The sequence below is a fragment of the Pseudomonas sp. UTLPPB19802 genome, assembly GCF_059730225.1.
Genome location: NZ_AP048545.1, coordinates 1841193 through 1898415, shown reverse-complemented (window position 1 = coordinate 1898415; position 57223 = coordinate 1841193). Strand labels below are relative to the sequence as shown.

The following is a 57223-nucleotide window of genomic DNA, read 5'->3' as shown; positions in this document are numbered from 1 at the left end:
CTGCTTGCCGCCGGTAACGATTACTGCGTAAGACATGGTATTTCTCCGATAATCCTGCTCACCCAGCGCTTTATAGGTAAAGGTATTGGCTGGCATGGCTGCATGGGGCTGGAACGGCCCAAGTGCAATTGCGTAAGGCAGGTGCTGCCCAGGAAGTTCAGGGTGCGCGATTGTACGCAAGCCGCCAAATCCTTGCAAGTGGATAGCGGGCGGGGAAGCGGAGTTCAGGGGGCCTGAATGAGCATTTCGAACCAGCTTTTGACGCAGGATTATCGAGCGCAGTAGCGTTCACGGTGCCAGGGGTTGCCTTGACAGGGCTTACCCCCCGCCCTAGCATGCCGCGCAACCCTTCTGGAGCGACTCTCGCTGATGCAACCCCAAGCTTTCTACCGCGCGGTGGCGGACGATTTTAGCGCCGTCGACGGCATCATCAAGAAGCAACTGACTTCCCGGGTGCCGCTGGTCTCGAAAATCGGTGACTACATCACCTCGGCCGGGGGCAAGCGCCTGCGTCCTTTATTAGTGCTGCTGAGCGGCAAGGCCCTGGGTCGCGAAGGCGACGACCTGCGCCTGCTGGCAGCAACCATCGAGTTCCTGCACACCGCGACCCTGCTGCATGACGACGTGGTCGACATGTCCGGCATGCGCCGCGGCCGCTCCACCGCCAACGCCATGTGGGGCAACGCCCCCAGCGTCCTGGTCGGTGACTTCCTCTACTCGCGCTCCTTCGAGATGATGGTCGAGCTGGGCTCGATGCCAGTGATGAAGATCCTCTCCCAGGCCACTCGCATCATTGCCGAAGGCGAAGTGCTGCAGCTGTCCAAGGTCCGCGACGCCAGCACCACCGAAGAAACCTACATGGAAGTCATCCGCGGCAAGACCGCGATGCTCTTCGAGGCCTCGACCCACAGCGCCGCCGCACTCTGCGGGGCAACCCCGGAACAGGCCGAGGCCCTGCGTACCTTTGGCGATCACCTGGGCGTAGCCTTCCAACTGGTCGACGACCTGCTGGACTACAAGGGCGACGCCGAGACCCTGGGCAAGAACGTCGGTGACGACCTGGCCGAAGGCAAGCCTACCCTGCCACTGATCTACACCATGCGCGAAGGCACGCCGGAGCAGGCCGCCCTGGTCCGCCAGGCGATCCAGAAAGGCGGGATCGAAGACCTCGAGAGCATTCGTGTGGCCGTGGAAGCTTCGGGTTCGCTGCAGTACACCGCGCAACTGGCCCGTGACTACGTCGCTCGCGCCATTGCCTGCCTGGAAGCGCTGCCGGCCAGCGAGTATCGCGATGCCCTGGTCGAGCTGAGCGAGTTCGCCGTGGCCCGTACCCACTGACAAGCCCCCCCCTTGTAGGAGCGTGGCTTGCCCGCGAATGGGGCCTTGAGGCCGCCAAAAGCTTCGCGTGCAAGCCTCGCCCCTACAGATGTCCACGCCCTTTCGCCGACAAAACCCTATACAATGTGCGCTTTTAGCCTTCCCAGAACCTGAGGAGCCCTAGTGAGCACGTTGCCACCCTGCCCTAAATGCAATTCCGAATTCACCTACGAAGACGGCGTCCAGCTGGTCTGCCCCGAGTGCGCCCATGAGTGGTCCGCCAACGGCGAAGCCGAGTCGACAGCCGACGACAACGTGAAAAAGGACTCCGTGGGCAACATCCTCCAGGACGGCGACACCATCACCGTGATCAAGGACCTCAAGGTCAAGGGCACCTCGCTAGTGGTCAAGGTCGGCACCAAGGTCAAGAATATCCGCCTGTGCGACGGCGATCACGATATCGACTGCAAGATCGACGGCATCGGCCCGATGAAACTGAAGTCGGAATTCGTCAGGAAAGCCTGAGGAACCGACTCGCTGGCGACAGCCCCCCCTGCCGCCAGCAGCCTTCACCCATCACTGCAGGCAGATCCTGCCTGGCGCTGCACGCCACCTACCCTTCCCATTCTTGACCCGAAGCAAATTTCCCCCACAAAAAAACCAGGAATCTGCCAATAGGCACTTGCTATTCTTTGAATAAGAATTATTCTCATTGAAACCCATCAAGGAGATGAGACCATGACTTATTTGATCGATGCCTGGCTGGACCGCCCACACCCTTACCTGCGCATCCTGCATCGGGAAACGGGTGAAGTCTGTGCGGTGCTGGAAGAAGAAGCGCTGCATGAGCTGCAGGACCAGGGGGACCTGGATGTCAGTGGACTGAGTTCCAGCGAACCGCTGGTGCTCAAGGAACTGGTACGCAACCTGTTCCTGTTCTGCTATGCCCGGGCCTTGCGCCCGACGGTGGACATCAACAGCAAGCTGCAGATGTGAGCGCTATACACGCCCACACCACTGCCTCTGTGGGAGCAGGCGGTCCGGTGATCCGGTTTATCCGCGAACAGGCCTGAGGCCGTCAAAGCTTCGCGGGCAAGCCCTGCTCCTACAGCTGATTACAGGACGGCAAGCAGCTCGACGTCGAATACCAGCACGCTGTGCGGCGGGATGCTGCCAACGCCCTGGGCGCCATAAGCCAGTTCGCTTGGCACGTACAGGCGCCACTTGCTGCCGGCGTTCATCAGTTGCAGCGCTTCGGTCCAACCGGCGATCACGCCACCCACCGGGAATTCGGCTGGCTGGCCGCGGTCGTAGGAGCTGTCGAACACGGAACCATCGATCAGGGTGCCGTGGTAGTGAGTACGGACGGTGTCCTCACGGGTCGGCTTGGCGCCATCGCCCTGAGTCAACACTTCGAACTGCAGGCCCGATGCCAGAGTGGTGATACCTTCACGCTTGGCGTTTTCAGCCAGGAATGCCAGGCCGGCACCCGCTGCCGCTTCAGCCTTGGCAGCCGCTTCAGCCTGCATGATTTCACGAATAACCTTGAAGCTGGCGGACAGCTCTTCCTGGCCGACACGGCTTGGCTGGCCGTTGAAGGCATCGGTCAGGCCAGCCAGGATCGCGTCCAGGCTCACGCCCGGTGGCGGGTTGTCGCGCAGCTGGTCACCCAGCTGACGGCCGATACCGTAGCTGACGCGGGTTTCGTCGGTAGACAGATTTACTTCGGACATCGTACTGCTCCGCTATGGGACTGCTCTGGAAAACACCCTGAAACACGGCATTTTCCCTCGCGCCCTGAACCAAAATGGGCAAGCAGCCTAGCACAGAAGCACCTGGCCCAGAAACGACGCCGCCCGTGCGTTTCACAACGGACGGGCGGCGCGTGCGCAACGACAGGGCCTGGGGTCAGTGCTTGGTCACCTTGTCCAGGTAGCCCATGGCAAACGCCGAGACGACGAAAGTCATGTGAATGATCACATACCACTGCAAATGCACCGGATCGACGTTCTTGGCGTCCATGAACACCCGCAGCAGGTGAATCGAGGAGATCGCCACGATGGACGCGGCCACTTTCATCTTCAACGACGTGGAGTCCATCTTGCCCAGCCAGCTGAGTTTCTCCTTGTCGTCGGCGATATCCAGCTGGGAGACGAAGTTCTCGTAGCCGGACATCATCACCATCACCAGCAACCCGCCCACCAGCGCCATGTCGATCATCGACAGCAACACCAGGATCAGCTCGGACTCGGCCATGGAAAACACGTTGGGGATAACGTGAAACACTTCCTGGAAGAACTTCAGTGCCAGTGCCAGCAACCCCAGGGACAACCCGAAGTAGATCGGCGCCAGCAGCCAGCGCGAGGCATACATCGCATTTTCGATAAACCGTTCCATGAATCTCACATATCGCCTGAAAATGGCCGCAAGTATACCAGCGCCTCAACCCGAGGGAAAAAGCCTGCAGCAAACGCCTCATTCAACAGCACGACAGCTGCGCGCGCACGATTTTCTGCTAGTGTCGGCATCAATGACATCGCGCATGCACTGTGGACAGGAAAACTGAACAATGGATTTGCGACGCCCCCTGGGTTGCCTCGGACTCTCGGTCGCTGTACTGCTGAGCGCTTGCTCACCCCAAGACAAGCCGCCGCGGGCGAGCCTGGAGGAAAGAACCGCGCAGTTCGAGAAAACCCTGGATGCCATCCAGGACCCCAAGCTCAAGGATGCCGTGGCAGACCTCGGCGGCTCGCTGTTGCTGCTCGAACGGGCGCGCGTGCGCCTGCGGGACAAGCCGATCGAGACCGAGTACGGCGACGATGCCCTGGCGCTGCTCAAGCACTACGCAAGCCCCCAGGCATTGGCTGAAACCTATATCAATGGGCTGTTCGTACTGCGCAAGAAATCCAACTCCGACTACCTGACCGACCTGCAGCCGATCTTCCCGTTCAGCTTCAACTACCCGACCGAGTTCCCCTTCCCCCACGCGCTGGAATGGCAGTCCGTGACCCTGAGCAACAAACAGGTGATCCCTTTCCAGCCGGAATGGTCGGAAACCGATCCCGGTATCCAGTTGAGCCCCTCCAGCGCCAACATGACCAATCCGGATGACCTGACGATCAGCTACCCCTACATCGAGGGGTTGGAAGTCGAGAACAGCAAGCAACCGCAACCTGTCACCCTGCACGGCAAGGTCGAGGTGATCGCCCCCCGCAAGGTCGTCACCTTCGAACTGACCGGCAAGGACCTCGGCAAGCGCCAGACCCGCGACAACATCAGCCTGACCCTGGTCTCCCTCGACAAGAACAATGCCGAGATCGAGCTGAGCAACAGCGCACCGCAGGCACCACAGCTCGGCGATACCCCGTTGAATCCGCTGATCGTCCAGGCCCGGGACAAGACCGGGCAGTTCCTCTCGCGCTCGGGCTCGATCAATGAGAACGCCGCCCAGCTCTCCTTCTACCAGAAGCAACTGGACGAAATGCTCAAGCAGAAGAGCTGGAGCGATGAGTTCGAGAAGAAGCTCGACGACGAACAGAAAACCTTCGAAGCCAGCCAGCCCAACCGCTATACCCGCGTGTATTTCAATGGCCTGGTCGACAAGCTGGAAATCAGCGTGCTCGATTTCTCCGAGGCGATCGTCAACCGCAAGGATCTCGACCTGCCGGTACATCGGTTCGACAACAATATCGGCAAGGACATCCAGCCCTTGCCCATGCCGGTGGTGGTCTACGATGACCAGGCCGCCAACTATCTCAAGGACGCCAACCTCGACGCCGAGCGGTTGAAGAAGAGCGTCAGCATCAGCCAATCGGTCGACGACGCCAGCGCCGCGCGGATCGAGTTCGACCATCCCAAGACCTTCAACGACGAACTGCTCGGCTCGTCCTTCAGCACGGGCGACAGCCCGGTCACCTTTTTCGCCGAAGACGAGCAGGGCAAGCGCGGCGAGCCGCTGGAGCTGCCGAAGGAAGCCTTCGAGGTCGACCCGATGGAAGGCTCGATCACCTACGACCTCAATCTGTTCCCGGAAACACCGGCCTACGCCATTGGTTCGATCCCGCTGTTCCTCGCCGACATCCAGAAAAACACCCTCGACACGCACCAGCTCCCCAAGGGCCTGGAACTGCGGGGCAACGCCCTGGTGGTCGACCAGAAACAGTTCCCGGCCGAAGCCTGGCGCTTTTATGCCAAGGACGACAGCGGTCACTACCTGAAGGAAATCCTCGCCAGCAGCCACAGCGAGAAAGACGGCTCGGCGCCAGCGTGGGAGGTGCATTACTTCTACGGTCAGCCGACACAACTGGAAAGCTACCAGCGTACCGACCTGCAGACCGTCGAATACGGTTTCGAAATCAAGCTCGACAAGGTCCAGAACAACGAACCGGTGCAATGAGGCTCAATGCAACTGCCGGCCACGCTCGCCATTGATCTGTCGGAGCTGGGCTTGCAGGTGCAGGCGCCAGATCTGCGGTTCCTCGGCCAACTGATAGCCGTGCAGGGTCAGGCTTTCGACGATCGAGTCGAGGATGGATTCAGCGACGAACGGTCCATGGAACGGGCCTTGGGACTTGATCGCAGAAGGCTGCTCACCCGCCATTCCAGCGGCGAACAGCAGGGTCCACATGCCGTTGTCCCCGGCGAGCGGGCGAATGACACATTCGATACGGGTAACCAGCCCCAGGCATTGACGGGTGAGACACAGGCTGCGCGACATGACGGCGACCCTCGGTAGATCCTGTCTTCAGGCCCCGGTGGAGCCTGTATCGTTCCAGTGACTACAGTGGATGTCCTTGCCCAGAGAATAGAATAAATCCAGGCCATACAAGAGCCTGGAGGACAAACGGACATCTTTTCGCAAAACGTCAAACTGCTGACTTGACCTCGCAGGGAGCGGACTGACCAGCTCGGGCGTCCTTGAGCCCGCCAAAAAAGCCTCGCGACGACTCGACACCCGACGAACCCGCTCCCATACTGCCTATCAGGACGGCTTGACCTCCGCCAGCGCCTGCTCGGCGGCCTCTTTTTCGGCCTCCTTGAGATCATCTTCACTGATCATCTCGGCGATCACCCGCAAACGCTCCACCACCCGTGCGTTGACGCTGCCTTCCGGGAACTGGCCATCGGCATCCGGCTCGCCGGCAGGCTCGCCCACCAATAGGCTCAGCGCTTCGTCGGCCTGGCGCACCGCATAGACGTGGAACATCCCGGCACGCACCGCCTGCAGGACCTTCTCGTCGAGCATCAGGGTCGCGACGTTGGCCTGCGGGATGATCGCACCCTGCTCGCCAGTCAGGCCGCGGGCCTCGCAAAGACGGAAGAAGCCCTCGATCTTCTCGTTGACCCCGCCAACCGCCTGGACCTCGCCGAACTGGTTGATCGAGCCGGTAATGGCAAAACACTGCTTGAGCGGCGTTTTCGACAAGGCCGAAATCAGCGTGCAAGCCTCGCCGAGGGACGCGCTGTCGCCATCGACATAACCGTAGGACTGCTCCAGGGCGATACTTGCGGAAATCGCCAGGGGGAATTCCTGTGCATACCGACTACCCAGGTAACCGGTGAGGATCATCACCCCTTTGGAGTGAATCGGCTGGCCAAGGTTCACCTCGCGCTCGATATCGACGATACCACTGCCACCCGGATAGACCGTGGCGGAAATCCGCGCCGGCACGCCAAACGCCGAATCACCGACCTCCAGCACCGTCAGGCCGTTGCACTTGCCAACTGCCGCACCGTCGGTATCGATCAGGATGATGCCCGCGAGCATGTCGTCGAGAATCCGCGCCGACACCCGCCCGGTCCGCGTGGCCTTGGCCTTCAGGGCCCGCTCGATATGCCCGGCATCGGTGCGCTCGTCGCCGGCCAGGTGACGGATGAAATCCGCCTCGCTGACCAGTTGGAACAGATCGCCGATGCGCGCCGACAATCGTCCCTGGTGCTCGGCCAGGCGCGCGCTGTAGGTCGCCAGGCGGGCTACAGCGTCCGCGGTCAGCGGTGCCATGCCCTCCTCGGAAGTGCGGGTCTTGAGCAACTGGGCGAACTGCTCCAGGCTCTCGTCGACCATCGGGATGTCTTCGTCGAAGTCCACCAGTACGCGGAACATCTCCTGGAAATCCGGATCCAGGTCCTGCAGCGCGTAGTACAGCTGCCGCGCGCCGATGATGATGACCTTGACCTGCAGCGGAATCATTTGAGGGGTCAGGGTCACGGTCGCCAGGCGGCCAAGTTCGCCCAGTGGCGACTCCATCTTCAGCTTGCGCGATTGCAAGGCGCGCTTGAGCGCATCCCAGACGAAGGGCTCGCCGAGCATCTTCTCGGCTTCGAGGATAAGGAACCCACCGTTGGCCCGGTGCAACGCACCCGGACGCAGTTGCCGATAGGTGGTGTACAGGGCACCCTGGTCGGTGCTGTATTCGATACGACCGAACAGGTTGTCGTAGGTCGGATGCGGCTCGAACACCACCGGCGCACCACCACCAGCCGGATGCCCGACCACCAGGCTCGGGGCATACTGCTCCTCGAGCAGCTTGCGGGCCACGGCGTCGGTCTTGCTGTCGTCGACCAATTGCTCGACCACGGTACGCAGCAGGTTGACCTGCATCGCCTGCAGATAACCGCACACTGCCGCATTTTCCGCGTATTTTTCCGACAACGGCGCCAGCAGCGGTTGCAGGGCGAGGGTGATGGTTTCCTCGTTCAACTGGCGCAGCTGATTGTTCGACTCGCGCTTCCACTGCGGCAGGCTGGCCAGTTCCTCGTTGAGACGCTCCTCGAGGTCGGCGATATCGCTGTGAAAACGCTCGCGTTCGGCCTCGGGTAACTGGGCAAACTCCGCCTCATCGAGGGCCTTGCCGTCGCTCATCGGGGTGAAGGCGATGTTGCTGCTGTCGCGATACAGGGCGACGTCCTTCTCCAGGGCCAGGCGCTCGATCACGTCCAGGGCGCGGTCATAACGCTGGTTGAAGGAGCGATCAATCCCGCTTTTCTTCTGCTGATAGGACGGATGCTCGAAAACTGCCGGAAAGGTCGCCAGCAAGTTGTCGATCAGGCCACCGATGTCGCTGATGAAGGCACCGGCCTCGCCCGCTGGCAATTCCAGCGCCCGCGGCTCGCGTGGCTCATCGAAGTTGTTGACGTAGACCCAGTCCGAAGGGGTTTGCAGGCGCTTGCCTTCGGCCTTCAGGTAGCGTTTGACGAACGAGAAACGGCCGGTTCCCGGCTCGCCCATGACGAACACGTTGTAACCGGGGCGTGGCATTGCCACGCCGAACTGCAAGGCTTCGACCGCGCGCTCCTGGCCGAGTACTCCGCGAAAAGGCTCCAGATCATTGGTGGTGGAGAAGCTGAACTGTTCAGCGGAGAAAGGACGAGTCAGCGCTTCGGGCGCAAGACGCAGGCTGGCAGCAACAGAATCAGACATCGGGCATCCTTACATCAGGCGGGGCAGATGAAAGCATTCTGGCGCCGGCCATACCCGGCTGGCAAGGCGACCGTCAGGTCGATCTCCAGGGAAGCGTAAAGTGCCAGGAACCGTCCTACATGTTTTACACAGTATTCTTCTGGCAAAAAACCACGGAACCCTTGGATCGTGCCTAGACTCCAACATGCGCGGTCGGACACATAACCGGCCCACCGGGGCTTGCGCAGACCGGTCCCTTGTTTTGACATGCACACAAAGAGAACAAAGCTATGAAACGGATTCTTCTCGGTACTCTCTTCACTGTTGTCTCCCTCCAGGCCATGGCCCAGGCGCCAGGTGGTCCGGATTGCGGTTGGGGCAACATGCTGTTCAAAGGCCAGCGCGGTACCCCGGCACACTTCCTGGCTTCCACCACCAACGGCACATCCGGTAACGCCACCTTCGGCATGACCTCCGGTACCAACGGCTGCTCCACCAGGGACGCGCTGACCTACGGCGGCAAGTCCTGGATCGCCATGAATGGCATGATGAACGAGTTGTCGGAAGACATGGCCAAGGGACAAGGCGAAGCACTGACCACCTATGCGGTGGTTCTCGGTGTGGCTCCGGAAGATCGCGCGCACTTCGCGGCCGTGACCCACGAGCACTTCCAGCAGATCTTCAGCAAGGCCGACGTCACCGCCGACGACGTGCATACCAACACCCTGGCCGTTCTCAAGAACGACCCACGCCTGGCCAAGTACGCCACCCAGGCTTGAGCGTGACCCGCCCGCCTCACGGGGCGGGCATTCCCTGCCCGACCCGGACAACAGTTGCCGACCATGCTCAAACGCCTTGCCTATCTGGCGCTCTGCGCCTGCGCTCCACTCCAGGCCGCTCCACACCTCGATGATCAACGTTTGCAGCAATTGGCCAACGATCCCTTCTGGATCTCCCTGGGCCATTACGAACACGCCAAGCTCGGTGGCTGGCGCAGCTATGTCAGTGACAAGAAGTTCTTCCTCGCCGCCGATGGCGCGCACCACCCCGATGCCGAGCTAAAGGCCACCGTCGCCGCACTCTACGCGCCGGCCAGCGCCGGCAACCAGCACGCGCAGTGCGTGTACCCGGCACGGGCGCGCTGGCTCAAGGCACAACTGCAACTGAACGACCTGCCGACCCCGGACTGCACCGAATTCAACCAATGGTTCAAGGATGTCTCGCCCCACAGCACGGTGATGATCTTTCCCGCGGCCTACCTGAACAGCCCGTCGTCGATGTTCGGCCACACCCTGCTGCGCATAGACCAGGCCGATGTCCAGCGCGACCAGACCTCGCTGCTCAGCTACGCGATCAATTTCGGCGCCTACATCGAAGGTTCCGACAACAGCATTCTCTATGCCTGGAAAGGCCTGATGGGCGGCTACCCAGGCCTGTTCGCCCTGGTGCCCTACCAGGAAAAACTCTCCGAGTACCGCAGCCTGGAAAACCGTGACCTGTGGGAATACCGGCTGAACCTCACCCCGGAAGAAACCGCACGCATGGTCGAGCACGTCTGGGAGCTGAAACAGATCCAGTTCGACTATTTTTTCTTCGACGAAAATTGCTCCTATCGCCTGCTGGAACTGTTGCAGGTCGCTCGCCCGAGCCTGCGCCTGACCGGCCAATTTCCCCTGACCGCCATTCCCACCGATACGGTGAAGGCGGTCAAGGAAGCCGGCCTGGTGGAGAAGATCGACTATCGCCCGTCTCGCGAGCGCGAGTTGCTGGAGCGAGCCAAGCCGCTGGACCCGGAGGAGCAGCAGTGGGTACTCAAGGTCAGCGCCGACCAGAATGCCCTGCAGGACCTGGCCTTCAAGGCCCAGCCCCGCGACCGCCAGGCTCTGATCGTCGACGCCGCCTACCGGCTCGAACGCTACCGGGCCAATGGCCAGGAACGCGACCCGGTCCGCGCGCAACGCAGCTTCGAACTGCTACGGGCGATCAACCGCAACCCGGCGCCGGAACTGCAGATCACTCCGCCGGGGCTGCCGGAAAACGGTCACGAATCGCGCACCTGGCAGGCCGGGCTTGGCACCCGGGGTAGCAAGGCGTTCGGCGAGTATGGCCTGCGCATGGCTTATCACGACCTGAACGACAACGCCGAAAGTTTCCCATTGGGTGCCCAGATCGAAATCCTGCAGATGAAACTGCGGCAGTACGAAGGCAACCACTGGCAACTGCAACAGCTGGACCTGGCAACCATCCGCTCACTGACGCCACGCAACGCGCTGCTGCAACCGTGGTCCTGGCAAGTCACCGGTGGCCTGGAGCGAGTCCCCGGCAAGCATGACGACCAGACCCTGGTCAGCCATGTCAACGGCGGCGCCGGTGGCACCTGGCAATTGAGTGACGACCTGCTCGGGTTTGCCCTGGGCACCGTGCGCCTGGAGCACAACGCCGATTTCGCCGCCTTCGTGTCGCCGGCCAGCGGCTTCAACACCGGCCTGCTATGGAAAAACCCGCTGGGCAACCTGAGCCTCGAGGCCAAGGGCGACTACTTCACCAACGGCGAAGTGCGCCGCAGCCTGAGCCTCAACCAGCAATGGGAGTTGTCGCGCAACCTCGGCTTGCGGCTGAGTGCACAGCGCGAGTTCAGCAAACTGGCTTCGGCAGAAAACGAAGTCATGCTGGAACTGAAGTGGTATCACTACTGAGCCTGGCCCGCGACAGCGCGGGCCAGGGTCCGATCAGTCACATAACAGCTTCGCGCGCCCGGGATCGCGCTCCAACGACTGTTCCAAAAGACGCAGGCAATGCTCCTGATCACGCCGGCGCATATTGTCGATGCTGATATTGCCGACACTTTCCGGCTCGGTCCGCTCCGAAAAACGGATATCCACCAAAGGTTGCTCGGGCTGTAACTGAAATCGGCTGGCGGGCTCCTCGACGAGAACCCTGGATGGCTCGGCCGCGGCAGCGGCAGGTAAATCGTCCGGGGTCATGCCAAAACGGCCCAACAGGGAACTCTCGGGCAGGGGGTCACCCAGGGCAACGCAGGCAGACAAAGTCAGGCCGACACCCATGCCATGGGCTTTGAAGCAACTCATACACCACTCTCTTTTACTATGACGACAAACGCCCCCGCACACTTGCACGGGGCTGAAACCATCGGCGCAGAGCGCTCGATGCGCTAACAACCTACATCGGAAAATGACGACCTGCGCCAGGGAAATTTACCATCCGGTGGCAAAAACCGCTCAATCACAACGCACTGGCGACAACGTCTTCACGCCTCACTCACAAAGAACGGCCTACACTCAATGGCATGCAGGTCGAAAAACCAGGGTGTCAGGATGTGGCGTTGGCTGTTGTTGGGCGTGATGATCGCACTCGCCGGTTGCGAGTCGACCCACGACCATCTGCTCATGCAGGGTTACCCACCGGCCTTCGCCGACGGTTTCGATGACGGCTGCTCCAGCGGCCGGCAAGCGGCCGGAGCCATCACCGGCCAGTTCCGCAAGAATGTGCCCCGCTACCTGCAGCAGCATGAATACGCCACCGGCTGGGACGATGGCTTCCGCCAGTGCCAGGCCATGCGCGAGAACGAGGACCGCGAGGCCTACAAGGACCGCCATTGGGACGAGCGTGAGCGGGCCTGGCAGCAGGAAAAGGATCGCGACGCGGCACGGGCCTACCGTTCGCAATAGGTCGCTTTCTGACAACCGCCCGTTTCCGGATACTGCGAACATGGTGCCGACACCATCAACGGGAGAACGCCATGAGTCGCGCCTTCGTCAATGAAGACAGCGCCGCCGCCCAGGCCAGCCAGCCGGTGGAACGCCAGATCAGCTCTCAGCCCAACTACGTCACCCCGACGGGCCTGGCCCAATTGCAGGTGCGCGTTACCGCCTTGCAGGCCGAGCACGGCCAGCACAGTGCCCTGGGCGAACAGGCCGACAAGCAGCGCCTTGCCGATATCGAGCACGACCTGCGCTATTTCAACCAGCGCCTGTCCAGCGCCCAGCTCGCCGCGCCGGCGACGTCCAGCGAAGTGGTGCAGATCGGCAGCCAAGTGACCTTCGTCGATGAACAGGACCAGCAACAGCAGGTGCAACTGGTGGGGGAAGACCAGGCCGACTACGCCAGCGGCCTGGTCAACTGGGGCTCGCCGCTGGGACGGGCGCTGCTTGGCGCCCGCCTGGGCGATGAAGTGTTGTGGAAACGTCCGGCCGGCGACCAGATGATCGAGATCACCCGGATCGATCCGGCCTAGCGCTCAGTCAGACGACGCCCTGGGCCAGCATGGCCTCGGCAACCTTGACGAAACCGGCGATGTTCGCGCCCTTGACGTAGTTGACCCGGCCATTTTCCTCGCCGTAGTGCACGCAGGCATGGTGGATCGCCTGCATGATGCCGTGCAGCTTGCTGTCGACTTCACCGGCCGTCCACAGCAGGCGCATGGCGTTCTGCGACATTTCCAGGCCGCTGACTGCCACGCCGCCGGCATTCGAAGCCTTGCCCGGGGCGAACAGGGTGCCAGCGTCGATAAAGATATCCACAGCCTCCAGGGTGGTCGGCATGTTCGCGCCTTCGGCCACGCAGATGCAGCCGTTGCGCAGCAGGGTCCGGGCAGCGTCGGCATCCAGCTCGTTCTGGGTTGCACACGGCAGCGCGATGTCGCAGCTCAAGCCCCATGGATGCTCACCAGCCAGGAACTCCAGGCCAAAACGTTGCGCCAGCTCGCTGATCCGCCCGCGCTGGACGTTCTTCAGGTCCATCAGGGCCTGCCATTGCTCTTCGGTCAGGCCGGCTTCGCAGTACAGCGTACCTTCGGAGTCGGACAGCGAGATGACCTTGCCGCCCAGGTCCATGACCTTGCGTGCGGCATATTGCGCGACGTTACCGGAACCGGAGATGGCCACCCGCTTGCCTTCGACACGATCGCCGTTGCGCTTGAGCATTTCCTCGGCGAAATACACGCAACCGAAACCGGTGGCCTCCGGCCGGATCAGGCTGCCGCCATAGCTCATGCCCTTGCCGGTCAGTACCGACGTGAACTGGTTGGCCAGGCGCTTGTACTGGCCGAACAGGAAACCGATTTCGCGGGCACCGACACCGATGTCACCAGCCGGCACGTCCACATCGGCACCGATATGGCGATACAGCTCGCTCATGAAAGCCTGGCAGAAACGCATGACTTCCGCGTCGCTCTTGCCCTTGGGATCGAAGTCCGAGCCGCCCTTGCCGCCGCCCATCGGCAGCGAGGTCAGGGCGTTCTTGAAGCTCTGCTCGAAGGCGAGGAACTTCAGCACGCCGAGGTTGACCGACGGATGGAAGCGCAGGCCGCCCTTGTACGGGCCGATGGCGCTGTTCATCTGGATGCGGAAGCCGCGGTTGACCTGGACCTTGCCCGAATCGTCGACCCACGACACGCGAAACGTGATGGCCCGTTCCGGCTCACACAGACGCTCGAGAATACCCGAGGTCAGGTAGTGCGGATTTTGCTCCAGGAAAGGCCACAGGCTGCGCAGGACTTCCTCCACTGCCTGGTGGAATTCCGGTTGGTCCGGATCGCGTTTTTTCAGGCGGGCGAGGAAGTGGTCGACAGATTCGATCATGGGAGGGTCTCGTCAATGAGTTGTCGTTTTCAATAATTCGAGCCGGACTTTATCAACTGATCAAGCACTAGGACAGTGCAAAATGTCGCACTTATGAATTTAAATGGTGCTTTTTATATAAAACCCCACGCAAAACAGGCCTTGCTGGCACCATAAAAAAGCATCATCCCATCACGACGCACCAAAGTGGAAATACCGGAAAAACGAGCAAAAAAAAGCGGAGCCCGAAGGCTCCGCTCTTTTTCATCAACCGCTCGATCAGGCCAATTTCTTGTGCCGTACACGATGCGGTTGAGCTGCTGCTTCACCAAGGCGCTTCTTGCGATCAGCCTCGTACTCGGTGTAGTTGCCTTCGAAGAACACTGCTTGCGAATCGTCCTCGTAGGCCAGGATGTGGGTGGCCACACGGTCCAGGAACCACCGGTCGTGGGAGATCACGATGGCCGCGCCAGGGAAGTCCAGCAGGGCCTCTTCCAGGGAACGCAGGGTTTCGACGTCGAGGTCGTTGGACGGTTCGTCGAGCAGCAGGACGTTGCCGCCCTCCTTCAGGGTCAGGGCCAGGTGCAGGCGACCGCGCTCACCACCGGATAGATCCTTGACGAACTTCTGCTGGTCGCCGCCCTTGAAGTTGAAGCGACCGACGTAGGTACGCGACGGGATCTCGTAGTTACCGATGCGGATCTGGTCGGAACCGTCGGAGATCTGCTGGAACACGGTCTTGCTACCGTCCAGGTCCTCGCGGCTCTGGTCGACGCAGGCCAGCTGCACGGTTTCACCGATCTCGATGCTGCCCGAGTCCGGGGTTTCCTTGCCCATCAGCATGCGGAACAGCGTCGACTTACCGGCACCGTTACCACCGATCACACCGACGATCGCCCCCTTGGGCATGCTGAACGACAGGTTGTCGATCAGGACGCGGTCGCCATAACCCTTGGTGACGTTCTTGAACTCGATGACCTTGTCGCCCAGGCGCGGACCGGCCGGGATGTAGATCTCGTTGGTCTCGCTGCGTTTCTGGAATTCCTGCGATTGCATTTCCTCGAAGCGCTGCAGACGGGCCTTGGATTTCGACTGGCGTGCCTTGGCGCCCTTGCGCACCCACTCCAGTTCTTCCTTCATGGCCTTTTCGTGGGCCGATTGCTGCTTGGACTCCTGGGCCAGACGATCGGACTTGGCTTCCAGCCAGCCCGAATAGTTGCCCTCGTACGGAATACCGGCGCCGCGGTCGAGTTCGAGAATCCAGCCGGCGACGTTGTCCAGGAAGTAACGGTCGTGGGTAATCGCTACCACAGTGCCCGGGAAGTCGTGCAGGAAATGCTCCAGCCAGGCGACGGAGTCGGCGTCCAGATGGTTGGTCGGTTCGTCGAGCAGCAGCATGTCGGGAGCCGACAGCAGCAGGCGGCAGAGGGCCACGCGACGCTTCTCACCACCGGACAGGTGCTCGACGCGAGCATCCCAGGCCGGCAGGCGCAGCGCATCGGCGGCGACTTCCAGCTGGCGCTCCAGGTTGTGGCCATCGCTGGCCTGCAGGATCGCTTCCAGCTTGGCCTGTTCGGCGGCGAGCTTGTCGAAGTCGGCATCCGGATCGGCGTAGGCGGCGTAGACCTCATCCAGGCGGGCCTGGGCGTCCTTGATCACGCTGACCGCTTCCTCGACCACTTCGCGCACGCTCTTGGTCGGGTCCAGTTGCGGTTCCTGCGGCAGGTAGCCGATATTCAGGTCCGGCATCGGCCGCGCTTCACCGTCGAACTCGGTGTCGACGCCCGCCATGATTTTCAGCAGGGTGGACTTGCCCGAGCCGTTCAGGCCGAGAACGCCGATCTTGGCGCCAGGGAAAAACGACAGGGAGATGTTTTTCAGGATTTCCCGCTTCGGCGGCACAACTTTGCCCAGCCGATGCATGGTGAAGACGTATTGAGCCATGGAGAACCTAGCGTCAGTGACGGATTGAATATGAAGGTGTAGCCCGAACCAGGCAGCATTGCGCGGCATGCGTTATGCATCATCGAATGCAGCGCCAATCCTGCGTCAAGTAAGGAGCGCAAAAATACTCGCGTAACAGGTAAAATTACCTGAATGTGTGCATCAGGGCAAACCGCTGGGCAGAACTGGGCTGGCACTTTGCCACAACTCAAGGCATGCTAGCCGCCCTTCGGGCGTCCGGCTTATAGTGCACGTCGCGCCAATCCAGCCCAACCGCAGGATCACAGTTTGAGCAACGCCAACCCGCCATCGCCCGTGCGCGCATCCCGTCATGTGTCCGGCACGCCCCTGCGCGGCACCATAAAGGGTGTCCTGGCGATCATGGTGCTGCTCATGCTCGCCGTACTGCTCTGGCAACTGATCGACCAGTTCCAGCAGACCCGCAAGGTCCAGCGCCAGTACAGCATCGACTACAGCGCCGAACTGGCCGATCACATCAGCCTGAACATGAAGCTCGATGCGCAGATCGCCGCCAACCTGCTGCCGATCTTCGAAAAACCCGAGACGACCGAACAGCAACAGCAGTTGCTCGACAAGCTGCGCCTGTCGCTGCCCTCCATCCAGAGCTTCGCCCTGTTCGATACCAAGGGCAACCTCATCAGCGACAGCGCCGCCGACAGCCACGACATCGACTACCTGGGCGACCTGGTCCGGCACAGCAATCGCACCCAGGCCTATTATTTCACCAACGATGACGATGGGTCGGTCGTGCACCTGCTGCTGCGCCAGGCCACTGGTGAGACCAACGGCTACTGGGCGCTGCGCCTGGGATCGAGCCTGTTCCAGAGCCTGACCCGCCAGACCGAGCAGAAGTTTCGCCCGGCCTGGGTCATCGAGAACCGCCAGAACCATCGCGTCATCAGTCGCGACAATGACATCAGCCCGCGCCCCTCGGTGTTGCAGCCGGACGATGAGGCCAACAGCGTGCTGATCGCCCCCCTGTCCAACAGCGACTGGCAACTGCGCGGCCTGTTCGACCAGCGCAAGATGCTCGAGGAATTGCTTCCGGCCCTGATCGGCAAGTGCCTGCTGGGGCTTGGCCTGTCGATGCTGCCGGTCCTGGCGCTGATCAACATGCGTCGCCGCCAGCATCAGGTGCACGAGGGCCGCCGCCGCTACCAGGAGATTTTCGAAGGCACCGGCGTTGCGCTATGTGTTCTCGATCTGTCCAGCTTGCCGGGGTTCCTGGAAAACCACCGGCTCACCGACAGCGACAGCCTCAAGAAGTGGGTCGCCCACGATCCGCAACATCGCCGCCTGTTGCTCGAACAACTGCGCATCACCGAAATCAACCTGGTAGCACTGCGCCTGCTCAATGTCGATTCCCGTGAAAGCGCCTGGAACTGCCTGATCGAAGGCTGCCCGAGCCAGGTCAGCGGCATCGGCTACCCGCTGGTCGACGCCCTGATCAACCAGCAGAACCAGTTGGAACTGGAAATCAAGCAGACCGACGCCCACGGCGAGGACCAGCACCTGTGGCTGGTATTGCGCCTGCCGGAAGATCCCTGCGACTACAACGCGGTCATCCTGAGCATCAGCGACATTACCAGCCGCAAGCTGATCGAACTGTCGCTGCTTGAGCGCGAGGGGTTCTGGTCGGACGTGGTGCGCACGGTGCCCGATCACCTCTACGTCCAGGACGTGATCAGCCAGCGGATGATCTTCAGCAACCACCACCTGGGCCAGACGCTCGGCTACAGCAAGAGCGAGCTACACCAGATGGGCGAGTACTTCTGGGAAATCCTGCTGCATCCCGAGGACGCCGAGCATTACCACCGCCTGCGTCATCAGCAACGGCATGCCGGCTACAGCCAGTTGCTGCAATGCCAACTGCGCTTTCGCCACCGCGACAGCCAGTGGCGACGCTTCGAAATCCGCGAACAGGCCCTGGCCCGGGACAAATACGACCAGGTCACGCGGATCATTGGCGTGGCCAAGGACATCACCGACCAGATCGAAGCCAGCGAATCGCTGCGTGACAGCGAGCAACGCTACCGGATGCTCGCCGAGAGCATCAGTGACGTGATCTTCTCCACCGACAGCACGCTGCAACTGAACTATGTCAGCCCGTCGGTGCAGACCGTCCTCGGTTATGACGCCGACTGGGTATTCCAGCATGGCTGGCACTCGACCATCGCCAACCCGGCGCAACTGACCGGCATTTATCAATTGATGGAGCGGGTCAGCAAGGCCCTGGACAAGCCCGAGCAACTGGCCGAACTGCGCAGCAAGGTCCAGACCCAGTTGTTCGTGTTCGACTGCCTGCGGGCCGATGGCCGCAAGATCCCGATCGAACTGCGGCTGGTACTGGTCTGGGACGAACACGGCGCATTCGAGGGCATTCTCGGCGTCGGCCGCGACATCAGCCAGCAACGCCGCGCGGAAAAAGACCTGCGGATGGCGGCAACGGTATTCGAGCACTCGACCTCGGCGATCCTGATCACAGACCCGGCCGGCTATATCGTCCAGGCCAACGAGGCCTTCAGCCGCGTCAGCGGCTATGCCGTCTCCGACGTGCTGGACCAACTGCCCAACATGCTCACGGTCGACGACCAACAGGAAGCCCACCTGCGCTACGTGCTCAAGCAGTTGCAGCAACACAACACCTGGGAAGGCGAAGTCTGGCTCAAGCGCCGCAGTGGCGAACACTACCCCGCCTGGGTCGGCATCACCGCCGTGCTTGACGACGAAGGCGACCTGGCCAGCTACGTGTGCTTCTTCAGCGACATCAGCGAGCGCAAGGCCAGCGAGCAGCGCATTCATCGCCTGGCCTACTACGACGCCCTGACCCACCTGCCCAACCGCACGCTGTTCCAGGACCGCCTGCACACCGCACTGCAACAGGCCGAGCGGCAGAAGTCGTGGGTAGTGCTGATGTTCCTCGACCTCGACCGTTTCAAGCCGATCAACGACTCCCTCGGCCATGCTGCCGGCGACCGCATGCTCAAGGAAATGGGCACCCGCCTGCTGGCCTGCGTCGCCGAGGACGACACCGTGGCGCGCATGGGCGGCGACGAATTCACCCTGCTGCTGCAGCCGCGGGCGACCCGCGAGATGGCGCTGAACCGGGCCATCCATGTCGCCGAGCAGATTCTCACGAGCCTGGTCACGCCCTTCGTCCTGGAAGGCCGCGAGTTCTTCGTCACCGCCAGTATCGGTATCGCCCTAAGCCCGCAGGACGGCAGCGAGCTCAGCCAACTGATGAAGAACGCCGACACGGCGATGTATCACGCCAAGGAGCGCGGCAAGAACAACTTCCAGTTCTACCAGGCCGACATGAACGCCAGCGCCCTGGAGCGCCTGGAACTGGAAAGCGACCTGCGCCACGCCCTGGAACAGAACGAATTCGTGCTCTACTACCAGCCGCAGTTCAGCGGCGATGGCAAGCGCCTGACCGGTGCCGAAGCCCTGCTGCGCTGGCGCCATCCGCGCCGGGGCCTGGTGCCGCCGGGGGACTTCATCCCGGTGCTCGAGGAGCTCGGGCTGGTGGTGGATGTCGGCGACTGGGTGCTGGCCGAAGCCTGCCGCCAGCTCAAGACCTGGCACCAGAACAAGGTCCGCGTGCCCAAGGTGTCGGTGAACATCTCTGCACGGCAGTTCTCCGACGGCCAATTGGGCACGCGGATCGCCACCATCCTGCGGGACACTGGCCTGCCGCCAGCCTGCCTGGAGCTGGAACTGACCGAAAGTATCCTGATGCGCGAAGTCAGCGAGGCGATGCTGATCCTCGACGGCCTGAAGAATCTTGGCCTGAGCATCGCGGTAGACGATTTCGGCACCGGCTACTCGTCGCTCAACTACCTCAAGCAGTTCCCGATCGATGTGCTGAAGATCGACCGCACCTTCGTCGACGGCCTGCCGTCTGGCGAACAGGACGCGCAGATCGCCCGCGCAATCATCGCCATGGCCCACAGCCTGAACCTGGCGGTGATCGCCGAGGGCGTGGAGACCCATGAGCAGTTGGACTTCCTGCGCGAGCACGGTTGCGACGAGGTGCAGGGCTACCTGTTCGGCCGACCGATGGCGGCCAGCCGCTTCGAGGCGCAGTTCAGCAATGATGCGCTGTTCATGTTCGATTGAAGCCCTGCACCGCCGCTGCTGAGGCTATCGCCAGCAAGCCGGCTCCCACCGCCAAGGAATCGGCGGCCAGACTGGCCCTTGCAGGAGCAGGGCTTGCCCGCGAACAGTCCCCTGCAAATCCAAACTGAATGCCACTTATCTGCGACATGATGCCCTTTCATATGCCAGATAAAAGCCATTGAGTTAGAATGCCCTCCTTTTCTGCCCCCGATCCTTGAGGACCGCCATGTTCAGCCGTGATTTGACTATTGCCAAGTACGACGCCGATCTCTTTGCCGCCATGGAGCAAGAAGCTCAGCGCCAGGAAGAGCACATCGAGCTGATCGCCTCGGAAAACTACACCAGCCCAGCGGTGATGGAAGCCCAAGGCTCGGTACTGACCAACAAATACGCCGAAGGCTACCCAGGCAAGCGTTACTACGGCGGCTGCGAATACGTCGACGTGGTTGAGCAACTGGCCATCGACCGCGCCAAGGAGCTGTTCGGCGCCGACTACGCCAACGTCCAGCCGCACGCCGGTTCCCAGGCCAACGCCGCGGTCTACCTGGCACTGCTGCAAGGTGGCGACACCATCCTGGGCATGAGCCTGGCCCACGGCGGTCACCTGACCCACGGTGCCAGCGTCTCCTCCTCCGGCAAGCTGTACAACGCCGTGCAGTACGGTATCGACGCCAACGGCCTGATCGACTACGACGAAGTCGAGCGCCTGGCGGTCGAGCACAAGCCGAAAATGATCGTGGCCGGTTTCTCCGCCTACTCGCAGATCCTCGACTTCCCTCGCTTCCGCGCCATCGCCGACAAGGTCGGTGCCTACCTGTTCGTCGACATGGCCCACGTGGCCGGCCTGGTTGCCGCTGGCGTCTACCCGAACCCGGTGCCATTCGCCGACGTAGTCACCACCACCACCCACAAGACCCTGCGCGGTCCACGTGGCGGCCTGATCCTGGCTCGTGCCAACGCCGACATCGAGAAGAAGCTGAACTCCGCCGTATTCCCAGGCGCCCAGGGCGGCCCGCTGGAGCACGTGATCGCCGCCAAGGCCATCTGCTTCAAGGAAGCACTGCAGCCTGAGTTCAAGGCTTACCAGCAACAAGTGGTGAAGAACGCCCAGGCCATGGCCGAAGTGTTCATCGCCCGCGGTTTCGACGTGGTTTCCGGCGGCACCCAGAACCACCTGTTCCTGCTGTCGCTGATCAAGCAGGACATCTCCGGCAAGGACGCTGACGCGGCCCTGGGCAAGGCGTTCATCACCGTGAACAAGAACTCGGTACCGAACGACCCACGCTCGCCGTTCGTCACCTCCGGTCTGCGCTTCGGTACTCCAGCGGTCACCACCCGCGGCTTCAAGGAAACCGAATGCCGCGAGCTGGCTGGCTGGATCTGCGACATCCTGGCTGACCTGAACAACGACGCGGTCATCGACGCCGTTCGCGAGAAGGTCAAGGCCATCTGCAAGAAGCTGCCGGTATACGGCGCCTAACCCGCCCGCATCACGCAGCAGAACAAAGCCCGGTCAGCGATGACCGGGCTTTTTTTCGCCTGAAAGAAGCCCACCCACCCCTGTAGGAGCGTGGCTTGCCCGCGAAGAGGCCGGCAAGGCCGCCAAAAGCTTCGCGGGCAAGCCGCGCTCCTACAGAGATATGTATTACCTGGCGATCACTGGTCAGACCGGTCTAACCAATTTTTCGAAAATTACTTGCGGCATCAAAAAATCCGGGCGTAGACTGACCTCGCACTGGACATACCGGTAAGACCACAACAATTAAGTTCCAATGCCGTGGCCACAGGTCCGGCCAAGGAACGCCGACCAGGATCCTCCCCATGCTCAAATGGTGCTCGCGTTCGATTTTCCTTCAGGTCGTCCTTGGATTGGTGCTGGGCATCATCTGCGGACTCACCCTTCCCGAATACTCAACCCAACTCAAACCCCTGGGCGACGGTTTCATCAAGCTGATCAAGATGCTGATCGGACTGATCGTCTTCTGCGTGGTGGTCAGCGGCATCTCCGGCGCCGGCGACCTCAAGAAGGTCGGCCGCATCGGCCTCAAGTCAGTGATCTATTTCGAAGTCCTGACCACCGTGGCCCTGCTGATCGGGCTGATCCTGGCCTTCTCCACCGGTATCGGCAGCGGTGCCAACATCCACCTGGAACAACTGTCCAAGGCCGCCCTGGGTGACCTGGCCGATCGTGGCCAGCATATGCGCGGGGCCACGCAGTTCGCGATGGACCTGATCCCCAACTCGGTGCTCAGCGCCTTTGCCGACAACAACATCCTGCAGGTGCTGCTCTTCTCGGTGCTGTTCGGCAGCGCACTGAACCTGGTGGGTGAGTCGGCGTCGGGTATCTCGCGCCTGATCAACGAACTGAGCCACGTGATCTTCCGCATCATGGGCATGATCGTGCGCCTGGCGCCGATCGGCGTATTCGGCGCCATCGCCTTCACCACCAGCACCTACGGCCTGGAGTCGCTGCGGCAACTGGGCAACCTGGTGGCGCTGTTCTACATCACCTGCCTGGCCTTCGTGCTGCTGATTCTTGGCACGGTGATGCGGGTATCGGGCCTGCGAATGCTGCCGTTCCTCAAGTACCTGCGCGAGGACCTGCTGATCGTCATGGGCACCGCCTCCTCGGACGCGGTACTGCCGCAGGTGATGCGCAAGCTTGAACACCTGGGCATCGGCAGCTCGACCGTCGGCCTGGTGATTCCCACCGGCTACTCGTTCAACCTCGACGGTTTCTCGATTTACCTGACCCTGGCGATCGTCTTCATCGCCAACGCCACCGGCACCCCACTGGCCCTGAGCGACCTGCTGACCATATTGCTGGTGTCGCTGATCACCTCCAAGGGCGCCCACGGTATCCCCGGCTCGGCCCTGGTGATCCTCGCCGCCACCCTGTCGGCGATTCCGGCGATTCCGGTGGTCGGCCTGGTACTGGTGCTGGCGGTCGACTGGTTCATGGGCATCGGTCGGGCGATGACCAACCTGATCGGCAACTGCGTAGCCACCGTGGCCATCGCCCGCTGGGAAAAGGACATCGACCTGCAGCGGGCCCACAAGGTGCTCGAAGGCCAGCAGGGTTATGCCTTTACCCCCAAGAAGCCAGGCACCTCGGCCCATCAGCAGGAGTTCTGATGCGCTACGCCCACGGACGGGCACTTGTCGCGATCCGTCAGCGGCAGCCACAACGCTGCCCACGGTTCGTAGCCTGACCGTTTTACCTGGGAGAGCACCGTGATCAGCTCATCGACCGTCGTCAATTCAGTGGTAGCGAAACTCCGCGCCGCATTGGCCCGTGGCCAATGGCGCTCGGGCGAAATGCTGCCGGGCCAGCGAGAACTGGCCGAACAACTGGGCATCAGCCGGCCAAGCCTGCGCGAAGCCGTCACCGTACTGGAAACCCTCGGCCTGGTGCGCTCCATGCCAGGCAAGGGGGTGCTCGTCCTCGACAGCACCGGCGAGACTGCCTCCACTCACAGTGGCGTGGCCGAGGCCAGCCTCGAAGACATCCTGCAACTGCGCTACACCCTGGAGCCGTTCATCGTCGGACTGGTGGCGCAATCGATCAGCAGCAAGGAAGTCGGCCAACTGCGCCTGACCCTGATGGACATGCGCGAAGCCCTGGAGGCCAACGACAGCGAAGCCGGGCTGAACGCCTACATCGCCTTCCACGAGGAATTGTTCGCCCTGACGTCCAACCCGATTTTCCAGAACGTGGTGCAACAGACCAGCAACGCCCTCAAGCAGAGTGCCGAAGTGTTGCGCAACTCGCCGGAACACCTGGCCGAACGCCTGCAGGAAAACGAAGCGGTGGTTCGTGCCATCCGCAACAAGAACAGTGCCCTGGCCAGTGCCGAGATGCGCAGGCACATCCTGCAGGAAGGCCTGCGCATGGGCATCGAACTCACCATCCCGGACGACCATCTGGGCAGCATCGAGCAATAACCCACCGTCGGGGGAGACCGGTCATGAACAGCGTTGCGACACTTCTGCCCTTCACCACCGCCCGTCCGCGCAGGCAGCCGCGCACCCGGCCGCTGCTGCCGTGCGCCGAAGGCCTCTACGCCAAGGTGTTCGAGGATATTCTCGAAGGGCACTTCACCGCCGGGCTGAGCGAGGACCTGCTGATGCAAACCTACGCCGCCGGCCGCAGCGAGGTGCGCCGCGTGGTGGGCCGACTGACACGCGAACGGGTCATACACGCCCGCCCGAATCAGCGCGCCCGGGTTGCCGAGCCGGATGCCGAACAGATTCGGCAAATCCTGCAGGCGCGGCGGATGGCTGAAGGCACGGTCATCCAGCTACTCTGCGCAAACGCCGACGCGTCGCCTATCGAATCACTCCGAACGCTGATCGTTCGCGAACGTCAGTGCGTCGAAGAGGGCATGCAAAGCACGGCAACCAGACTGGGCTGCGAGTTTCACCTGCAACTGGCGCGAACAGCCGGTAACGCGCCCATGATGCGTTTTCTGGAAGGGCTGATTCCCCTGACCGGACTGGCGCTCGCCGCCCGATCGGTCATGCATGGCCAGGGCTGGCAAGCACGACAGGCCATTCTTGAGGGCATACAGGGCGGCAACGCCCGCAAGGGCATCGAGGAGATGATGCAGTACCTGCAACAGCTCGAGATATTGGCGGAGGGGTGAACCGGTCAACATCCGGCTCCCCACGGGATCAGGGTTGCGCCATCCTCGCGAAGCCCTCGCGGATCTTCTCTTCAGGCAAATCATCGGCGATGAACACGATCACGCTTTCGCGAGCCGCGCCCTCCTCCCACTCGGTGTCCCAGTCGAAGCCATAGAGCTTGAGTACGCCCTGGAACACCAGCCGGCGCGATTCACCGGCGATGTTCAGCACGCCCTTGTAGCGCAGCAGTTGCTTGCCATGGTCCTCCAGCAGTTCATTCATGAACTCGCTGAGCCGATCGATATCCAGCGGCTGGTCGGTGCGCAGCACCAGGCTGGAAATACGGTCGATGGAGTGGCCCTTGCTGACCGGTCGCAGGCTTACCCCACCGCCCAGGTCGGCGTTGAGGTTGAAGCCGCGAACGTCCAGCAGCTCCGCCAGGTCGATGTTGCCGTGCTCGACGATGCGGATCGGCGCTCGTCGGTTGATACGGGTCAGGCGTTCGCTCAGGGCGTTGAAGGTCGCCTCATCTACCAGGTCGCGCTTGCTCACCAGCAGGCGGTCAGCGAAGCCGATCTGCGCCTGGGCGATGGTCTGGGTCAGGTGGTGCTCGGCGTGGGCGGCGTCCACCAGGGTGATGATGCCGTCGAGCAGGTAGCGCTCGCGCAGTTCTTCATCGATGAAAAAGGTCTGGGCCACCGGGGCCGGGTCGGCCAGGCCGGTGCACTCGATCACCAGCCGGTCGAAGAAGATTTCACCGCTGTCCAGGCGCTCCAGCAGCAGATACAGCGCCTTGGTCAGGTCGGTGTGGATGGTGCAGCAGACGCAGCCGTTGGAAAGCGTCATGACCTGCACCGGCTCGGCTCCGAGCAGTTGGGTGTCGATGCCGGCGTCGCTGAATTCGTTCTCGATCACGGCGATTTTCAGGCCGTGTTCGGCCCTGAGCAGGTGGCGCAGCAACGTGGTCTTGCCGGCGCCGAGAAAGCCGCTGAGGACGGTGACGGGAATAGGAACGGACAAACGCGAATCTCCCCTACGCAAGAAATGTGGGAGCCGGCTTGCTGGCGATAGCGATCTGTCATTCGACATCGTCGTTGTCTGACAGACCGCTATCGCCAGCAAGCCGGCTCCCACAGAATCAATGAATCAACAGCACTTCGGTCCACCCTTGCCGCCGTAACGGGCTTCCTGGCGCTCCCGGAAGAACGCCTCGTAGCTCATCACCGGCTTGTCCGGGTGCTTGGTCTGCATATGCTCGACATAGTTGTCGTAGTCGGGCATGCCGACCATCAGGCGCGCGGCCTGCCCGAGGTATTTACCGAGGCGACTCAGGTCATTGAACATCGCAGCACTCTCCCATCAGGCCCCAGACACGGCCTGGAACGGTGTTTCCTTGTCGGTACGCTCCTTGTTGCTCCAGGCAGCGACACCGACCTTCAGTGCGTAGAACAGGATACTGAAGACCACGAACAGGAACAGCGCGGTCAGCGTCGCGTTGGTGTACGCGTTGAAGATCACGTGCTGCATCTGGCTGATGTCCTTGGCCGGGGCCAGGACCTGTCCGGCTTCCAGCGCGGTGCTGTACTTCTTCGCCAGGGCGAGGAAGCCAATGGCCGGGTTGGCGTCGAACAGCTTGATGAAACCGGCGGTGGTGGTGCAGATCAGCAGCCACAGGGCCGGCAGCAGCGTTACCCAGATGTAGCGCTGGCGCTTCATCTTGATCAGCACGACGGTGCCGAGCATCAGCGCGATACCCGCCAGCATCTGGTTGGAGATACCGAACAGCGGCCACAGGGTGTTGATGCCGCCCAGCGGATCGATCACGCCCTGGTACAGCAGGTAGCCCCAGAGTGCGACGCAACCGGCGGTGGCGATCAGGTTGGCGGTCCAGGATTCGGTCCGCTTGAGGGACGGCACGAAAGAACCGAGCAGGTCCTGCAGCATGAAGCGCCCGGCACGGGTACCGGCATCGACCGCAGTCAGAATGAACAGCGCCTCGAACAGGATCGCGAAGTGGTACCAGAACGCCATGGTGTTCTCACCCGGCAGGACATGGTGCAGGATCTGCGCAATACCGACCGCCAGGGTCGGGGCACCGCCGGCACGGGCCAGGATGGTGGTTTCGCCAATGTCCTTGGCCACCGCCTGCAGCGCATCCGGGGTAATCGCAAAGCCCCAGTTGCTGACGGTCTGTGCCACGGCCACCGCATCTGCGCCGACCACGGCAGCCGGGCTGTTCATGGCGAAGTACACGCCCGGTTCGATCACCGAGGCGGCGACCATCGCCATGATCGCCACGAAGGACTCCATCAGCATGCCGCCGTAGCCGATGTAGCGGGCATTGGTTTCGTTATCCAGCAGCTTCGGCGTGGTCCCCGAAGAGATCAGCGCGTGGAAGCCGGACACCGCACCACAGGCGATGGTGATGAACAGGAACGGGAACAGCCCGCCCTTCCACACCGGCCCGGTGCCGTCGACGAACTGGGTCAGCGCCGGCATCTTCAGCACCGGCATGGTGATCAGGATGCCGATCGCCAGGGCAATGATGGTGCCGATCTTGAGGAAGGTCGACAGGTAGTCGCGCGGCGCCAGGATGCCATACCGGCAGGACTGCGGCGACGAAGCCGTAGCCGATCAGCATCCAGGTGATCTGCACGCCGGTGAAGGTGAAGGCCTTGGCCCAGACCGGGTCGGCGGCGATCTGCCCGCCCAGCCAGATCGAGCCGAGCAGCAGCAGGACGCCGATGATCGAGATTTCACCGATGCGGCCCGGGCGGATGTAGCGCATGTAGACGCCCATGAACATCGCGATCGGGATGGTCGCCATCACGGTGAAGATGCCCCATGGGCTCTCGGCCAGGGCCTTGACCACGATCAGCGCCAGCACCGCGAGGATGATGATCATGATCAGGAAGCAGCCGAACAGGGCGATGGTCCCTGGAATCCGGCCCATTTCCTCGCGCACCATGTCACCCAGCGAACGACCGTTGCGACGGGTGGACAGGAACAGCACCATGAAGTCCTGGACCGCGCCGGCCAGCACCACCCCGGCAATCAGCCAGAGCGTGCCGGGCAGGTAGCCCATCTGCGCGGCCAGTACCGGGCCGACCAGCGGGCCTGCACCGGCAATCGCCGCGAAGTGGTGTCCGAAAAGGATGTGTTTGTTGGTCGGCACATAGTCCAGACCGTCGTTGTTCAGCACGGCCGGCGTCGCTCGATTGCCATCGAGTTGCATGACGCTATTGGCGATGAACAGACTGTAGTAACGGTAGGCAACCAGATAGATCGCCACGGCGGCGACCACGATCCACAAGGCGTTGATCGCCTCGCCGCGGCGCAAGGCCACTACGCCCAGGGCGCACGCTCCCAAGATCGCCAACACCAGCCAGGGAAGGTGGCGTAGCGGGCTATTATTATTTTTCATTTTGATATTCCAGCCAGATGGACAGAAAGACAGCCATCCTGAGTTTAGCGCCAAAGCGCCCCGTGACCATACCCAACCTTGGTATAGAGCGGTCTTTTCTTGCTGCCGGGGACAAATCCGGGGCAAGACGCCGATGGTGCCTGGCAACATCGATATGCCTTGCCACTTGCCTGGCACGGCATGAGGTCTATAGTCAGCAGAGTCCGCACGGGAACCTGAACATGAGTGACCATCCGATCAATCGTCGCCGTTTCAAGCGTATCGCGTTCGATGCCGTGACCACCCTGAGCCAGGGCGGTACGGTCTGGTCGGCGCAACTGGTAGACCTTTCATTAAAGGGACTGCTCGCCCAGCAGCCCGGCAACTGGCCCGAAGGCGCAGCCGGCATCTTCCTGATCGATATCCGCCTGGCGAAAAACGCCCATGTGAAAATGGATGCCGAGCTGGTGCATGTGGACCATCACCAGCTGGGCTTCAAATGCCTGCACATCGGCCTGGAATCGATCCAGCACCTGCGCCGTCTGGTCGAGCTGAACCTGGGTGATGAAGAGGAACTGGAACGGGAACTGGACGCCCTGTTCGAAGATTGATCGCCAAGGCGCCGCCGCGATCGACAGCGCCCGGCGTCATGCCGTCAGGGAAAGGCCGAACGTTGCGGGAAGTCGCCTTCGGACTCCCAGTAGCCCTGCTCTTCCCGCGAAGTCACTTGCCAGACGTCACCCTTGAGGCGATAGGTCTGGTAGGTGGTGACGAAATCCTCACCGTCATCATCCGTCATTGATGACGACACCTGCAGGATCTCCGGTTGCGCATCACCGGCCTGCCAGGCCGCCTTGCCGGTCTGGGCGAGGAACAGCGGCTTGAGCGTGCCATCCGTCGCCTGGTATTGCATCGGCTGCAGCTTGCGCCGGGCCGGCATCAGCACCTGGGTCGCAGGACCACTGTAGCTGCCCATCGGCGCGGTCTGGTCGACCGTGAGGAAAAACGCCGGGCTCGGCATGCCTTCCATCGTGACCTTTTCCAGGGTCGCCAGCGGATAGGCCAGGCCAATGCTCTCGACTTCGTCCCCGGTGGCCGACAGCAGCCGCACGCGGGCCTCGACGATCGGACGGGCGGCGACGTCCTTCGCCAACGCCTCGTCATCAAAGGCGTCCTCGTCGAACGCACTGCCATTGCCCCACAGGGACTGGTGCAGATCCGAGGTGATCCGCGCATCCTCCAGCAGTTCCAGCTCGCCGCCGTCGCCCGTAGGCATCTGCTGGGCCAGGCGATAGCCCTGCGGCACCGTGGCCGCACTGGCGATACCGGCCCACAGCATGCAACCTGCCAAACACATTGCCGCACTGACAACCCGCATTCCGCTGACTCCTTTATCCCGTTATTCGAACAACGCGTCCAACGCCTGCTCCAGGCGCGTGACCGCAATGATTTTCAGGCCTTGTGGCGACTCCTTCGGGGCATTGCCCTTGGGCACGATGGCGCGCTTGAAGCCGTGCTTGGCCGCCTCTTTCAGGCGCTCCTGGCCGCTCGGCACCGGGCGCACCTCACCCGACAGCCCGACCTCGCCGAACACCAGCAAGTCGTGGGGCAAGGGCCGGTTGCGCAGGCTGGACATCACCGCCGCCATCAACGCCAGGTCGGACGCCGTCTCCAGCACCTTCACGCCGCCGACCACGTTGAGGAACACATCCTGGTCGTGGGTGGGAATGCCACCATGTCGGTGCAGCACCGCCAGCAGCATCGCCAGGCGGTTCTGGTCCAGGCCCAGGGTCACCCGGCGCGGGTTGGCCATGTGGCTGTCGTCGACCAGGGCCTGGACCTCGACGAGCATCGGCCGGGTACCTTCCCAGGTGGCCATGACCACGCTGCCAGGGACTTCTTCCTGGGCACGGGTCAGGAAAATCGCCGAGGGGTTGGAAACCTCCTTCAGGCCGCGATCGGTCATGCCGAACACCCCCAGCTCGTTGACCGCGCCAAAGCGGTTCTTCACCGCCCGCAACAGCCGCAACCGGCCATCGGATTCGCCCTCGAAGTACAACACCGTATCGACCATGTGCTCCAGCACCCGCGGGCCGGCCAGGGCCCCCTCCTTGGTCACGTGACCGACGAGGAAGATCGCCGTGCCGCTCTGCTTGGCATAACGCACCAGCAGCGCCGCGCTCTCGCGCACCTGGGCGACGCCACCGGGCGCCGATTGCAGTTGTTCGGTGAAGATCGTCTGGATCGAGTCGATCACCATGACCTTGGGCTTTTCCACCCGGGCCGTGGCGATGATGGTTTCGATGCAGGTCTCGGTCATCACCCGCAACTGGTCCTGGGGCAGCCCCAGCCGCCGGGCACGCATCGCCACTTGCTGCTGCGACTCCTCACCGGTCACGTACAGGGCCGGCATGCGCGTGGCGATATTGCACAGGGTCTGCAACAGGATGGTCGATTTGCCGATACCTGGGTCGCCGCCGATCAGCACCACCGAACCGTCCACCAGGCCGCCACCCAGCACCCGATCGAGTTCGGCGGAGGCGGTGGAAAAGCGCGGGATTTCCTCGACGCTGACTTCGGCCAGGGTCTTGATCTGGGCCTGCTGTCCGGCCCAACCGGTACGCCCGCTGGGTGGCGCGGCGCCGCCGCTTTCCACCAGGGTTTCGGTGAGGGTATTCCAGGCACCGCACTCGCCGCACTGGCCGGCCCACTTGGGAAAGGTCGCGCCGCACTCGGTGCAGCCGTACATGCGCTTGGCCTTGGCCATCTGAACTCCACCTGGAAAAATCGCGATGATAGCTCAGTTGGTCCCGATCAGCGCATTGGCGGTGTACGGATTTCACCCTCGGCCAGACGGGCCGGACTATTGCCCAAAGGGTCCTGGGCATCGAGATTGGCGCCCTTGGCAGCCAGCGCCTCAAGCAGCGCCGAGCGCTTGAACAACCCGGCGTACATGGCCGCCGTCTGACCGGCGGCATTGCGCTGGTCGGGGTTGCAGTCGCTGCTCAACAGGCGCCGGGCGATCCGTACTTCGCCTTTGAAGATCGCCCCCATCAGCGCGGTGTTGCCACGTTTGTCCTGGGTACAGGCGTTGGCCCCGGCGGCCAGCAGGCGCTCAACCGCCGGTCCCTGGCCGTGGTAGGCAGCCAGGATCAGCGCGGTGTAGCCGTTGGCGTCCTGGGTATCGAGCGGATAGCCGGACTCGATGAAGGTCTGCAACATCTCGACGTCGCCACGGCGGGCAGCATCGAAATAGTAGTCCTGGATCTGCGCCTTGAGGGCTTGCGAGTCGGCAGGCATGGCCGGCTCATCGGCCAAGGCATGGCAGGACCAGGCGAAAAAGAGGAACAACAAAGGGATACGCATTGAATGACTCCTTGGCGCTAGGCAGTGGGTCCGGGCCCCTTCGTGGCAGGCGCCGCGACGGGGCCCGGTTCTCACACCAGCTCTCACACCGGCAGATCAGTCCGCCAGCTTCGCCGCCAGCGCCTTGACGCGCGCCAGGTCGCCCTTGGCGACCCGTGTCACGCCGGTGCCGTACTCGGGATCGGCCTTGTAGAGAAACGACAGCATGATGTGCTTGCTCTCATCGTCGGTATCGGCCAGCGAGCCGCCGAAGTTCTCGATCAGGTCCTGTTTCTCCTTCTGGCTGTAGGAGCGATACAGGTCACCGGCCTGCTTGAAGTTCTGCTCACGCTGGATCTTCGTCTGCTGGGTGCTGCCTGCCAGCGGCAGTTGGCTGTAGCGTGCCGACGACTGCTCGTCACGGGGCAGCAGGCGGCTCGGCTGATAATTCACGCCGCTGCTGCTGTGCCCGCTGTTCATCGCGCCGTCCTGGTTGCCGTTGTTCACCGCCACCCGTGGTGCATTGATCGGCAGTTGCAAGGCATTCGGGCCCAGGCGGTACATCTGGGTATCGGCATAGGCGAATACTCGTCCCTGCAGCAGGCGGTCCTCGGACGGCTCGATGCCCGGCACCAGGTTCGCCGGCGCCATGGCCACCTGCTCGGTCTCCTGGAACACGTTGGCCGGGTTGCGATCGAGCACCATCTGGCCGACCTTGCGCTCCGGCACGCCAGGCCAGATCTTGGTCGCATCGAGCGGGTCGAAGTCGAACTTGCCCAACTCCTGTGGCGTCAGCACCTGGACATACAGGTCCCATTTGGGGAACTGGCCCTTGTTGATATGGCTGACCAGGTCATGGGTCATGTGGCTGTAGTCACGCCCCTGCACCTCGACAACCTGCTTCGGATCAAGGTTGCGGATGCCCTGCAGGCTCTTCCAGTGGAACTTGACGTAGTGGACCTCGCCCTTGGCGTTGATCAATTTGTAGGCATGCACGCCGTTGCCATCCATCTCCCGGTAGCTGGCAGGCGTACCGGAATCGGAGTACAGCTCGGTCAGGGTGCGTGTGGCTTCAGGTACGTGGGAGAAAAAATCGAAGCGTCGCGAATCGTCGTCCAGGTTGGTGCGCGGGTCCGGCTTGAAGGCATGGACCATGTCCGGGAACTTGATGGCATCCCGGATGAAGAAGGTCGGGAAATTGTTCCCCACCAGGTCCCAGTTACCGTCGGCAGTGTAGAACTTGGTAGCGAAGCCCCGTGGGTCACGCAGGGTTTCCGGGGAGTGGTTGCCGTGCACCACGGCCGAAAAGCGCACGAATACCGGGGTCTTTTCGCCGGCAGCGAAGACCTTGGCCTTGGTCAGGTCGCTCAGGTCGTCACTCACGGTGAAGGTGCCATGGGCACCGGTGCCGCGGGCGTGAACCACCCGCTCGGGGATACGCTCGCGGTCGAAACGCTGCAATTTCTGGATCAGTTGCACGTCCTGCAACAACACCGGCCCTGAGGCACCAGCGGTCTGCGAGTTCTGGTTGTCGCCTACCGCCGCGCCATTGTCGCGGGTCAGGGGAGCCGCATGAACAGACAGGGATAACAGGCTGGCGGTCAAGATACCCAGCATGCGCCAGGTGGGAATAGCTCCCGGAACAGAAGTGATCTGCATGTCGGATTCCTCTAGATTTTATGGTGCGCATCCAGGTGCGCTCAACAAAGGCTAGAGACCGATCCGACGATTTCTAAATAGAAAAGCTCGAAGACCCCGATTGAAAAATTCCACGGGGCAAGACGCCCCAGGCGGAGTATTTCGCGCGATTGGTGGCATTTTGCAAACTTATTGCCCGGCGGCGGGTCGATTAAGACGAGGCAGGGCCCGGCATAGCGCAAGATGCCCGTGGCTGAATTACACTGCGTTCACTCAACTCATCTGGAACAGGGAATAAGCTATGGGCGTGATCAGTGAGTTCAAGGCCTTCGCGGTCAAGGGCAATGTGGTCGACATGGCCGTGGGTATCATCATCGGCGCGGCTTTCGGCAAGATCGTCTCGTCCTTCGTCGGCGACGTGGTGATGCCACCGATTGGCCTGCTGATCGGCGGGGTGGATTTCAGCAACCTGGCGATCACCCTCAAGGCCGCCGAGGGCAATACACCCGCCGTGGTCCTGGCCTACGGCAAGTTCATCCAGACCTGCATCGATTTCCTCATCGTCGCCTTCGCCATCTTCATGGGCGTCAAGGTGATCAACCGGCTCAAGCGCGAGGAAGCCGTGGCGCCGAGCGCACCACCGGTGCCCACCAAGCAGGAGCAATTGCTGGGCGAGATCCGCGACCTGCTCAAGGCCCGGAACGACAAGCCCTGAACCGGCTCTGGAAACCGACGGCGCCTGCAGGGCGCCGTTTTTCTACCAGTAGTTTTCCACCGCCACCTGACCCGGACGCCGGCTCAGGCTGAGCTGCATATCGCGTTGCTTGAGCACCTTGCGGGTGTCGTCGATCATCTGCGGATTGCCACAGATCATCACCCGCGAATGCGCAGGTTCCAGTGCCACCCCCGCCGCACGCTCCAACTCGCCATTTTCGATCAATTGCGGGATGCGTCCCGTCAGCGCGCCCGGCACCGCTTCGCGAGTGACGATGGGCACGAACCGCAGCTTGTGGGCATGCTCGGCCAGGTAGTCGCGCCCGGCCAGCCCGGCAATCAGTTCACGGTACGCCAGCTCGGCGCCATGGCGCGCGCTGTAGACCAGCAGGATCCGCTCGAAACGCTCCCAGACTTCGAAGTCCTGCAGGATCGACAGGAACGGCGCCACCCCGGTGCCCGTGGCCAGCAGCCAGAGATCGCGTCCGTCGACGAAACGGTCGAGGGTCAGGTAACCCACGGCCTGGCGCTCGATCAGCAGCGAGTCTCCCACGGTCAGGCGACTCAGTTCGCTGGTGAACTCCCCTCCCGGCACGACGATGGAAAAGAATTCGAGAAACTCGTCATGGGGCGATGACACCATCGAGTAGGCTCGCCACACCACGCTGCCATCGGCCCTGGTCACGCCCAGGCGGGCAAACTGGCCGGCACGAAAACGGAATCCGGCATCGCGCGTGGTCCGCAAGGTGAACAGGCTGCCAGTCAGCGGCTGAACCTCCAGCAAGGTCTGTCGGGTGAACTTTTCGGCACTGGCGGTCATGGTGCACTCCTTCGAAAATTTACCCCCAGTGTCTCGCAAAGCCGGCGCCAGAAAAACCGCTGTTTTGTAGTGATATAAGTTTTCCCGAAAAACATATACAAAACAAAAAAAAGGTATAACCACCAATAAAAACATAGTTTTATCGAAGTATAGCAGTCGTCATCCAATAGTTCCGCAGCACCTCGACCCGCTCTTCAATAAGAACAAAAACCACACACAGCCAAATGGCATTAGCTGCCGTGCGATAAACAGGCCGTTTGAAAGGCGATAAAAATATCAGTGCAATATAAAAAACCCACACCCATATCAAGAATTTTCCTACACTACCCAAGCACGTCGGACTCAACGAATATTGCGTCAAGGAAGGGTACCTCAATGGAGAACTGGCAGGATAATCAACTGCACCAGCTCATGAGTGAAAAAGAAGAACAGGCAGTCTTCGATGCGGTTTTCAATCTGGCAGGTCAAATACGCTTCACCTACGTATCATTCAGAGTCAGCAGCTTATTAGGAGGCACTCAACCGAATACTTCATCATTCAATAACTATCCATCAGAATGGAATTCCTGTTATCAACGCAACAACTATGTCGCGGTCGACCCCGTGGTCACTCACTGCCACAACTCGGTGTTCCCCATGTTGTGGGGGCCTGAAGCGTTCAGGAATACCCCCGAACTCTGGCGGGACATGCAGGCTCATGGCCTCAACTACGGCTGGTCGCAGTCGGTCCACGATATTCGCGGCATTGTCAGCACCCTGAGCCTGTCCCGAACCTGCGAGCCCATCACCTCCAACGAGTTCTACTCCAAGACAGGTCATGTGCTGTGGCTGTGCAATTGGCTGCATACGTTCATGGTGCAACGGTTGGCCAGCGCCTCCCGGCCGGCCCACAGCCATCCGCTTTCACCCCGGGAGACCGAGATCCTCCAATGGACAGCGGAAGGCAAGACCGCTGCTGAAATCGCCAGTATCCTCAACCTGACCACGCGTACGGTGGGTTTCCACATGAGCACCATCATGCGAAAACTCGGTGTGAGCAACAAGGCATCGGCAGTACTGCGCGCAGCCAAATCCGGCCTGCTGTACTGACGCAAGCCGATGTCTACCGGCAGAAGGATCTGCCACTCACACACGCAACAGGCAATATCCTCGAAACCCACGTAAAATCCCTCCCCTGCCATACCGTCGCCCGCCAAGCCCATGGCAACCGCAAATCCTCCCCAGAGCCCGTGTCCCATGCCCCTGCTAGAAAGCCCGTTCGCCCGTCTTGACCTGATCCGCCAGCCTGAACAGCAGGACGAACCCTTGCAGGCGTTCGACGCGGCCGACCAGTACCTGCTCGACCACCTGGCCGGACAAGGCGTATCGCCCGACACCCGGGTACTGGTGCTCAACGACAGTTTCGGCGCCCTGGCCGTCAGCCTCGAAGGCCATGTGCAGCTCACCAGCAGCGGCGACTCGTTCCTCGCCGCCCTGGGCCTGGAAAAGAACCTGGCCCGTAACGGTAAGGCCTTCGACACGGTGCGCCATGTTCCGGCCAGCGAAGCACTGGTCGGCCCATTCGACCGGGTGCTGATCCGCGTGCCCAAGACACTCGCGCTGCTCGAAGAACAACTGATTCGCCTGCAGGGGCAACTGGCTCCCGGCGCCCAGGTGATCGCTGGTGCCATGATCAAGCACCTGCCGAGGGCGGCCGGTGACTTGCTGGAGCGCTACATCGGCACCGTGCAGGCCTCGCTGGCGGTGAAAAAGGCTCGTCTGCTGATCGCCACGCCCGAGTCCCGCCCCGTTGCCCCCTCACCCTATCCGACGCGCTACCGGCTCGACCGCCCGGCGATCGAACTGCTCAACCATGCCAACGTGTTCTGTCGTGAAGGCCTGGATATCGGCACCCGTGCCTTCCTGCCTCATCTGCCCGAAAACCTGGGCAACGCGCGCATCGCCGACCTGGGCTGCGGCAACGGCGTGCTGGCGATTGCCAGCGCACTGCAGAACCCGCAGGCCCACTACACGCTGGTGGACGAGTCGTTCATGGCGGTGCAATCGGCGCGGGAGAACTGGCAGGCGATCCTCGGCGAACGCGAGGTAACCGTACGGCCTGGCGACGGCCTCGCCGGGCAGGCACCACAGTCGCTGGACGTGGTGCTGTGCAACCCGCCCTTCCACCAGCAGCAGGTAGTCGGCGATTTCCTTGCCTGGCGGATGTTCCAGCAGGCCCGGGAGGCGCTGGTGGTCGGGGGTGCGTTGTACATCGTCGGCAACCGCCACCTGGGTTATCACAGCAAGCTGGCACGGCTGTTCCGGGGTGTCGAGCAAGTGGCGGCGACGCCGAAGTTCGTGGTGCTAAAAGCCCGCAAATAGACACGGGCAATTGTAGGAGCCTGGCTTGCCAGCGAAAGCGGCTTCAAGAGCGCCAAAGGCTTCAGCCAGACTCCTACAGAGAAGGCTATCGCAGAATAAAGCGTCAGCCGATCAGTGGGTCGTCAGCCCGGCTGCGCTCATGAACAGGCGCATCAGGCTGGCGACCACGAACAACGCCAGTACACTGCCCGCCCAGATCATCGCCAGCCAGCCCAGGCGCTGCCAGAGTGGTTTCTTCTCGGCCTGTTGGATGTCCTGCAATGAATGCTTGCCGCTCATATCCGATTCCTCTTCTTCGAAGCGGTGGCACCCGAGAGGGCGCCACCGGCAGGTACTAGTGATAACCATCCTCGTGGGTCACCTTGCCGCGGAACACGTAGTAGCTCCAGAAGGTGTAGCCCAGGATGAACGGGATGATGAACAGCGTCCCCACCAGCATGAAGCCCTGGCTCTGCGGCGGCGCGGCGGCATCCCAGATCGAGATCGACGGCGGGATGATGTGTGGCCACAGGCTGATGCCCAGGCCGCTGTAGCCGAGGAAGATCAGCACCAGGGTCAGCAGAAACGGCGTGTAGTGGGCATTACGCGCCACCGCGCGGATCAGCCCGTACAGCGTGACCAACACCAGGATCGGCACCGGCAGGAACCAGAACAGGTTCGGCAGGGTGAACCAGCGCGACGCGATCTCGGCGTGGGCCAGCGGTGTCCAGATACTGACGATGCCGATCACCGCCAGCAGCACGAACGCCAGCGGCCGCGCCAGGTGGTGCATGCGCTCCTGCAGCTTGCCCTCGGTCTTCATGATCAGCCAGGTGCAGCCGAGCAAGGCATAAGCCACCACCAGCGCCACGCCACAGAACAGCGTGAACGGAGTCAGCCAGTCCAGCGAGCCGCCGGCGAATTGCCGGTCGACCACCTTGATCCCGTCGATGAACGCGCCCAGGGCCACGCCCTGGAAGAAGGTCGCGGCGATCGAACCGCCGATGAACGCCTTGTCCCAGATATGCCGCTTGTCGTCCTTGGCCTTGAAGCGGAACTCGAACGCCACGCCACGAAAGATCAGCCCGATCAGCATGAAGATCAGCGGCAGGTACAACGCCGAGAGCACCACCGCGTAGGCCAGCGGGAAGGCGCCGAACAGCGCCGCGCCGCCGAGTACCAGCCAGGTTTCGTTACCGTCCCACACCGGCGCCACGGTATTCATCATCACATCGCGGTCGCTCTTGCCCTTGATGAAGGGGAAAAGAATGCCGATGCCCAGGTCGAAGCCGTCCATGACCACGTACATCATGATGCCGAAGATGATGATCACGGCCCAGATCAGCGAAAGATCGATACCCATGATTCAGTTCCCCTTGTTCAGGCTGTCGCCGTGCGCGTGTTCGCTGTCTTCATCGGCAGCGGAAAGCGGACGGGCCGGAGTGCGTTGCTGGCCGGGGCCACCAGGGTTCGTTTCGGTACCTTCGTTGATTTTCGGCCCCTTGCGCACCAGGCGCATCATGTAGCCCAGGCCAACGCCGAACAGCGAGAAATACACCACGACGAACAGCGCAAGGGTAATGCTCATCTGCATGACACTGTGCCCGGAGGATGCGTCCGCGGTGCGCAGCAGGCCGTAGACCACCCACGGCTGGCGACCGATTTCGGTGGTGAACCAGCCGGCCAGGATCGCGATCAGGCCGGACGGCCCCATCCACAGCGCCAGGTAAAGGAAGGCGCGGTTCTGGTAGATACGATCACGCTTGCGCAGCCACAGCGCCCACAGGCCGGTGAAAATCATCAGGAAGCCCAGGCCGACCATGACCCGGAACGACCAGAACACGATGGTCGAGTTCGGCCGGTCCTCAGGCGGGAACTCCTTGAGCGCCGGTACCTGCTTGTCCAGGGTGTGGGTCAGGATCAGGCTGCCCAGGTAGGGAATCTCCACGGCGAAGCGGGTCTTCTCGGCCTTCATGTCCGGCCAGCCGAACAGGATCAGTGGGGTCGGTTCGTTACCGACGTTTTCCCAGTGCCCTTCGATCGCGGCGATCTTTGCCGGCTGGTGCTTGAGGGTATTGAGACCGTGGAAGTCACCGATCACCGCCTGGATCGGCGCCACGATCAGCGCCATCCACATGGCCATCGACAGCATGGTCCGGATCGCCGGGTTGTCACGGCCACGCAACAGATGCCAGGCGGCCGAGGAGCCGACGAAAAAGGCCGTGGCGACGAAGGCGGCGGTAGCCATGTGCATCAGTCGGAAGGGGAACGACGGGTTGAACACCACCGCCAGCCAATCCACCGGGATCACCCGGCCGTCGATGATTTCGTAGCCCTGCGGGGTCTGCATCCAACTGTTGGACGACAGGATCCAGAACGTCGAGATCAGGGTACCGATCGCCACCATGACGGTGGAAAAGAAGTGCAGCCCGCGGCCGACCTTGTTCCAGCCGAACAGCATCACGCCAAGGAAGCCGGCCTCGAGGAAGAACGCGGTCAGCACCTCGTAGGTCAACAGCGGCCCGGTCACCGCCCCGGCGAAGTCCGAGAAGCGGCTCCAGTTGGTGCCGAACTGATAGGCCATGACCAGCCCGGAAACCACCCCCATGCCGAAGTTGACGGCAAAGATCTTCGACCAGAAATGGTAGAGGTCACGATAGGTGTCGTTGTGTGTCTTCAGCCACAGGCCTTCAAGCACCGCAAGGTAGCTCGCCAGGCCGATGGTGATGGCCGGGAACAGGATATGGAACGAAACGGTGAATGCGAACTGGATTCGGGCGAGATCTAGTGCCTCTAAACCGAACATAAGTTTTCCTCTGTCAGGTAATACCGGCTGTCGGCCTGCAGGCCCCAGCCACAGCCCCCACGGATATGGAGTGCGGCGAATTTGGCTTCGTTCTCTTTTTTTCAACCCATCGCAACGCAGGGAGTCGGACCTCGATCAAGACCGAAAAGGCAATTGATCTGGATCAATCAACGATGAAAGAGTAGTCCCATTCCGACGACCGGGTAGCGTGGTTCGTTGCCGCGCGACAGGTTGCCTCAGGCGCAGATGGCAACTGATCCGCAAAAATCCGACGCAGGGAAACACCGGGGCGGGCAATACATGAATAGCTCAGTAACCTTTTGTTACATCGGAATGATAATCTTCCCCTTTCATCCGCTCAGGCGAGCCCCCGATGCCCACCGAGACACCCTTGCTGCTGCGCCATCACCGCCCCTTCCTCGCGTTCTGGCTGGCCCGGATCTTTACCGCCAGCGGCTTCCAGATGCTCACCGTGGCCATTGGCTGGAACCTCTACCAGTTGACCGGCAACGTGCTCGACCTGGGCCTGGTCGGGTTGGTGGAGTTCGCCCCACGGGTGTTGTTCATGCTGCACACCGGGCACGTGGCGGACCGCTATGACCGCCGCAGGATCGCCGCCCTGTGCCAGACCCTGCAGGCGCTGATCGCCCTGAGCCTGGTGGTCGGCAGCCTGACCAACCAGGTCAGCCGCGAGATGATCTTCATCCTGGCGTTCCTGCTCGGCGCAGCCCGCTCCTTCGAAATGCCCACCACCCAGGCACTGCTGCCGTCCATCGTGCCGTCGGCGCTGTTCCCGCGCGCCGTGGCGGCCGCCCAGTCGGCGCAGCAACTGGCAACCATCGTCGCCCCGGCCATCGGCGGCCTGCTGTATGCGTTCGGCAGCGTCTGGGTCTATGGCCCGACGGTGGTGCTGTACCTGGTGTCCTGCCTGCTGATGCTCAACCTGCCGGCACGGCAGACGCCGCTGAACAAGGGCAAGGCCACCCTCGATTCGCTGCTGGCGGGCATTCGCTTCATCCGCAGCCGCCCGGACATTCTCGGTGCCATCTCCCTGGACCTGTTCGCGGTACTGCTGGGCGGTGCCACTGCGCTGCTGCCGGTGTTTGCCAAGGACATCCTGCTGACCGGCGCCTGGGGCCTGGGTCTGCTGCGCTCGGCACCGGCGGTCGGCGCGCTGCTGATGTCGCTGTGGCTGGCGCGCTTCCCGGTGGAGCGCAAGGTCGGTCGGGTGATGTTCACCGCTGTCGGCCTGTTCGGTGTCGCCACCATCGCTTTCGGCCTGTCGACCTCGTTCTGGTTCTCCCTCGCCGTGCTGGTGGTGCTTGGCGCCGCGGACATGATCAGCATGGTGATCCGCGCCTCGTTCGTGCAGTTGGAGACCCCCGACGAGATGCGCGGCCGGGTCAGCGCCGTGAACGGCCTGTTCATCGGCGCTTCCAATCAACTGGGTGAGTTCGAATCCGGGCTGACCGCCCACTGGTTCGGTACCGTGCCCGCCGTGGTGCTCGGCGGGGTCGGCACCCTGCTGGTCACCGGAACCTGGATGAAACTGTTCCCGACCCTGGCCAACCGCGATCGCATGCACGAACGCCAGGCCGAAACCGCCTGAATCACCGGCGGGCGGCGGCCATCAGTTGATATCGATGGTCGCCGTCATGGTCTTCACCGGCATCGTCAGTGAACGATCGCTGAAACTGAAGGTGCCCTGCTGCAGGGTCCCCAGGTCGTAGATGTAGCTGTAGCCGACCACCGCGCCACCGCTGCACGGCACGAACGGCTTGTTGAACTCGCACAGGGAATTGCGCTGGCTGTAGCTGATCGGGTTGCCATTGAAGGTGGCCCCCGGCGCGCGGCCGTAGCCGAGTTCCACCACCGTCACCGTGATGTTCGGCCCGCGATGGGCGTTCTGTGTGCGCCGACGCCCGTCGGAAACATCTTCGATGATCCCCTGGGACGCCACGGTATAGATCGCCACCCCTTTCAGCCCGGCCGCCGGCGCCGCCTGCAGCGGTCCGACTGCCGCCAACGACAGCGCAATGGCGCAGAGCGACTGGCCCAGGGCCTGGTGCTTGATCACTGATTTCATGATTATCCCCCTTCTCTACCGCGAGTATGCCTCAGTCGGCGGATTTCGGAGTAGTTCGCGCACGGTCGCTGCGCAATGGACCCACCAAGCGGCGTCCCTATTCCCGCGTTCGGCTGGTATGATGCGCGGTTTTTCCCACAGCCAAATCTCATCAGGCCATTAGAGTCTGTGCTTTGCTGTTGGGACCGATTCATTCACGGCGCCCGATGCGCCATGGGGAGCAGAGATGCTGGAAAGGCTGTTTCAACTCAAGGCACACAATACCAATGTGCGCACCGAGATTCTCGCGGGCGTCACGACCTTCCTGGCCATGGCCTACATCCTGTTCGTCAACCCGAGCATTCTCGGCGAAACCGGCATGGACAAGGGCGCGGTCTTCGTCGCGACCTGCCTGGCCGCCGCCATCGGCTCGACCGTGATGGGCCTGATCGCCAACTACCCGATCGCCCTCGCGCCAGGCATGGGCCTGAACGCCTTCTTCACCTACACCGTGGTCCTGCACATGGGCCACACCTGGCAAGTGGCGCTGGGCGCGGTGTTCATCTCGGCAGTGTGCTTCTTCCTGCTGTCGATCTTCCGTATCCGCGAATGGATCATCAACAGCATCCCGCTGCCACTGCGTTCGGCGATCGCCGCCGGTATCGGCCTGTTCCTGGCGCTGATCGCCCTGCACAACGCCGGCATCGTGGTCAGCAACCCGGCGACCATGGTCGGCCTCGGCGACCTCAAGCAGCCGGCACCGATCCTCGCCACCCTGGGCTTTGCCGTGATCGTCGCCCTGGATGCGCTGAAAGTCCGTGGCGCCGTACTGATCGGTATCCTGGGCGTGACCATCGTCTCGATCCTGATGGGCTTCAGCCCGTTCGGCGGCATCATCTCGGCCCCGCCATCGCTGGCCCCGACCTTCATGCAACTGGACATCAAGGGTGCCCTGGACATCGGCCTGGTCAGCGTGATCTTCGCCTTCCTGTTCGTCGACCTGTTCGACAACTCCGGCACCCTGATCGGCGTCGCCAAGCGTGCCGGGCTGATGGGCAAGGACGGCCACATGCCGAAAATGGGCCGCGCGCTGATCGCCGACAGCACCGCCGCCATGGCCGGCTCGCTGCTGGGCACCTCGACCACCACCAGCTACATCGAGTCGGCAGCGGGCGTCAGCGCCGGCGGCCGCACCGGCCTGACCGCCATCGTGGTCGCCATCCTGTTCCTGCTGGCGCTGTTCTTCTCGCCGCTGGCCGGTAGCGTCCCAGCCTTCGCCACCGCGCCGGCATTGCTGTTCGTCGCCGTGCTGATGGCCTCGGGCCTGGCGGAAATCAACTGGGAAGACATCACCGAGGCCGCGCCTGTGGTGGTTACCGCTCTGGCGATGCCGTTCACCTATTCCATCGCCAACGGCATCGCCTTCGGCTTCATTGCCTGGACCGCGATCAAGCTGCTGTCCGGCCGAGGCCGCGAGCTGAACCCGGCTCTGGTGATCCTGTCGATTCTGTTTGTGATCAAGTTGGGTTGGTTCAACGCATGACTTTCGATTCCGCCACCTACACTGCCCAGCTCAATGACAAGGTCGCGCGCCTGCGCGACCTGCTGGCGCCGTTCGATGCCCCTGAGCCGCAGGTCTTCGACTCGCCGTTGCAGAACTTCCGCCTACGCGCCGAATTCCGCCTGTGGCGCGAAGCCGGCGAACGCCACTACGCGATGTTCGCCCAGGACGACAAGCGCACGCCGATCCTCATCGAAGAATTCCCCATCGCCAGCCTGCGCATCAACGAACTGATGCCCAAGCTCAAGGCGGCCTGGCAGGCCAGTGCACCGCTGAGCCACAAGCTGTTCCAGGTGGAGTTCCTCACCACCCTGGCCGGCGACGCGATGATCACCCTCTGCTACCACCGCCCGCTCGACGAACACTGGCAGACCGCCGCCGAACAACTGGCGGCCGACCTCGGTGTCAGCATCATCGGCCGTTCCAAGGGCAAGCGCGTGGTGATCGGCCATGACTACGTGGTGGAGAAATTCGAGATCGCCGGGCGCAGCTTCAGCTACCGGCAGCCGGAAGGCGCCTTCACCCAGCCCAACGGCACGGTGAACCAGAAGATGCTCAACTGGGCTTATGAAGCCCTGGGCGAGCGCTCCGACGACCTGCTGGAACTCTACTGCGGCAATGGCAACTTCACCCTGCCGCTGGCCACTCGGGTACGCAAGGTGCTGGCCACCGAGATCAGCAAGACCTCGGTGAATGCCGCGCTGAGCAACCTCGACGAGAACACCGTGGGCAACGTGACCCTGGTGCGCCTGTCGGCCGAGGAGCTGACCGAGGCGCTGAACGAGGTGCGACCGTTCCGTCGCCTGCAGGGCATCGACCTGAAGAGCTACCAGTTCGGCAGCGTCTTCGTCGACCCGCCCCGCGCCGGCATGGATCCGGACACCTGCGAGCTGACCCGGCGTTTCGACAACATCCTGTACATCTCCTGCAACCCGGAGACCCTGGCGGCGAACATCGCGCAACTGCACGACACCCATCGCATCGAGCGTTGTGCACTGTTCGACCAGTTCCCGTGGACCCACCACATGGAATCCGGGGTCCTGCTGACCCGTCGCTGAACCTTGTCGGGGCCAGCCTGCTGGCCCCACCTGCCTGCATTACTCCTGGACGAACCCGAACAACTCCGCCGCCGTATTGCACAGCAGATGCTGGCGCAACGGCGGAGCGCACGCCAGCCGGCGCAGGCGCTCGAACTCACTGGCAAAACTCACCTCCTGCTCATGCTGGGTATGCGGCCAGTCGCTGCCCCACAACAGGCGGTCCGGCCCCAGGCTCTGCAACATCAGCGACAGGGCCTTCTCCGCAAAATGCAGGTTCTGCGCCGGTGTCCCGCCCAGCCGGTAGATACCGGAGACCTTGATCCACAAGCGCCCGCTCTCTCCCAGCTCAAGCAGCCGGGTGAACGCCGACTGCTCGACACCCAGTCGTGCATCGGGACGGCCGAAGTGATCGACCACCACCTTGCAGCCCATTTCCAGCAGCGGCTGGACCAACCCCGGCAGATCCTCCAGATGGCGGTGCAACTCGACATGCCAGTCCAACTGCCGCAGGTGCTGGAAAAAGGCCTGCCACGCCGCCTCGGCGAAATCCGGTAGCGGCTGGCCCATCAGGTTCAGGCGCACGCCCGCCACGCCAAGGGCTGCCATTCGCTGCAACTCGTCAACGGCAATATCGCGCTCGACCACCACCACCCCGCGCAACCGCCCGGGGGCCTGTTGCAACGCCGCCAGCAGGTAGCTGTTGTCGGTACCGAGGAAACTCGGCTGTACCAGCACGCCGTGGCTCAGGCCGTTTTCCTCCAGCCGCGCCAGATAGTCGGCCAGGGTGGCGTCATAATCCGGCGCATAGCGGCGCACGGTCGCCAGCCCCAGGCCGCGCTCGAAGACATGGGCATGGGCATCGATACCGCTGATGGGCAATGGGCAAATCTCGGACATGGAACTCATCTACAGGATTTAAAGCCCTCACTCGCCTGTGGGAGCCGGCTTGCTGGCGATTGCAATCGGTCAGTCAACCTGCGGTTGGCTGATACACCGCTATCGCCAGCAAGCCGGCTCCCACACAGACCGAGCAGGGCATGGAAAATGTGGAATCAGTGGGACAACTGGCCCGCCCCTTTGCTGGACTCCGCCTGTGGCGTGACGCCCTGCAAGTTGCGCCCACGGGTTTCTGGCAGCGCCAGCGCGGCCAGCACCGCCACGCCGTAGGCGATCCCGGCATCGATCCCGATGGCCGAGCCGAGCGACATCGACTCGCTCATGTGCCCGACCATGAACGGGAACACCGCCGACAACACCCGGCCGAAGTTGTAGCAGAAGCCGACGCCGGCACCGCGCACGTCCGCCGGGTACAACTCGTTGAAGAACGAACCCAGGCTGGCCGGGATACCCGCGGCGAAGAAGCCCAGGGGGAAACCGAGGAACAGCATCTGCGCGTTGCTCAACGGCAGGAACAGGTAGCACTGCACCGTGATCACGCAGCAGAAGGCGAAGAGGATGATGTTCTTGCGCCGGCCGATGCGGTCCAGCAGCATCCCGCTGACCACGCAGCCGAACCAGAAGGCGACGATGATCACCGCCAGGTAGCCACCGGAACTCAAGACCGAAAGATTGCGCTCGGTCTTGAGGAAGGTCGGCAGCCAGGTCATCACCGCATGATAGCCCCCATGGGCACCGAGGCCGAGAATCCCGCCCAGCAGCGTGACCCGCAGCAATTCGGGACGGAAGATCGCCGCCATCGACGCCAGCAGTCCACGTCCCCGGGCCTTGGCCTGGCGTTGGGCGGCGTCGGGCTCGACCACGCTGCGGCGCACGTAGATCACCAGCAGCGCCGGCAACAGCCCCACCAGGAACATCACCCGCCAGGCCATGGCCTCCGGCACGAAGGTGTAGACCAGGGTGAACACCCCGACCGCCGCACCCCAGCCGACCGCCCAGGCACTCTGCACCGCGCCCATCACCTTGCCGCGATAGCGCGACTGGATGGTCTCGGCCATCAGCACCGCACCTGCGGCCCACTCACCGCCGATGCCGAAGCCCTGCAGCGCCTTGACGATCAGCAACTGGTTGAAACCGGTGACGAAGGCCGAAAGAAAGGTGAACAGCGAAAACCAGAGGATCATCCATTGCAGGGTCCGCACCCGGCCATAGCGGTCGGACAAGGTCCCGCCCAGCCAGCCGCCGATCGCCGAAGTGACCAGCGTCACGCCACTGATCATCCCGGCCTCACCCTTGCTCAGGGCGAAGGCGGCGATCAGTGCGGGGATCGCCAGGCCGAACATTTGCACTTCCAGTGCATCCAGGGACCAGCCGCCAAAGCAGGCCCAGAACGTCTTGCGCTCCCTCGAAGTGATATCGCAGTACCAACTGAACATGATTTCTTATCCTTGTAGGCAAACAGGGAGCCCGAGTGGGCTCAGCGAATCTCGACGCTGTAGCGGAAGTGGCTGGCATGGCCACGGGAGCGGCGCCATTCCAGCGGCTGGCCGGCATAGTCGCGGGCCAATCGTTCGATCACCACTACCGGGCTACCAGGCTCGATCTGCAGCAACCGGGCATGCACCTCGCCCACGGACTCGGCCGTCAGGGTCTCTTCGGCGCAGGCAACCACCTGGCCGCAGAGTGCTTCGTAGATCGGGTAGAGCAGCGGCCCCTGCTGGTCGAGGTCGACCGCCAGCAACGCCTGGAATGGCGTCCTGGGCAGCCAGATTTCCTCGGCCAGCACCGGCGTGCCGTCGAGCAGGCGCAGGCGGACCAGGCGGATCACCTCGGCCTCGGGCGGCAGCCCCAGGACCTGGCTGACGGCCGAGGGCGCAGGCAGCGAATCAATGGTGAGAATCCGGCTCTGCGGCATCTGGCGCTCGCCGGCCAGGTTCTGGAAGCGGAAGAAACGGAACAGTGAAGACTGGAACTGCGGCCGGCGGATGAAGGTGCCACGGCCCTGATGGCGTTCGAGCACGCCCTCCTCCACCAGCTTGTCGACGGCCTTGCGCACGGTACCAATGGACAACTGGTATTCACCGGCCAGCACGGCCTCGGTGGGGATCGCCTCGCCGGGACGCCAGCGGTTGTTGGCGATCTGCCGGGCCAGTTCATCGCGCAGGCGCTGGTAGAGCGGGAGACGTTCGTCGCTGGAAAGAGCATTCATTTTTGTAGTTATCCAGTCATCTATATGAATTTTTGCCGAGTATTCTCCCTAGATGAAAAAGCGTCAAGTGTATCGGTGCATGGCTTGGCGGCTCATTCGCGGAGGTTCGCCGCGAAGAGGCCCGTAATGCTTGCCCAACACTCAGCCCGTCGGCCGGAAGTACCCGGCCAATGCCTGCAAGTCCCCCGCCTCCAGCACCCCGGCATAGAAGCGCAACTGGATCCGCGCCAGCAGGTAGGCATGTCGCGCCTGCGCCAAATCGCTCCTGGCCTTGAACAACTGCTGCTCGGCATCCAGCACATCGAGGTTGACCCGCTCGCCGCCCTGCACGCTCTTGCGGGTCGCCTCCACCAGCGCCGTTGCCGAACTCACCGCCACCTCGTACGCGCGGACTTTTGCCGCACCGCTGGTGTTGAGGTTGAACTGCTTGCGCAACTCCACCAGGGTGGTCGCCGTCTGTGCGTCCAGCTCGTACTGCGCCTGGGACAACTGGCTGGCCGCCTGACGGGTCGAGGCCGACACCGAGCCACCGGCGAACAGCGGGACACTGACCTGGATGCCAATGGTGTTGGTGTCGTACTTCTGGTTGTAGCTGCTTTCAGAATCGGAACTGGTCTGGCGGCTGGTGGCATACAGGCTGACCTTGGGCAAGTGCCCGGCCCGCTTGCGCTCCACCTCGTATTCGGCAGCGGTCAGGGCATGCTGCTGGGACGCCAGCTCGGCGTTGTTGGCCAGGGCCATGTCGCGCCAGGTCTCGAATCGCTGCGGCTGCAACGGCTCGATGGCGAAGCTGGCGGCCAACGGCGCCAAGTCGTCGACCTGCAACGGTTGCCCGACAATCGCTTCCAGGGAGCGTAGCGCGGTGTCCTGGCTGCCCTGCGCCTCGATCTCCTCGGCCTGGGTCAGGCTCAGGCGCGCCTGGGTTTCCAGCAGGTCGGTCCGAGTCCCCTCGCCGCCCTTGAGCAACCGCTGGTTCAGCTCCAGCCGCTCGGCCAGCGCCCGGCGCTGGGCACGACTCAACTCGATACGCTCTTCGGCCAGCAGGGCCTCGCTGTAGGCACTCAGCAGACGCACCGCCAGCTCCTGGCTCTTGCCGCGAAATCGCTGGTCGGCGAACAACGCCTGGGCCGCGCCCTGGCGGTAGCGGGCATAGGCTTCGTAGTCGAGCAGCGGCTGCTGCAGGGTCAGGCTCGCCGCGTAGCTGCGGTAGTCGCGATCGCTGGTGACCTTGCCGAACGCCGTGGTCTGGGTGACCTCGGAGTCGTTGCGCGAGTTGTTGTAGGTCCAGTTCAGGGTCGGCAGCAAACCGGCACGAGCGATGACGCGATTTTCCTCGCCGGCATCGCGCTCCTTGATCGCCGCCTGAAACGTCGGGTCATTGCGCAGCGCCAGGTCATAGGCTTCGAGCAACCCCATTGCCTGGATCCCCTGGCTCAACAAGACGGCCAGCAGGCCTATCCACACACGCACACTCATTCCTCCACCAAGGCCATATGGGTCCGGTCCAGCAAGGGCTTGAACAGGTAGTTGAGCATCGAGCGCTCGCCGGTCCGCACGAACGCCTGCACCGGCATGCCGGGACGGATCTGCAGACCGGCCAACTGCTGCATGCCTTCGGCACTCACCCGTGCCCGCAAGGTGTAGTAAGGCTCGTCGGTGCGCTCATCGACCTGGCGGTCCGCCGAAACCAGCAACACCTCGCCCGCCACCCGTGGCGTAGTGCTCTGGTTGAACGCCGGGAACATCAGCTCAACCGGCAGCCCCGGATGGACCTTGTCCACCAGGTCCACTGGCACCCGCGCCTCCATCAGCAACGGCTCGTCCTGCGGCACGATTTCCATCAGCGCCTGGCCCGGCTTGACCACGCCGCCCTCGGTGAATACATCGAGACCGACCACGATCCCTGCCGCTGGCGCACGCAACTGACTGTTGCCCAGCTCGAACTCGGCGGAAGCCAGGCGACTGCGCAGGTCGTCACTGCGTACGCGGGTCTCGGCCAACTGGCTGCGTACGTCCTTCTGGAACTCCTCGGCCAACTGCCGAATACGCAAGCGCAGCTCCAGCACCTGGCGCTGCAACTGGCCGATACGGCCGAAGTCCTCGGAAATCGAGCCCTCGACCTGGGCATACAACCGCTCGCTGTCGAGCAGCCGATTACGCGGAATATAACCATCGCGGGCCAGCTCCCGCAGTCCCTGCAACTGCTCGCCCAGCGCCTGGGCCCGACTGGAAAACAACTGGCGTTGCAAGGCCAGGGTCGCCTCCACTTCGGGTGCCGTGGACTGTTTCAGCATCTCGTCGTCGAAGCGGATGCTCCGGGCGCCATCGCGCTCCGCGTTCAGGCGGACCTCGCTGGCCAGCGAACCGAGCAGTTGGCTGCGCAATGACTGGACCTGGCTCAGCGCCGGGGTTTCCTTGAGGCGAATCAGCACCTGCCCGGCTTCCACCCGATCACCGTCTCGCACCTCGATACGCTCGACGATGCCACCAGTGGGGTGCTGCACCACCTTGCGGTGGCCCGAGACCATGACCTTGCCGGACACCGCGACACCCTTGTCCAAAGGTGCCAGCGCGGCCCAGCCCAGAAAACCGACAAATCCGCAGAGCAGCAGGACCCAACCCAGCCGTGAATAACGCTTGTCATCGAGGGACAATACCGTCGCCGAGGCATTGTCCGCCGCCAGATGAAGTGCAGGACGCGACGAACTCATGATGAACGGCCCTCTCCCAGGCGATAACTCATGTTCACGGCCGCCATCGGCTTGGCCGGTACGGCGGGTTTCTGTGGCCGGGATGCCTCGAGCACCCGCGCCGTCGGCCCGAACGCCTGCAACTGGCCTTCACGCAGGATCAGCAACTGGTCAGTCAGGCTCAGGACATTGGGTTTGTGGGTGATCAGGATCAGCGTGCGCTGATGAGCCTTGAGCTGACTGATCGCCTGCAACAAGGCCTGCTCGCCGGCCTCGTCGAGGTTGGAGTTCGGTTCGTCGAGCACGATCAGCGCCGGCAGGCGATACAGCGCCCGCGCCAGGGCAATGCGCTGCTTCTGCCCGCCGGACAGGCCGGCCCCGCCCTCGCCCAGGCGAGTGTCGTAGCCCTGGGGCAGTTGCAGGATCAGCTCATGCACGCCAGCCATCTGCGCCGCCGCCAGCACCGCCTCGGAGTCGACAGCCTCGAAACGGGCGATGTTCTCGGCAATGCTGCCGGCGAACAGCTGGATGTCCTGGGGCAGATAACCGATGTGCGGCCCCAGTTGCTGGCGGTCCCATTGCGCCAGGTCCGCACCGTCCAGGCGGACCTTGCCGGCCAACGGCGCCCAGATGCCCAGCAGCAGTCGGGCCAGGGTCGACTTGCCACAACCGGAAGGCCCGATCACCCCGAGTACGCTGCCCGCCGCCAGGCTGAAACCGAGATTGGCCAGAGCCGGACGTCGGCTACCCGGCGCACAGGCACTCAGCTGCTCCACCAGCAACGCGCCCTTGGGCACCGGCAGGCTCATGCGCGCCGGCCGGGCCGGATGCGACACCAGCAGCTTCGACAGGCGCTGATAGGCCAGGCGCGCCGAACTCCACTGCTTCCACACCGCGATCAGCTGGTCGATGGGGCTCAGCACCCGCCCCATCAGGATCGAGCCGGCGATCATCATGCCGGGGGTGATCTGCCCGTCGACCGCCAGCCAGGCCCCCAGGCCGAGCACCAGCGATTGCAGGGCCAGGCGCACGCCCTTGGACCAGGCGCCCACCGCCGACGCCCGTTCGCTGGCCAGGTTCTGCTGGGCGAGGAAGGCCTGGTGCTCGCCGAACCAGCGCTGGCGCAAAGTACCGAGCATGCCCATCGCCTCGATGGCCTCGGCATTGCGCAGGTGCGCACTGGCCTGCTGGCTGGCACTGATCGACAACTGGCTGGCCAGCCCCAGCGGTGCATGGCAGGCCCGATGGTTGACCCAGGCCAATGCCACCAGTATCGCCGCACCGGCCAGGGCGAACAGCCCGAGCCAAGGGTGGAAAAGGAAAATCACCAGCAGGTACACCGGGAACCACGGCGCATCGAAAAACGCGAACAACGCGTTGCCGGTGGCGAACTGGCGCAGCGCCGTCAGGTCGTTCAACGCCTGCCCGGCCACCGGCGTTCCATCGCTCAACTGGGTCTCGAACGCCGCGTCGTAGACCCGCTGGTTCAGCCCCATGTCCATCCGCGTGCCGAGGCGGATCACCACCTGGCTGCGCACCCACTCCAACGCGCCCATCAGGCCGAACAGGCCGAGGATCATCAGCGTCAGCATCAACAGGGTCATCTGGTTGCCGGACGCCAGCACCCGGTCGTAGACCTGCAGCATGTAGAGGGCCGGCGCCAGCATCAGCAGATTGATCACCGCCGAAAACAGACCGATATTGAGAAACGCGCCCTTGTAGGCCGTCAGCGCGGCCAGCATCTCATCCGCACCCGTGGCTCCTGGCCTGGTCATCGAGGTCATCCCGTCGCAAGGTGATGGGGACCGCCGGCGCGCAACGGGCCGGCGGCAGGGGCCCGCCCGGAAGCGTTGACGGCCCCCATGGCGTTCCCCAGAATGTGCATCCGCCGTCGCCCTGGCCTTCGAAAACTCGGGCGACGACGGTGTGTCATCGAAGCGAATGAAAGAGCGATCTTTCATTCGCTTTTTTCATGGCAACCGGATCAGGCAGCCAGGGCGAGGTCGTGCGAAGCGTCCTGCACGCCGACCAGGGACACATCGGTCGCGGCCACGGAGGCGCCGTCGAGGTGAGCCACGCCGGCAGACGCCAGTTGGTCGAAGGTGGAGTTGACCGACAGGCTCGGGTCGACAGCCTTGAGCAGTGCGTCGATGGCCGACACCAGCGCCGAGCTGTCGCCGCTCATCAGGCCGTAGACGATCTTGTGCACCTGGCCATCGCGACCTTCGGCCTGCGCGCTGCTCAGGCCCAGACCGGTGAAGCTGACTTCCTGGTTGGTGATGGTGTAGCCACCACTGGAAGCACCACCGTTCAGCACGGTGCCCAGGTTGATGGAATCAACCGAACCCCACAGGGTGTGGGTTGGCGGGGTGAACAGGGTGTAGTGCAGGTTGCCACCGATGACCGCGGAGGCGTCGCTGACGGTGCTCGACACACCGTACTGGGTGCCGTCGAAGGGACCCGGGTTGAAACCACCGGTGTTCACGCCTTCCTTGACCGAACCTGCGCGGTGATCGAGGTCACCGAAGTAGGCCGACCAGTCGCTCAGGTAGCTCGCAACCGAAGAACCGGCATACTCAGCGCTGTACGAAATAGAAATGCTCATGCAAAAACTCCAATTGATGGTGGTTGTTCCACAGCCGGCCTGCGCCCGCTGAGGTTTTGCCCGTCACCGGGCAAAATCGGTCAGAACTGATATTCGACGGTGCCCTGCAGGGTGCGACCGCGTCCCAGGGTGAAGGCCAGCACATCGCCCAGCGGCACCAGGTAGGCGCGGTTGGTGACGTTTTCCATGGCCAGGCGCAGGGTCAACTGGTCGGTCGCGCGATAGCTGCTGTACAGGTCGTAGACGGTGTAGGGCTTCCAGTCCGCGGGGTAGACGCCCGTCTGTGAAACCGTGACGTCGGCCCCGCCCTTGACGTAGTAACCGGCGCTGTAGCGGGCACGGGCGCCGATATCCAGCTTGCGATCAAAGAACCGCGCACCCAGCGTCAGGGTGCCGCGATCCATCGGCATGTGTTCGGAGGAACCAAGGATGGCCCGGCAGTTGGTGGCGGCATTGGCCTGGTCATTCGGGATCATGGCCGTGACCGGCGAGCGACTGCCCGCCCCCTTCACCGGCGTGGTCACGCCACCGAGCCAGGCCGTCTTTGCGCAGAAATCGTTGGTGCCGATCATGTGCGTGTAGTTGAACTGGCCATAGGCGACACCAGCGTCATAGTCCAGCTGGTACTCCAGGCCCTTGAAACGGGTCTGTTCCAGATTATTCACATAGGCACTGTTGCTGATGCTGGCCGTACCGTAGCCCGGTAGTTGCACCCCCATGTTCATGAAGATGAAGTCGTCGACACGGGTGTCGAAGTAGGCAACCTTGATGCCCAGGCGGTCGTCGCTGAACAGCAGGTTTTCCTTCAGCACGTTGGCACCGACTTCCCAGGTCGTGGAGCGTTCTGGCTTGAGGAACGGGTTGGGCAGCGTACTTTCCGCACCGCCGCCATGGGGCCGCCCGCTGATCAGCGTCTCGGTCACTGCGGGCGGACGCCAGCCCTTGCCGTAGCTGGCGAACAGCTGCAACCAATCCACACCCGGCTTGACCGACAGGCCGAAGGTCGGCGAGAAACGGCCTTCCTCGGTGTCGACGTCATAGTTCACCGGAACACCGATCTGCTGGGTCGTGCCGATGCGGAAGGTGCGGATGTTGACACCGGTTTCGCCACGTAGCCGGTAACGGTCATAGCGCAGCCCGGCGTTGACGTTCAGCCAGCCGTCGTAATCGTAGTCCAGGCGCCCGAACAGGCTGCCCAGGGCCCGGTCGCCTTCCGGCGTCAGGCTCTCGGAAGCCGGAGCGGTCACCGCGGAAGTGGGGTCGCCTGGCTCGGTGGAGTCCGGCCGGACCTTGTCGTAGAAGAACTCCAGGCCGTAGTTGGCCTTGATCACCGACAGCTCGCTCAAGGCGAAGGTCGAGGTGTTCTGGGCCTGCAGGCCGTAGGTGTCGGTCTGGTAGGTGATCTCGTAGCCTGGTGTGGTCCCACGTCTCAGGGTGGTCTGGTCGTTGCGGTTGTCGACGTGATAAATCTTGGCCTTGAAGTCGATCAGCGGGTTGTCCGGGGTGTAGCTGTAGTCCAGCGCGAGGTTGCGTGCGGTGATCTTGCTGCTGCCCAGTTTCTCCCACAGCTGCGCCTGGTTTTCGACGCTCATCATGTTGGCATCGGAGTAGTTGACGTCGGTTTCCAGGTAGCTCAATTGCAGGCGCTGGTCGGCCGGCAGGTTGAGTCCGAGCTTGACCAGGCGCGAACGCATCATCGACCCAGAATAGGCGACGTTCGAGTTCTTGATCCGCTCGGGGTAGCTCGGACTCAGCGAGGCACCGCTGCGCAGTTCGCCGATGCTGCCCTTGTTCCCCGGCTTGTAGTCGCCCAGGTTGCGCTCACTGACGGCCACCAGCATGTCCCAGACCTCGGTGCCGATGGCAAAAGCCGAACTGCCGATGAAGTGGGTACCGTTGCCAAGATGGCCTATGCCGCTGGTCACGCGGACCCGACCACCGATTTCCTTGCCGCCAGCGAGCAGGTCAGCCGCCTCCACGGTACGAAAGTTGGCGATCCCGCCAATCACTCCCGCACCGCCCATGGTGGAGGTAGCACCCTTTTCGATGACCACTTCGGAGAGCAGCTCCGGATCGACGTAGAGCGTACCGTTGCGCTGCTGGTGCCCGCTCTGCTGATAGTTCTGGCGCATGCCGTCGACCGACATGTTGACCCGGCCATAGTCCTGGATACCGCGAATGTTCACCGACAGCCCAGGATCCTGCTGGCTGACCGCCGAATACACGCCGGGGGCTTCTTCCAGCATGTCGGCAGCGTGCCGTGGCGGGTTGCGATCCAGTTGCTCACGGCCGACGACGCTCACCGAACGCGGTGAGGAATAGACCCAGTCACTCTGGTGCTGGCCCGACACCGTGGTGGTCGCCAGCGCCAGCGCGCCACGGGCCGCCTCGGCGACGCGGGTCAGGGTTACCTGGCGCTCGCCAGTGAAACGATACTCCACCGGGGCGTTGCCCAGCAGCCGTGCCAAACCTTCCTGGACGCCGTACTGCCCTTTCACCGCCGTGCTTTGCAGACCTTGCAGCCGCTCGCTGTCGAACAACACTTGCAAGCCAGCCTGCTCGGCGAACGCCAGGACCGCCGAACCCAGGGCTTGCGCCGGAATATCCAGGCTCAACAGCGCAGGCTGCTCGGCTGCCTGCCGCACAGGTTTCGGCCCCTCGGCCGCCAGGACAACGTCCTTTCCGGCCAACAGGGCCAACAACCCCAAGTGAATGGCAAAGGCCAACCGGCTACCGGTCTGGACACCCTTGCAACGGCGAGCAACTTTCATCGTAGTCCCTAAGCTGGATCTTGTTTATGCGAATGAATCTCACTATCAAGACGAGCCAGCAGGAAAAACTCAGTACGCTTTTTTGAAAATGTTTTTCGGGAGGATGTATCAGGATGTGTTGCGAGCTGAAACCAATGGCCTGCCGGCACAGGCCACCGGGTGATTCAATAGATCAGGCAGAGGCCCGGCAGGTCGAGGCGACTCAGGTGCAGCTCGGTGGTGAGGGTCTGCAGGCCGGCGTCGAGCATGTCCAGGCGGAACACCCCACTGACCTCACGCGACGCCAGGGCCGAATCGGTCAACACTACGCGACCAGGGCGATAGCGGTTGAGTTGCTCGACCACCTGCGACAGCGGCTGGCGATCGAAGACCAGCACGCCGCGCCGCCAACTGGTGGCGCGTTGCAGGTCCTGATGCCCCAGGCTGACCACGCCACCCTGTCGGTCGTAGCGAGCACTCTGGCCCTCCTGCAGCACCGTTTCGGCCAGCCCCTGGAGTGGCGAAGACTGCAGCGTCACCTCGACACTGTGTTCCATCACTCCGACCCAGGCCTGGCCAGGCGACTCGCGATCGACGACGAATTTCGTACCCAGGGCGCGCGTGCGTCCGCCCGCACTCTCCACCACAAAGGGCCGTGCTTCGGAGCCCGCCATCGGCGCCACGTCGAACCACGCCGACCCGGCCAGCAGGCGGATACGTCGCTCGCCATCGTCGTAATCGATACTGATCGCACTGCCTGAGTCCAGCTCCGCATGACTGCCATCCGGCAACTCCACGCGACGGACCTCCCCCTTAGCCGTCAGATAGTCAGCCTGCATCTGCAACAGAAGGGTCGGTGCACTGATCCAGCCGGCGCCGACCAGCAATGCCAGCGCTGCGGCATTGGCGGCAAGCCGCAAACGGCTGCGGCGCCGAACCGGACGTGACGGCGCCAACGCAGGTTCCGCGCGGCGCACCACAGGCCTGGCGGGCAGCAGGTCGTCCGCCTGCAACTGGCCAAGGGCCGCCCAGGTCTGCTCGGCAAAACGCAAGGCCGACGGATGACGCTCGTCCAGCGCCAGCCAACGATCCAGCTCGGCCTGCTCCTGCGCGTCCAGCCCGCCCGCGTGCAGGCGCACCGCCCAATCGGCGGCGACCTCGGTGATCATCTGCTCCTGAGGACCCTGGCTATTCACGTATGACTCTCGATTTTTCGTTATCTATTAAGCAGTGACGTCTGAAGCGTCGATTTACCGTAACTCATTCGTCGGCTGGGCGACCGGACGGAGTCTGCAGGCGCTGCATGATATAGGCCAGGGCCTTGGAAAGATGCTT

The 57223-nt window shown here is 62.8% G+C and carries 49 protein-coding genes and 1 pseudogene (2 of these 50 only partly in view); 20 read left to right on the top strand and 30 right to left on the bottom strand.

Features of this window, described 5'->3' with window-relative positions; translation table 11 throughout:
- Window positions 1–36 carry the 5' end (the start) of a 50S ribosomal protein L21 gene (gene rplU, locus AC6I6U_RS08620; protein WP_007950961.1) on the bottom strand. Its footprint begins 279 nt before the window's first position, so 36 of the gene's 315 nt are visible here — the first part of the coding sequence; it begins with the start codon at window positions 34–36; its stop codon lies beyond the left edge, outside the window.
- A gap of 333 nt (window positions 37–369) precedes the next feature.
- Here rplU and AC6I6U_RS08615 point away from each other — a divergent pair, with 333 nt between their 5' ends.
- From AC6I6U_RS08615 to AC6I6U_RS08605, 3 genes are all read left to right on the top strand, one after another.
- Entirely contained in the window at window positions 370–1338 is a 969-nt protein-coding gene (locus tag AC6I6U_RS08615) for a polyprenyl synthetase family protein (protein WP_497881546.1), read from the top strand.
- Window positions 1339–1500: 162 nt separating this feature from the next.
- Window positions 1501–1842, top strand: coding sequence for a zinc ribbon domain-containing protein YjdM (locus tag AC6I6U_RS08610; protein WP_497881545.1), 342 nt, complete (start codon window positions 1501–1503; stop codon window positions 1840–1842).
- A gap of 213 nt (window positions 1843–2055) precedes the next feature.
- A complete protein-coding gene (locus AC6I6U_RS08605; protein ID WP_497881544.1) occupies window positions 2056–2313 on the top strand; it encodes a PA4570 family protein in 258 nt (85 codons plus the stop codon).
- Window positions 2314–2432: 119 nt separating this feature from the next.
- Here the strand turns inward: AC6I6U_RS08605 and bamJ are convergent, their stop codons facing one another.
- Together bamJ and AC6I6U_RS08595 are read right to left on the bottom strand one after the other, a co-directional pair.
- A complete protein-coding gene (gene bamJ / locus AC6I6U_RS08600) occupies window positions 2433–3050 on the bottom strand; it encodes a BamJ family beta-barrel-assembly machinery protein (protein WP_497881543.1) in 618 nt (205 codons plus the stop codon).
- Window positions 3051–3225: 175 nt separating this feature from the next.
- Complete coding sequence (locus AC6I6U_RS08595; protein WP_010451783.1) at window positions 3226–3714, bottom strand: TIGR00645 family protein; 489 nt, start codon at window positions 3712–3714, stop codon at window positions 3226–3228.
- Between the two features lie 172 nt (window positions 3715–3886).
- On the opposite strand from AC6I6U_RS08595, the gene AC6I6U_RS08590 reads away from it, so the two are divergent.
- Window positions 3887–5713, top strand: a complete 1827-nt coding sequence (locus AC6I6U_RS08590; protein ID WP_497881542.1) for a hypothetical protein — start codon at window positions 3887–3889, stop codon at window positions 5711–5713.
- A 3-nt stretch (window positions 5714–5716) separates the two neighbouring features.
- Here AC6I6U_RS08590 and AC6I6U_RS08585 read toward each other — a convergent pair whose 3' ends face one another.
- Both AC6I6U_RS08585 and AC6I6U_RS08580 read right to left on the bottom strand, forming a co-directional pair.
- Complete coding sequence (locus AC6I6U_RS08585) at window positions 5717–6034, bottom strand: PA4575 family protein (RefSeq protein WP_017905387.1); 318 nt, start codon at window positions 6032–6034, stop codon at window positions 5717–5719.
- Between the two features lie 264 nt (window positions 6035–6298).
- Window positions 6299–8737 (bottom strand): Lon protease family protein, encoded by a 2439-nt coding sequence (locus AC6I6U_RS08580; protein ID WP_497881541.1) that lies wholly within the window; start codon window positions 8735–8737, stop codon window positions 6299–6301.
- A gap of 269 nt (window positions 8738–9006) precedes the next feature.
- On the opposite strand from AC6I6U_RS08580, the gene AC6I6U_RS08575 reads away from it, so the two are divergent.
- Together AC6I6U_RS08575 and AC6I6U_RS08570 are read left to right on the top strand one after the other, a co-directional pair.
- Window positions 9007–9495 carry a DUF3015 domain-containing protein gene (locus AC6I6U_RS08575; protein ID WP_497881540.1) on the top strand — a complete coding sequence of 163 codons (489 nt, stop codon included), beginning with the start codon at window positions 9007–9009 and terminating at the stop codon, window positions 9493–9495.
- A 63-nt stretch (window positions 9496–9558) separates the two neighbouring features.
- Window positions 9559–11412: an Lnb N-terminal periplasmic domain-containing protein gene (locus tag AC6I6U_RS08570; RefSeq protein WP_497881539.1), complete on the top strand. Its 1854-nt coding sequence runs from the start codon at window positions 9559–9561 to the stop codon at window positions 11410–11412.
- Between the two features lie 33 nt (window positions 11413–11445).
- Here the strand turns inward: AC6I6U_RS08570 and AC6I6U_RS08565 are convergent, their stop codons facing one another.
- Window positions 11446–11805 (bottom strand): hypothetical protein, encoded by a 360-nt coding sequence (locus AC6I6U_RS08565; RefSeq protein WP_497881538.1) that lies wholly within the window; start codon window positions 11803–11805, stop codon window positions 11446–11448.
- Between the two features lie 246 nt (window positions 11806–12051).
- Here AC6I6U_RS08565 and AC6I6U_RS08560 point away from each other — a divergent pair, with 246 nt between their 5' ends.
- Together AC6I6U_RS08560 and AC6I6U_RS08555 are read left to right on the top strand one after the other, a co-directional pair.
- On the top strand, window positions 12052–12405 hold the full coding sequence (locus tag AC6I6U_RS08560) for a hypothetical protein (protein ID WP_497881537.1): 354 nt from the start codon (window positions 12052–12054) through the stop codon (window positions 12403–12405).
- Window positions 12406–12476: 71 nt separating this feature from the next.
- Window positions 12477–12971 carry a GreA/GreB family elongation factor gene (locus AC6I6U_RS08555; protein WP_497881536.1) on the top strand — a complete coding sequence of 165 codons (495 nt, stop codon included), beginning with the start codon at window positions 12477–12479 and terminating at the stop codon, window positions 12969–12971.
- 7 nt (window positions 12972–12978) lie between these two features.
- On the opposite strand, the gene gdhA is transcribed toward AC6I6U_RS08555, so the two are convergent.
- Together gdhA and ettA are read right to left on the bottom strand one after the other, a co-directional pair.
- Entirely contained in the window at window positions 12979–14316 is a 1338-nt protein-coding gene (gene gdhA / locus AC6I6U_RS08550) for an NADP-specific glutamate dehydrogenase (RefSeq protein WP_497881535.1), read from the bottom strand.
- A gap of 258 nt (window positions 14317–14574) precedes the next feature.
- A complete protein-coding gene (gene ettA / locus AC6I6U_RS08545; RefSeq protein ID WP_497881534.1) occupies window positions 14575–16239 on the bottom strand; it encodes an energy-dependent translational throttle protein EttA in 1665 nt (554 codons plus the stop codon).
- A gap of 288 nt (window positions 16240–16527) precedes the next feature.
- Between ettA and AC6I6U_RS08540 the strand changes: the two genes are divergently transcribed.
- From AC6I6U_RS08540 to AC6I6U_RS08520, 5 genes are all read left to right on the top strand, one after another.
- Entirely contained in the window at window positions 16528–20379 is a 3852-nt protein-coding gene (locus AC6I6U_RS08540) for a sensor domain-containing protein (RefSeq protein ID WP_497881533.1), read from the top strand.
- A 226-nt stretch (window positions 20380–20605) separates the two neighbouring features.
- Complete coding sequence (gene glyA / locus AC6I6U_RS08535; protein ID WP_497881532.1) at window positions 20606–21859, top strand: serine hydroxymethyltransferase; 1254 nt, start codon at window positions 20606–20608, stop codon at window positions 21857–21859.
- A 341-nt stretch (window positions 21860–22200) separates the two neighbouring features.
- Complete coding sequence (locus tag AC6I6U_RS08530; protein ID WP_497881531.1) at window positions 22201–23514, top strand: C4-dicarboxylate transporter DctA; 1314 nt, start codon at window positions 22201–22203, stop codon at window positions 23512–23514.
- A gap of 99 nt (window positions 23515–23613) precedes the next feature.
- Window positions 23614–24324, top strand: coding sequence for a FadR/GntR family transcriptional regulator (locus AC6I6U_RS08525; protein WP_497881530.1), 711 nt, complete (start codon window positions 23614–23616; stop codon window positions 24322–24324).
- A gap of 23 nt (window positions 24325–24347) precedes the next feature.
- Window positions 24348–25025, top strand: coding sequence for a GntR family transcriptional regulator (locus AC6I6U_RS08520; RefSeq protein WP_497881529.1), 678 nt, complete (start codon window positions 24348–24350; stop codon window positions 25023–25025).
- Window positions 25026–25053: 28 nt separating this feature from the next.
- On the opposite strand, the gene yjiA is transcribed toward AC6I6U_RS08520, so the two are convergent.
- From yjiA to AC6I6U_RS08505, 3 genes and pseudogenes are all read right to left on the bottom strand, one after another.
- Complete coding sequence (yjiA, locus tag AC6I6U_RS08515) at window positions 25054–26025, bottom strand: GTPase (protein ID WP_497881528.1); 972 nt, start codon at window positions 26023–26025, stop codon at window positions 25054–25056.
- 126 nt (window positions 26026–26151) lie between these two features.
- Window positions 26152–26349: a YbdD/YjiX family protein gene (locus tag AC6I6U_RS08510; protein WP_007937254.1), complete on the bottom strand. Its 198-nt coding sequence runs from the start codon at window positions 26347–26349 to the stop codon at window positions 26152–26154.
- A gap of 15 nt (window positions 26350–26364) precedes the next feature.
- A pseudogene (locus AC6I6U_RS08505) lies at window positions 26365–28429 on the bottom strand (carbon starvation CstA family protein).
- Window positions 28430–28650: 221 nt separating this feature from the next.
- Between AC6I6U_RS08505 and AC6I6U_RS08500 the strand changes: the two are divergent.
- Complete coding sequence (locus AC6I6U_RS08500; RefSeq protein ID WP_497881527.1) at window positions 28651–29019, top strand: PilZ domain-containing protein; 369 nt, start codon at window positions 28651–28653, stop codon at window positions 29017–29019.
- A 44-nt stretch (window positions 29020–29063) separates the two neighbouring features.
- Here AC6I6U_RS08500 and AC6I6U_RS08495 read toward each other — a convergent pair whose 3' ends face one another.
- The 4 genes from AC6I6U_RS08495 to katB all read right to left on the bottom strand — a co-directional run bounded on the left by AC6I6U_RS08495 (window position 29064) and on the right by katB (window position 33370).
- Window positions 29064–29786: a hypothetical protein gene (locus AC6I6U_RS08495; RefSeq protein ID WP_497881526.1), complete on the bottom strand. Its 723-nt coding sequence runs from the start codon at window positions 29784–29786 to the stop codon at window positions 29064–29066.
- Between the two features lie 21 nt (window positions 29787–29807).
- Window positions 29808–31175, bottom strand: a complete 1368-nt coding sequence (radA, locus tag AC6I6U_RS08490; RefSeq protein WP_497881525.1) for a DNA repair protein RadA — start codon at window positions 31173–31175, stop codon at window positions 29808–29810.
- Window positions 31176–31222: 47 nt separating this feature from the next.
- Entirely contained in the window at window positions 31223–31774 is a 552-nt protein-coding gene (locus tag AC6I6U_RS08485; protein WP_497881524.1) for an ankyrin repeat domain-containing protein, read from the bottom strand.
- A gap of 96 nt (window positions 31775–31870) precedes the next feature.
- On the bottom strand, window positions 31871–33370 hold the full coding sequence (katB, locus tag AC6I6U_RS08480) for a catalase KatB (RefSeq protein ID WP_497883004.1): 1500 nt from the start codon (window positions 33368–33370) through the stop codon (window positions 31871–31873).
- 322 nt (window positions 33371–33692) lie between these two features.
- Here katB and mscL point away from each other — a divergent pair, with 322 nt between their 5' ends.
- Window positions 33693–34106 (top strand): large-conductance mechanosensitive channel protein MscL, encoded by a 414-nt coding sequence (gene mscL / locus AC6I6U_RS08475; protein ID WP_497881523.1) that lies wholly within the window; start codon window positions 33693–33695, stop codon window positions 34104–34106.
- A gap of 42 nt (window positions 34107–34148) precedes the next feature.
- Here the strand turns inward: mscL and AC6I6U_RS08470 are convergent, their stop codons facing one another.
- Entirely contained in the window at window positions 34149–34925 is a 777-nt protein-coding gene (locus tag AC6I6U_RS08470; RefSeq protein WP_497881522.1) for a ferredoxin--NADP reductase, read from the bottom strand.
- Between the two features lie 375 nt (window positions 34926–35300).
- Here AC6I6U_RS08470 and AC6I6U_RS08465 point away from each other — a divergent pair, with 375 nt between their 5' ends.
- Both AC6I6U_RS08465 and AC6I6U_RS08460 read left to right on the top strand, forming a co-directional pair.
- Window positions 35301–36014: an autoinducer binding domain-containing protein gene (locus AC6I6U_RS08465; RefSeq protein ID WP_497881521.1), complete on the top strand. Its 714-nt coding sequence runs from the start codon at window positions 35301–35303 to the stop codon at window positions 36012–36014.
- 147 nt (window positions 36015–36161) lie between these two features.
- Window positions 36162–37286, top strand: a complete 1125-nt coding sequence (locus AC6I6U_RS08460; RefSeq protein WP_497881520.1) for a methyltransferase — start codon at window positions 36162–36164, stop codon at window positions 37284–37286.
- Between the two features lie 111 nt (window positions 37287–37397).
- Here the strand turns inward: AC6I6U_RS08460 and AC6I6U_RS08455 are convergent, their stop codons facing one another.
- Genes AC6I6U_RS08455 through AC6I6U_RS08445 form a run of 3 tightly spaced genes read right to left on the bottom strand, consistent with a single transcriptional unit; the run spans window position 37398 to window position 40071 of the window.
- Window positions 37398–37565, bottom strand: a complete 168-nt coding sequence (locus tag AC6I6U_RS08455) for a DUF2474 domain-containing protein (protein ID WP_497881519.1) — start codon at window positions 37563–37565, stop codon at window positions 37398–37400.
- A gap of 55 nt (window positions 37566–37620) precedes the next feature.
- Window positions 37621–38628, bottom strand: coding sequence for a cytochrome d ubiquinol oxidase subunit II (gene cydB / locus AC6I6U_RS08450; protein WP_497881518.1), 1008 nt, complete (start codon window positions 38626–38628; stop codon window positions 37621–37623).
- A 3-nt stretch (window positions 38629–38631) separates the two neighbouring features.
- A complete protein-coding gene (locus AC6I6U_RS08445; protein ID WP_497881517.1) occupies window positions 38632–40071 on the bottom strand; it encodes a cytochrome ubiquinol oxidase subunit I in 1440 nt (479 codons plus the stop codon).
- A 373-nt stretch (window positions 40072–40444) separates the two neighbouring features.
- Between AC6I6U_RS08445 and AC6I6U_RS08440 the strand changes: the two genes are divergently transcribed.
- Entirely contained in the window at window positions 40445–41680 is a 1236-nt protein-coding gene (locus AC6I6U_RS08440; protein ID WP_497881516.1) for an MFS transporter, read from the top strand.
- A 21-nt stretch (window positions 41681–41701) separates the two neighbouring features.
- Here the strand turns inward: AC6I6U_RS08440 and AC6I6U_RS08435 are convergent, their stop codons facing one another.
- Complete coding sequence (locus AC6I6U_RS08435) at window positions 41702–42157, bottom strand: DUF4879 domain-containing protein (protein WP_497881515.1); 456 nt, start codon at window positions 42155–42157, stop codon at window positions 41702–41704.
- 226 nt (window positions 42158–42383) lie between these two features.
- Between AC6I6U_RS08435 and AC6I6U_RS08430 the strand changes: the two genes are divergently transcribed.
- Window positions 42384–43679 carry an NCS2 family permease gene (locus AC6I6U_RS08430; RefSeq protein ID WP_497881514.1) on the top strand — a complete coding sequence of 432 codons (1296 nt, stop codon included), beginning with the start codon at window positions 42384–42386 and terminating at the stop codon, window positions 43677–43679.
- On the top strand, window positions 43676–44755 hold the full coding sequence (gene trmA, locus AC6I6U_RS08425; protein ID WP_497881513.1) for a tRNA (uridine(54)-C5)-methyltransferase TrmA: 1080 nt from the start codon (window positions 43676–43678) through the stop codon (window positions 44753–44755). The genes AC6I6U_RS08430 and trmA overlap by 4 nt, the downstream gene beginning before the upstream one ends.
- A 39-nt stretch (window positions 44756–44794) precedes the next feature.
- Here the strand turns inward: trmA and AC6I6U_RS08420 are convergent, their stop codons facing one another.
- The 10 genes from AC6I6U_RS08420 to AC6I6U_RS08375 all read right to left on the bottom strand — a co-directional run.
- Window positions 44795–45634 carry an amidohydrolase family protein gene (locus tag AC6I6U_RS08420; RefSeq protein ID WP_497881512.1) on the bottom strand — a complete coding sequence of 280 codons (840 nt, stop codon included), beginning with the start codon at window positions 45632–45634 and terminating at the stop codon, window positions 44795–44797.
- 155 nt (window positions 45635–45789) lie between these two features.
- Window positions 45790–47070, bottom strand: a complete 1281-nt coding sequence (locus tag AC6I6U_RS08415; protein WP_497881511.1) for an MFS transporter — start codon at window positions 47068–47070, stop codon at window positions 45790–45792.
- A 41-nt stretch (window positions 47071–47111) separates the two neighbouring features.
- Window positions 47112–47843 carry a GntR family transcriptional regulator gene (locus AC6I6U_RS08410; RefSeq protein WP_497881510.1) on the bottom strand — a complete coding sequence of 244 codons (732 nt, stop codon included), beginning with the start codon at window positions 47841–47843 and terminating at the stop codon, window positions 47112–47114.
- Window positions 47844–47984: 141 nt separating this feature from the next.
- Entirely contained in the window at window positions 47985–49319 is a 1335-nt protein-coding gene (locus AC6I6U_RS08405) for a TolC family outer membrane protein (RefSeq protein ID WP_497881509.1), read from the bottom strand.
- Entirely contained in the window at window positions 49316–50554 is a 1239-nt protein-coding gene (locus AC6I6U_RS08400) for an HlyD family type I secretion periplasmic adaptor subunit (protein ID WP_497881508.1), read from the bottom strand. Before AC6I6U_RS08400 ends, AC6I6U_RS08405 begins: the two co-directional genes overlap by 4 nt.
- Window positions 50551–52308, bottom strand: coding sequence for a type I secretion system permease/ATPase (locus AC6I6U_RS08395; RefSeq protein WP_497881507.1), 1758 nt, complete (start codon window positions 52306–52308; stop codon window positions 50551–50553). Before AC6I6U_RS08395 ends, AC6I6U_RS08400 begins: the two co-directional genes overlap by 4 nt.
- 209 nt (window positions 52309–52517) lie before the next feature.
- On the bottom strand, window positions 52518–53138 hold the full coding sequence (locus AC6I6U_RS08390) for a heme acquisition protein HasA (protein ID WP_497881506.1): 621 nt from the start codon (window positions 53136–53138) through the stop codon (window positions 52518–52520).
- 80 nt (window positions 53139–53218) lie between these two features.
- The gene (locus AC6I6U_RS08385) at window positions 53219–55909 is read right to left on the bottom strand and encodes a TonB-dependent receptor (RefSeq protein WP_497881505.1); all 2691 of its coding nucleotides are present in this window, start codon (window positions 55907–55909) and stop codon (window positions 53219–53221) included.
- Window positions 55910–56073: 164 nt separating this feature from the next.
- Entirely contained in the window at window positions 56074–57084 is a 1011-nt protein-coding gene (locus AC6I6U_RS08380) for a FecR family protein (protein ID WP_497881504.1), read from the bottom strand.
- Window positions 57085–57148: 64 nt separating this feature from the next.
- Window positions 57149–57223 carry the 3' end of an RNA polymerase sigma factor gene (locus AC6I6U_RS08375; protein ID WP_497881503.1) on the bottom strand. It continues 447 nt past the right edge of the window, so the window shows 75 of its 522 coding nt (coding positions 448–522); its start codon lies beyond the right edge, outside the window; its stop codon occupies window positions 57149–57151.

Excerpts from the sequence above, each read along its gene's own strand:
- AC6I6U_RS08615 (WP_497881546.1), top strand. The coding sequence starts at position 370 with ATGCAACCCCAAGCTTTCTACCGCGCGGTGGCGGACGATTTTAGCGCC.
- AC6I6U_RS08605 (WP_497881544.1), top strand. The coding sequence starts at position 2,056 with ATGACTTATTTGATCGATGCCTGGCTGGACCGCCCACACCCTTACCTG.
- bamJ (WP_497881543.1), bottom strand. The coding sequence starts at position 3,050 with ATGTCCGAAGTAAATCTGTCTACCGACGAAACCCGCGTCAGCTACGGT.
- AC6I6U_RS08595 (WP_010451783.1), bottom strand. The coding sequence starts at position 3,714 with ATGGAACGGTTTATCGAAAATGCGATGTATGCCTCGCGCTGGCTGCTG.
- AC6I6U_RS08590 (WP_497881542.1), top strand. The coding sequence starts at position 3,887 with ATGGATTTGCGACGCCCCCTGGGTTGCCTCGGACTCTCGGTCGCTGTA.
- AC6I6U_RS08585 (WP_017905387.1), bottom strand. The coding sequence starts at position 6,034 with ATGTCGCGCAGCCTGTGTCTCACCCGTCAATGCCTGGGGCTGGTTACC.
- AC6I6U_RS08580 (WP_497881541.1), bottom strand. The coding sequence starts at position 8,737 with ATGTCTGATTCTGTTGCTGCCAGCCTGCGTCTTGCGCCCGAAGCGCTG.
- AC6I6U_RS08575 (WP_497881540.1), top strand. The coding sequence starts at position 9,007 with ATGAAACGGATTCTTCTCGGTACTCTCTTCACTGTTGTCTCCCTCCAG.
- AC6I6U_RS08570 (WP_497881539.1), top strand. The coding sequence starts at position 9,559 with ATGCTCAAACGCCTTGCCTATCTGGCGCTCTGCGCCTGCGCTCCACTC.
- AC6I6U_RS08565 (WP_497881538.1), bottom strand. The coding sequence starts at position 11,805 with ATGAGTTGCTTCAAAGCCCATGGCATGGGTGTCGGCCTGACTTTGTCT.
- AC6I6U_RS08560 (WP_497881537.1), top strand. The coding sequence starts at position 12,052 with ATGTGGCGTTGGCTGTTGTTGGGCGTGATGATCGCACTCGCCGGTTGC.
- AC6I6U_RS08555 (WP_497881536.1), top strand. The coding sequence starts at position 12,477 with ATGAGTCGCGCCTTCGTCAATGAAGACAGCGCCGCCGCCCAGGCCAGC.
- gdhA (WP_497881535.1), bottom strand. The coding sequence starts at position 14,316 with ATGATCGAATCTGTCGACCACTTCCTCGCCCGCCTGAAAAAACGCGAT.
- ettA (WP_497881534.1), bottom strand. The coding sequence starts at position 16,239 with ATGGCTCAATACGTCTTCACCATGCATCGGCTGGGCAAAGTTGTGCCG.
- glyA (WP_497881532.1), top strand. The coding sequence starts at position 20,606 with ATGTTCAGCCGTGATTTGACTATTGCCAAGTACGACGCCGATCTCTTT.
- AC6I6U_RS08530 (WP_497881531.1), top strand. The coding sequence starts at position 22,201 with ATGCTCAAATGGTGCTCGCGTTCGATTTTCCTTCAGGTCGTCCTTGGA.
- AC6I6U_RS08520 (WP_497881529.1), top strand. The coding sequence starts at position 24,348 with ATGAACAGCGTTGCGACACTTCTGCCCTTCACCACCGCCCGTCCGCGC.
- AC6I6U_RS08510 (WP_007937254.1), bottom strand. The coding sequence starts at position 26,349 with ATGTTCAATGACCTGAGTCGCCTCGGTAAATACCTCGGGCAGGCCGCG.
- AC6I6U_RS08500 (WP_497881527.1), top strand. The coding sequence starts at position 28,651 with ATGAGTGACCATCCGATCAATCGTCGCCGTTTCAAGCGTATCGCGTTC.
- AC6I6U_RS08495 (WP_497881526.1), bottom strand. The coding sequence starts at position 29,786 with ATGCGGGTTGTCAGTGCGGCAATGTGTTTGGCAGGTTGCATGCTGTGG.
- radA (WP_497881525.1), bottom strand. The coding sequence starts at position 31,175 with ATGGCCAAGGCCAAGCGCATGTACGGCTGCACCGAGTGCGGCGCGACC.
- AC6I6U_RS08485 (WP_497881524.1), bottom strand. The coding sequence starts at position 31,774 with ATGCGTATCCCTTTGTTGTTCCTCTTTTTCGCCTGGTCCTGCCATGCC.
- katB (WP_497883004.1), bottom strand. The coding sequence starts at position 33,370 with ATGCTGGGTATCTTGACCGCCAGCCTGTTATCCCTGTCTGTTCATGCG.
- mscL (WP_497881523.1), top strand. The coding sequence starts at position 33,693 with ATGGGCGTGATCAGTGAGTTCAAGGCCTTCGCGGTCAAGGGCAATGTG.
- AC6I6U_RS08470 (WP_497881522.1), bottom strand. The coding sequence starts at position 34,925 with ATGACCGCCAGTGCCGAAAAGTTCACCCGACAGACCTTGCTGGAGGTT.
- AC6I6U_RS08465 (WP_497881521.1), top strand. The coding sequence starts at position 35,301 with ATGGAGAACTGGCAGGATAATCAACTGCACCAGCTCATGAGTGAAAAA.
- AC6I6U_RS08460 (WP_497881520.1), top strand. The coding sequence starts at position 36,162 with ATGCCCCTGCTAGAAAGCCCGTTCGCCCGTCTTGACCTGATCCGCCAG.
- AC6I6U_RS08455 (WP_497881519.1), bottom strand. The coding sequence starts at position 37,565 with ATGAGCGGCAAGCATTCATTGCAGGACATCCAACAGGCCGAGAAGAAA.
- cydB (WP_497881518.1), bottom strand. The coding sequence starts at position 38,628 with ATGGGTATCGATCTTTCGCTGATCTGGGCCGTGATCATCATCTTCGGC.
- AC6I6U_RS08445 (WP_497881517.1), bottom strand. The coding sequence starts at position 40,071 with ATGTTCGGTTTAGAGGCACTAGATCTCGCCCGAATCCAGTTCGCATTC.
- AC6I6U_RS08440 (WP_497881516.1), top strand. The coding sequence starts at position 40,445 with ATGCCCACCGAGACACCCTTGCTGCTGCGCCATCACCGCCCCTTCCTC.
- AC6I6U_RS08435 (WP_497881515.1), bottom strand. The coding sequence starts at position 42,157 with ATGAAATCAGTGATCAAGCACCAGGCCCTGGGCCAGTCGCTCTGCGCC.
- AC6I6U_RS08430 (WP_497881514.1), top strand. The coding sequence starts at position 42,384 with ATGCTGGAAAGGCTGTTTCAACTCAAGGCACACAATACCAATGTGCGC.
- trmA (WP_497881513.1), top strand. The coding sequence starts at position 43,676 with ATGACTTTCGATTCCGCCACCTACACTGCCCAGCTCAATGACAAGGTC.
- AC6I6U_RS08420 (WP_497881512.1), bottom strand. The coding sequence starts at position 45,634 with ATGTCCGAGATTTGCCCATTGCCCATCAGCGGTATCGATGCCCATGCC.
- AC6I6U_RS08415 (WP_497881511.1), bottom strand. The coding sequence starts at position 47,070 with ATGTTCAGTTGGTACTGCGATATCACTTCGAGGGAGCGCAAGACGTTC.
- AC6I6U_RS08410 (WP_497881510.1), bottom strand. The coding sequence starts at position 47,843 with ATGAATGCTCTTTCCAGCGACGAACGTCTCCCGCTCTACCAGCGCCTG.
- AC6I6U_RS08405 (WP_497881509.1), bottom strand. The coding sequence starts at position 49,319 with ATGAGTGTGCGTGTGTGGATAGGCCTGCTGGCCGTCTTGTTGAGCCAG.
- AC6I6U_RS08400 (WP_497881508.1), bottom strand. The coding sequence starts at position 50,554 with ATGAGTTCGTCGCGTCCTGCACTTCATCTGGCGGCGGACAATGCCTCG.
- AC6I6U_RS08395 (WP_497881507.1), bottom strand. The coding sequence starts at position 52,308 with ATGACCAGGCCAGGAGCCACGGGTGCGGATGAGATGCTGGCCGCGCTG.
- AC6I6U_RS08390 (WP_497881506.1), bottom strand. The coding sequence starts at position 53,138 with ATGAGCATTTCTATTTCGTACAGCGCTGAGTATGCCGGTTCTTCGGTT.
- AC6I6U_RS08385 (WP_497881505.1), bottom strand. The coding sequence starts at position 55,909 with ATGAAAGTTGCTCGCCGTTGCAAGGGTGTCCAGACCGGTAGCCGGTTG.